Here is a 57,671-nt window from a genome sequence, read left to right as displayed (position 1 = left end):
GCTATTATTTAGCGTCATAAGGAAAATGCTGTTATAAAAGACACTTTATATAACAAAAAAAATATCTTATAATAGTATTAAGAAATTGGAAAGTTAAGGACAGCTTAATACAATTAAAGTGTCAGGGGATGGTATAAATTTTGCAGAAGGTATTAATTATAAATGACTGTAAGTTCGAAGAAATTATAATGAGAGACTTATTACAAAGTCTTGGATATGATGTAAAGATATCAAATGAATATGATGCTATAAAACAGGTAGAAGAATATTTACCGAGTATAGTTATCGCAAATTTGATTATGAAAAAAATAACTGGAGATAAGCTTATAGAAAAAATAAAAAAAGTTAAACCTGATACTTGGTGTATACTATCTTCAAGTAACTCAATAAATTTAGAGAATTATAGGGATTTTAATGTGGATGCAGTAATGCAAACTCCTATAAGTGAGGAAAAATTCAAAGATGCACTGAATATCAAAAAGACATTTAAGTTTTGCCCTTATTGTGGTGAAAACTTAAAAGAAATAAAAAGAACAATAATGTATTGTCCTAATTGTGGGGAAAAACTACAATAAAAATGTTTCTATTAAGTGCATTTAAACGTTAACTTTAATGATTATATTCTTTTATTATTGAACTGGAGTATGAGATTTGCATTTATGAAAGCTTCACTACGCAAAGAGGCTATTGAAAAATGCATAAAAGTTCTGTATAAAATTAAAAGCCATGCATGAATAGAGAAATATATTCCATATTATATGCATGGTTTTTTATTTATGACAGTTTATAAATATTTGTTTTGCAATAGTCACTTTTTATAAATATTACTGTTAGCCGCTTAGAACATTTTCTCAATTTCTCCACTCTCCACTAGCAATAAATTGTTGTTATAATTTATTGCTATTCCTCAATAAGTTCTTCCCATTCTGAATATAGTTCTTCAAGTTCAGCTTGACATTTTGCGATTTCTTTATTCACTTCTTCGCTCTTTTCAGGGTTAGAATATACTTCCTCAAGGCAAAGCTGTTGATTAAGATTTTCTATATTTTTTTCCAAGTTGGAAATAGTGTCTTCTAGACCTTTTATTTTTAGTTTCTTCTGTTTTTGTAACTTTTCCTCTTCTCTTTTCTTTTTCTTTTCATATTGTATTTGAGTTTTTGTCTTACCTTCAGCCTCCTCTAATTCTTGAAATCTTAGAGGATTCTTTTTCTTTTCTATATAGTAGCTGTAGTTTCCAAGAAAGGTTTTTATTCCATCTTCATTTAGTTCATGTATCTTTTCTACAACCTTATTTAAAAAATATCTATCGTGGGATATAACTAAAACAGTTCCATCATAATTTGATAGAGCATCTTCTAAGGCTTCACGAGACATTATATCTAAATGATTTGTAGGTTCATCAAGAAGAAGAAAATTAGCTTTTGATAACATAAGTTTTAAAAGATTTATTCTGCATTTTTCTCCTCCACTTAGGGTGGAAATTTTCTTAAATACATCATCACCTGTAAACAAAAAAGCAGCTAGAGCACTTCGAATTTGGGTAGTAGTCATATCAGGAAAGTCATCCCAGACCTCATCTATAATTGTCTTATCAGGGTCAAGGTTAGATTGTTCCTGGTCATAGTAGCCTATAAATACATTTTTCCCTAAAGTGCAGGTACCCGTATCGCTTTTTACTTTATTCATGAGTATTTTAAATAAAGTAGTCTTTCCACGACCATTTTCACCAATCAAAGCTGTTTGTTCTCCACGTTTAATATCCAAATTTAGATTTTTAAATAGGAGTTTATCTCCATAAGATTTAGATAGATTTTCAACATGAAGCACATCATTACCGCTTTTTATTTGAGTTTCAAACTTAATTTTGGTTCGTTTATTATTGGAAATGGGAGCTTCTATTCTTTCAATTTTATCTAAAGCCTTTTGTCTACTTTCAGCTGCCCTAATGCTTTTCTCTCTGTTGAAAGAACGATATCTTTCGATAATTTCTTCTTGGCGTTTTATTTCAGCTTGTTGAAGATTATAAGCTTTTAGTTGATCTTCGTATTCTTTTTTCTTTAATTCAATAAAAGCAGTGTAATTTCCATTATAGGATTTAATGGTTCCATTTGATAATTCAAAGGTCTTTGTAGTAATGGAATCAAGAAAATATCTATCGTGAGATATAATTATAATGGTTCCTTTATATGCTTTAAGGTACTCTTCAAGCCATTCTATAGCATCTAGATCTAAATGGTTAGTTGGTTCATCTAGTAAGAGAATTTCTGGACTTGAAAGCAGCAGTTTGCATAGGGCAACTCTGGTTTTTTGGCCGCCGCTTAAAATGCTTATGGGCTTATCATAGTCATCTTCAGTAAAGCCGAGCCCCTTTAATACTCTGCTTAGCTCACCTTTATAAGAATATCCTCCTCTGTTATTGTATAATTCATAAGAAGTTGTATAATCTCTAATTATCTTATTATGATATTCTTCATTTTCATGATCATATGGCTTATTCATTTCTTCTTCTAATTTTCTAAGTTTGTTTTCCAAGTTTAAAAGATCTTGAAATACAGATATAGTTTCTGTATAAATTGAATTAGATGTTTCTAAAGAAAGATGCTGCGATAAATAACCTATTTTCTTATTTTTATCAATAAATATATCACCGCTGTCTGCATCAAGTTGCTTAGTCAATATTTTAAATAAAGTAGATTTACCTGCTCCATTAGGACCAACTAAGCCTATGTGTTCTCCTTCATTTATGTTAAGGGTTACATTTTTTAAAACCACATCTATTCCATAACTTTTTTGTATATTCTTGCAGCTCAAAACTATCATTGCATTCACCTTCCTCAGTATATTTTACTATGGAAAGTAAGTTTTTTGTAGTAGAAATTTATCTTACCTAATTAAGGATAGTATATTAGGCCTAATAAGTAGTTAATATTTTAACAAAAAATATTAAAAAATGTATATAATTATAAGAAAAATATAGAATAAAAGTAGAAAATTAAATTTATATTGAAATATATAAATATAGTATTGTATTTTGCTATAAGACACAAGATTTTTAACTCTGAAGGATTATTGTATTAATAAATTAACTATAGTAAAATAGTTAATAATACGATATATTACATATTGCAGATGGGCAGAGATTAGAAATAGACATTAACAAGGAGGGTAAGACGTGGATAGAAAGAGTAATGTTTCAATGGCCGTTATAAGAAGATTGCCTAAATATCAGAGATACTTAAGAGAGCTCATGGAAAATGATGTCGATAGAATTTCTTCAAAAGAGCTGAGTGAAAAAATAGGATTTACCGCTTCCCAAATTCGACAAGACCTTAATAATTTTGGAGATTTCGGACAACAAGGCTATGGTTACAATGTAAAAGATTTATATAAGGAAATCGTTAGAATACTTGGATTGGGAGAAGAGTACAACATTGTAATAATAGGGGCTGGAAATATAGGTCAAGCGATAGCTAATTATAATTTTGATAAATTGGGATTTCGCCTTAAAGGAATTTTCGATGTTAATCCTAAGCTGATAGGATTAAAAATAAAGGATGTTGAAATAAGAGATATAGATGATTTGGAAGAAACTTTACAAAGCAATAAAATAGATATAGGTGTTATTTGTGTTCCGAGCACTAATGCCCAAAGTGTTTGTGATATTCTTGTTTCTAATGGAGTAAAAGGTGTATGGAATTTTGCGCCAGTTGATTTACATGTTAAAGAGGATGTAGCCGTTGAAAATGTCCACTTAAGCGAAAGTTTACTTACTTTGACATATATGTTAAAAGGTACGAAACATCATTAATAAGAGAAAAATTTCAGAAGTTTTGAAAAATAACTATTATTTTTATTGAAAAATAGAAATAATAGTTATATAATTATAACTGTGAGTTTTGTCTCGAAGGCGCTATGCCTAAAAAAATTTATGCTTAATTGTTATGATATTAACAATTTCAACAAAGTATTATGGGGAGGATTATTATTATGGAGTATAAAAATGTTTTGCTGGAAAAGGAAGGGAAAATAGCTATTGTAACTATCAATAGACCTAAGGCGTTAAATGCGTTAAACTCAGATACTTTAAAAGAATTGGACAAAGTTGTAGATAAGGTCGCTAATGACAATGAAGTTTTGGCCGTTATTATAACAGGAGCTGGAGAAAAGGCATTTGTTGCTGGAGCAGACATATCTGAAATGAAAGATTTAAATGTCCTAGAAGGAAGAGCATTCGGAATTTTAGGAAATAAAATATTTAGAAAGATTGAGACATTAGAGAAACCAGTTATAGCAGCCATTAATGGATTTGCTTTAGGCGGGGGATGCGAATTATCAATGTCTTGTGACATAAGAATAGCTTCAGAAAAAGCTAAGTTTGGACAACCAGAAGTTACACTTGGAATAACTCCAGGATTTGGTGGAACACAAAGACTTGCAAGACTTGTAGGCATGGGAATGGCTAAAGAATTAATATTCTCTGCTAGAACAATAAAGGCTGAAGAAGCTTTAAGAATTGGACTTGTAAATAAAGTTGTTGCACCAGAAGCTTTAATGGATGAAGCTAAAAAACTTGCAAATACTATAGCAAGTAATGCACCAGTTGCTGTAAGATTATGCAAACAAGCTATCAATAGAGGTATGCAAGTAGACATAGATACAGCAATCAACATAGAAGCAGAAATCTTTGGAGAATGCTTCTCAACAGAAGATCAAACTGATGCTATGACAGCATTTGTTGAAAAGAGAAAGTTAGAAAGCTTCAAAAATAGATAGAGATTAATGAGGCTAAGATATTAACATTTTATATTTATATTTAATTTATATTTATATAAGGTTATAAGGTACTAACAATTAATAAATAATTAATACTAATAATTAATAGGCATATGGGGAGGATTACTAACATGGAATATAAAAATGTTTTAATTGAAAAAGAAGGAAAAATAGCTGTAATAACTATAAATAGACCAAAGGCATTAAATGCTTTAAATTCAGAAACTTTAAAGGAATTAGATAAAGTTATAGATGAGGTAGCTAATGATAATGAAGTTTTAGCTGTTGTTATAACAGGAGCTGGAGAAAAGGCATTTGTTGCTGGAGCAGACATATCTGAAATGAAAGACTTAAGTGTTCTAGAAGGAAGAACATTTGGAATTTTAGGAAATAATGTATTTAGAAAAATCGAGACATTAGAGAAGCCAGTTATAGCAGCTATCAATGGATTTGCTTTAGGCGGGGGATGCGAATTATCAATGTCTTGTGACATAAGAATAGCTTCAGAAAAAGCTAAGTTTGGGCAACCAGAAGTTACACTTGGAATAACTCCAGGATTTGGTGGAACACAAAGACTTGCAAGACTTGTAGGCATGGGAATGGCTAAAGAATTAATATTCTCTGCTAGAACAATAAAGGCTGAAGAAGCTTTAAGAATTGGACTTGTAAATAAAGTTGTTGCACCAGAAGCTTTAATGGATGAAGCTAAAAAACTTGCAAATACTATAGCAAGTAATGCACCAGTTGCTGTAAGATTATGCAAACAAGCTATCAATAGAGGTATGCAAGTAGACATAGATACAGCAATCAACATAGAAGCAGAAATCTTTGGAGAATGCTTCTCAACAGAAGATCAAACTGATGCTATGACAGCATTTGTTGAAAAGAGGAAGTTAGAATGTTTTAAAAATCGATAGGAGGTCAACATATGAATTTTGAGTTTACTAGGGAGCAACAATTAGTAAGACAAATGGTTAGAGAATTTGCTGAAAATGAAGTAAAGCCCATAGCTGGAGAAATAGACAAAACTGAAGAATTTCCAGTAGAAAATGTTAGAAAAATGGGTAAGTATGGATTAATGGGATTACCATTCTCAACTGAATATGAAGGAGCAGGCGGAGACTATCTTTCATATATTTTGGCAGTAGAAGAATTGGCTAAAGTTTGTGGTACTCATAGTGTTATACTTTCCGCACACGTTTCACTTTGTGCGTCTGTTATAGATGCATTTGGAAATGAAGATCAAAAGAAAAAGTATCTTCCAGATCTAGCAAGTGGTAGAAAAATTGGTGCGTTTGGTTTAACTGAACCAAATGCTGGTACAGATGCTGCAGGGCAACAGACAGTAGCCATTAAGGATGGAGACAAATACATACTTAACGGGCAGAAAATTTTCATAACTAATGGTGGTTATGCTGATACTTTCATAGTATTTGCTATGACTGATAAAACTAAAGGAACAAAAGGAATATCTGCGTTTATAGTAGAAAAAGGCTTCCCAGGATTCTCAATAGGTAAAGTTGAAGACAAATTAGGAATTAGAGCATCATCAACTACTGAACTTATATTTGAAGATTGCGTAGTTCCAGCTGAAAACTTACTTGGAAAAGAAGGAAAAGGTTTTGGAATCGCAATGAAAACTCTTGACGGAGGAAGAATTGGTATAGCTGCTCAAGCACTAGGATTAGCAGAAGGTGCTTTAGAAGAAGCTATAAAATACATGAAAGAAAGAAAACAGTTCGGAAAACAATTATATAAATTCCAAGGCATGGGATGGATGGCAGCAGAATGCAAAGCAAAAATTGAAGCTGCTAGATACTTAGTATATAAAGCTGCTTGGAATAAGCAAGCAGGACTTCCTTATACTGTAGAAGCTGCAACAGCTAAATTAGTTGCTGCTGAAACTGCTATGGAAGTATCTACTAAAGCCGTTCAGATGTTCGGTGGATATGGATATACTAAGGACTATCCAGTAGAAAGATTAATGAGAGATGCTAAGATAACAGAAATTTATGAAGGAACATCTCAAGTTCAAAAAATGGTTATCTCAGGTGCGTTGTTTAGATAAGAGATTAATTTGAGGAGGAAATTAAACAATGAAAATAGTAGTTTGTTTAAAACAAGTTCCAGATACAAACCAAGTTAAAATAGACCCAGTAACAGGAACACTTATAAGAGAAGGCGTTCCATCAATCATTAATCCTGAAGATAAACATGCTTTGGAAGAAGCATTAAGAATGAAAGATGAAAATGGAGCGCATGTTACAGTTATAACTATGGGACCTCCACAGGCAGAAGCTGCTTTAAGAGAAGCAATGGCTATGGGAGCGGATGAAGCAATTCTTATAACAGATAGAGCATTTGCAGGAGCAGATACATTAGCTACTTCATATGCCCTTGCTGGAGCATTAAAGAAGCTAGAATATGACGTTATATTCGCTGGAAGACAAGCGATTGATGGAGATACTGCGCAAGTAGGACCAGAAATTGCTGAACACTTAGGAATTCCACAAGTAACTTATGTACAAAAAGTAGAAATCAACGGAGATACTTTAACAGTAAACAGAGCTTTAGAAGACGGATATGAAATATTAGAAGTTAAAACACCATGTCTTTTAACTGCAATTAAAGAATTAAATGAACCAAGATATATGAATGCAAAAAATATATTTGAAGTGTTCAAAAAAGAAGTTAAGATATGGAGCGTTAACGATATTGATGTAGATAGAGAACTTCTAGGATTAAAAGGTTCACCAACAAAGGTTAAGAAATCTTGGCCAAAGGAAACTAAAGGTAAAGGTGAAGTTGTCAATATGTCCGCTAAAGAAGCAGCAGCATTCGCAGCTTCAAAATTAAAAGAAAAACACTATATTTAGAGTATATAAGTAGAAGTGGAGGAATAATCAATGAATATAGCAGATTACAAAGGTGTCTGGGTATATGCTGAACAAAGAGATGGAGACCTTCAAAAGGTTGCCTTAGAATTATTAGGAAAAGGAAGAGAAATTGCAGATAAATTAGGAACAGAATTAACTGCAGTTTTACTTGGAAATAAAGTAGATGATTTAGCTAAAGAATTATTAGCTTATGGAGCAGACAAAGTATTATATGTTGAAGATGAAAAATTAGCTCATTACACAACTGATGCTTACACAAAGGCAATTTGTGATTTAGTAAATGAAAGAAAACCAGAGGTTCTATTCATAGGAGCTTCTTTTATAGGAAGAGATTTAGGACCAAGAATAGCTGCAAGGCTTAAAACAGGACTTACAGCTGACTGTACAGCATTAGACGTTGAAGAAGAAACAAATCAATTAATGATGACAAGACCTGCATTCGGCGGAAACTTAATGGCTACAATCATGTGTACAGAAAACAGACCACAAATGGCTACAGTAAGACCAGGTGTTTTCGATAAATTAGGTAAAGATGAATCTAAAATAGATGAATCTAAAATAGAAAAGGTATCAGCAGTATTAGGAGAAAAAGATTTAAGAGTAACTGTTAAAGAAGTGGTTAAAATAGCTAAAGAAGTAGCTGATATCAGTGAAGCTGAAATCATAGTATCAGGAGGAAGAGGAGTAGGAAGCAAAGAAAACTTTGCATTACTTCAAGAACTTGCTGATGTACTAGGTGGAACAGTAGCAGGATCAAGAGCAGCTGTTGAAAATGGCTGGATTGACCATGCTCTACAAGTAGGTCAAACAGGAAAGACAGTAAGGCCAAAATTATATATTGCAGTAGGTATTTCAGGAGCAATCCAACATTTAGCTGGAATGCAAGATAGTGATTATATAATTGCTATTAACAGAGATGCTGATGCATCAATCATGAATGTTGCTGATTTAGGATTAGTTGGAGACTTTGCAAAAATTATTCCTGAATTAATAGCTCAAATAAAAAATTATAGATAATAATTAAAATGGAGTTAATGGCTTATTTGACTTATTAAGGTAGACATTAACTTACATATTAATTTAAATTATAAAATTACATTATAAAAACTAATTTTTTAAATTTGGGAGGTATGTGAGATTATGAAAAAGGTATGTGTGCTTGGCGCTGGAACAATGGGTGCAGGAATTGCTCAAGTGTTTGCGACAAAAGGATTTGAAGTAGTTTTAAGAGATATTAAAGATGAGTTCGTTCAAAGAGGACTTAATGGTATTAATAAATCTCTTACTAAGTTAGTATCAAAAGGAAAGATGGAAGAAGCTGTAAAAGATGAAATTCTTTCAAGATTAACTGGAACAGTTGACCTAAATATGGCAGCTGATTGCGATTTAGTAGTAGAAGCAGCAGTAGAAAACATGGAAATAAAGAAACAAATATTTGCTGACTTAGATAAGATATGCAAGCCAGAAACAATACTTGCATCAAATACATCTTCTCTATCAATAACTGAAGTTGCTTCAGCAACAAACAGACCAGACAAAGTTATAGGAATGCACTTCTTCAATCCAGCTCCAGTAATGAAGCTAGTTGAAATTATAAGAGGAATGGCAACTTCTCAAGAAACTTTCGATGCTGTAAAAGAAGCTTCTTTAACTATAGGAAAAGATCCAGTTGAAGTTGCAGAAGCTCCAGGATTTGTTGTAAACAGAATATTAATTCCTATGATAAATGAAGGTGTTGGAATCTTAGCAGAAGGCATAGCTTCAGCTGAAGATATAGATAAAGCTATGATGCTTGGTGCTAACCATCCAATGGGACCTTTAGCATTAGGAGACCTTATAGGACTTGATGTATGTCTTGCAATAATGGATGTATTATACAAAGAAACTGGAGATTCTAAGTACAGAGCTCATACATTACTTAGAAAATATGTAAGAGCTGGATGGCTAGGAAGAAAGACAGGAAGAGGATTCCACAATTACGCTAAATAGTGATAATTGAAACAATTTTAACAATAACATAATATGACAGTAAGCGAAAGACTGTGCATTTTGTACGGTCTTTTGTTCTATAATAGTAAAAAGATTAAAATATTGCCTCAAAAAGTATTAGAATTGTTATTAAAACTTGATTGAGTGCATAAACTGTAATATAATATTGTTAATAAATTAACTATTATGAATAGTTGCAAAACAAATTAGGAGGGATACTATGGCAAGATTTACATTACCTAGAGATATTTATTTTGGAGAAGGAAGTTTAGAGGTTTTAAAGACCATTAAAGGAAAAAAAGCAGTAATAGTTGTGGGCGGAGGCTCAATGAAGAGGTTTGGTTTCTTAGATAAAGTTGAAAGCTATTTAAAGGAAGCTGGAATAGATACAAAGCTAATTGAAGGCGTTGAACCTGATCCATCTGTGGAAACTGTTATGAATGGTGCTGCTATTATGAGAGAATTTGAGCCAGATTGGATTATAGGAATGGGCGGAGGTTCTCCAATAGATGCTGCAAAAGCTATGTGGATTTTCTATGAATATCCAGACTTTACTTTTGAACAAGCAGTGGTTCCTTTTGGAATACCAGAATTGAGGAAAAAGGCTAAATTTATAGCTATACCTTCAACAAGTGGTACTGCAACAGAGGTTACAGCTTTTTCAGTAATAACTGATTATAAAACAGAAATAAAATATCCTTTAGCGGACTTCAATTTAACACCAGATATTGCTATAGTAGATCCTGAACTTGCACAAACTATGCCACCTAAATTAGTTGCACACACAGGAATGGATGCTTTAACTCATGCTATAGAGGCATATGTAGCTAGTGCAAGATCACCTTTCTCAGACCCACTTGCCATGAAAGCTATTGTTATGACTAAAGAAAATTTAGTTAAGTCTTTTGAAGGAGATAAGAAAGCTAGAAGTGAAATGCACATAGCACAATGTCTTGCAGGAATGGCTTTCTCTAATGCTTTACTTGGAATTACTCACAGTATGGCACATAAAATAGGAGCTGTATTCCATATACCACATGGATGTGCAAATGCTATTTTCCTTCCTCATGTAATACAATACAATAGGAAAGCTTGTGAAGATAGATATGCAGAAATAGCTAGAAGTTTAGGATTAAATGGAAATAATGACTCAGAATTGGTTGATTCATTAATAGAAATGGTAAATGACTTAAATACTAGATTAAACATACCTCATACTGTAAAAGAGTGGGGAGTACCTGAAGAAGACTTTAAGAAAAAGGTTGAATTTATGGCACATAACGCAGTTCTAGATGCATGTACAGGTTCTAACCCAAGGCCAATAGATGAGGAGACTATGAAGAAGATATACAATTGTGCATTTTATGGTGATAAAGTTAATTTCTAAAATATACTATTAGGAAGCTCTCTTTACAGGGAGCTTTTTATTAGATATAATAATATGTAGCAGTTAAAAAGTAAGAGATTTAGGGGTAGTTTATACTAGATTACTTATGAAGAGAAATGGGGGGTAATTATGTTTAAAATCGTAAAAAAGAGGCTTCTAGTTCCTAATATATATCTTATGGATATAGAAGCGCCAAGAGTAGCAAAATCGGCAAAACCAGGACAATTTATAATTATAAAGACAGATGAAAAAGGCGAAAGAATTCCTCTTACAATTTGTGATTATAATGAAGAAAAGGGTACAGTGACAATAGTTTTTCAAACTGTAGGACAATCAACTATAGAACTAGCAAAATATGAAGAAGGCGAATACGTACGAGATTTTGTAGGGCCTTTAGGAAGACCTTCAGAATTTTTAAGCGAAAATATAGAAGAATTAAAGAATAAAAAGGTATTGTTCATATCTGGAGGAGTAGGAGCTGCTCCTGTATATCCACAGGTTAAATGGTTCCATAATAATGGAATGAAAGTGGATGTAATAATGGGTACTAGAACTAAGGACCTATTAATTTTAGAAGATGAAATGAAGGCTGTAGCTGATAACGTATATGTAACAACAGATGATGGATCTTATGGATTTAAAGGTTTAGTTACAGAAAAGTTTAAAGACTTAGTTGATAATGAAGGCAAAAAATATGATTATGTTGTAGCAATTGGACCAGTTGTAATGATGAAATTTGCAGCTCTTGCAACTAAGCCTTATGGAATAAAAACTATAGTAAGTATGAATCCGCTTATGGTAGACGGAACTGGTATGTGCGGAGCATGCAGAGTTACTGTAGGCAACAGTACAAAATTTGCTTGTGTTGATGGACCAGAATTTGATGGACATTTAGTAAATTTTGATGAAGCTATGAGAAGACAGGCTATGTATAAAACAGAAGAAGGAAAGAAGATTCTTGAAAGGGAATCTAAAATAATAGAAGCAGAGCACCATAAAAATGGCGGCGGCTGTGGTTGCGGAGGTGCTAAGTAATGGATAGAATGAAAAGGACACCTATAAGAGAACAAGATCCAAAAGTTAGAGCTAAAAATTTTGATGAGGTTTGTTTAGGATATACTGAAGAAGAAGCGGTAGTAGAAGCTTCTAGATGTTTGCAGTGTAAAAATCCTCTATGCGTCGGAGCTTGCCCTGTTAATATTTATATACCTAAATTTATAGAGCAAGTAAAAAATAGAAACTTTGAAGAGGCTGCAAGAATTATAGCTAAATATAGTTCTCTTCCAGCAGTATGCGGAAGAGTATGTCCTCAAGAATCTCAATGTGAAGGAAAATGTGTTCTTGGAATAAAAGGAGAACCCGTAGCCATTGGAAAACTTGAAAGATTTGTTGGAGACTGGTCTAGAGAAAACAACATTAACCTTTCAGAAACGGAACCTAAAAAAGACAAAAAAGTTGCAGTAATAGGAAGTGGTCCTGCAGGACTTACCTGTGCAGGCGAATTAGCTAAAAAGGGATATGATGTTACTATATTCGAAGCTTTACATGAAGTTGGTGGAGTTTTAGTATATGGTATACCTGAATTTAGACTTCCAAAAGAAACAGTAGTAAAAAGTGAAATTGAAAATATTAAAAAATTAGGCGTAAAAATAGAAACAAATGTAATAGTAGGTAGAACAGCTAATATAGATAATCTTATGGAAGAAGAAGGATTTGAGGCTGTATTTATAGGCTCAGGTGCAGGACTTCCTAAGTTTATGGGTATACCAGGAGAAAATTCTAATGGAGTATTTTCAGCTAATGAGTTTTTAACTAGAATAAACTTGATGAAGGCATATAGAGAAGATTATGACACTCCAGTTAAGATTGGAAAAAAGGTAGCCGTTGTAGGAGGAGGAAATGTTGCTATGGACGCAGCAAGAACTGCTCTAAGGCTTGGAGCTGAAACTCATATTGTTTATAGAAGATCTGAATCAGAACTTCCAGCAAGAGTAGAAGAAGTTCATCATGCAAAGGAAGAAGGAATAATATTTGACCTTTTAACTAATCCTATTGAAATCATAGCAGATGAAAATGGATGGGTTAAAGGTATGAAGTGTGTAAAAATGGAGCTAGGAGAACCAGATGAATCAGGAAGAAGAAGACCAAAAGTTATAGAAGGTTCTGAGTTTATAATGGATGTAGATACTGTAATAATGTCCCTTGGAACATCTCCAAATCCACTAATATCTTCTACTACAGAAGGACTTACTACTAATAAGTGGGGATGTATAGTAGCTGAAGAAGCTACAGGAAAGACATCAAAAGATGGAGTATATGCTGGAGGAGATGCTGTAACAGGAGCAGCTACAGTAATACTAGCTATGGAAGCAGGAAAAAAAGCAGCAAAAGCTATAGACGAGTTCTTATCTAATAAGGATAAATAAATATTTCTATTTATAAATACTCAATGAGCTCAACTAGCTCACTGAGTATTTTTTCTTTACATAGGGATGAAAGTAGGGCATAATACTACATATATAGTATGCATGAATGCATGCATCATTTTTAGTTTTTTCACACATTACAATTTAGTTCGGAGGTGCAATAATGGATTTTAAATATGTAGAAGAATTTGATGGTGGTATAGTAATAAAGGGTGTGAGAAATTTTAACCTTTCTCATATATTTGATTGCGGACAATGTTTTAGATGGAATAGACAGGAAAATGGAAATTATATAGGAGTGGCTTTTGGAAGAGTAATAGAATTAGAGAAGAGAGAAGATGATGTAGTTATATATAATACTACAGAAGAGGATTTTCAAAATATATGGGTAGAGTATTTTGATTTATATAGAGACTATTCATCAATAAAAGAGATTTTAGGAGAAGATGAACTTTTAAAGAAGTCTGTAGAATTTGGAGATGGAATTAGAATTCTTAAACAAGAGCCTTTTGAAATAACCTTATCTTTTATAATATCAGCTAATAACAGAATACCTATGATAAAGAGGGCTATAGATAACATATCAAAGAAATGGGGAAAAACTGTGGAGTACAAAGGACATACTTATTATACTTTCCCAAGCATTGATGATTTAGCTAACTGTACCATAGATGAATTAAGCGATTGTGGAACAGGTTTTAGAGCAAAGTATATAAGAAATACTATAGATGACATTTTAAGTGGTAAAATTGACCTTGAATACATAAAAGGATTAAATGATGACGAATGTCATACTGCACTGCAAAAGTTAAGTGGAGTAGGTCCTAAGGTAGCGGATTGTATTATGCTTTTTTCTATGCAAAAGTATTCAGCTTTTCCAGTGGATGTATGGGTAAAAAGAGCAATGCAGCATTTTTATTTAGCACCAGATGTATCATTGAAAAAGATAAGAGACTTTGGCAGAAATAAGTTCAGAGAGTTTTCTGGATTTGCTCAGCAATATCTATTTTACTATGCAAGAGAAAACAATATTAAGTTATGACTCTGTTTAACCGTTAACAGAGTTTTTTTTATTGAATTAAGTAGTATAAATAACCATCTGTTATAATAAAAAAAATAAACTGTTATAAAAATAAGTGTTACATTTTTAACAAACATCTGTTATAATGGTATTAGGGTTAATACATTTTAAGTACAGGTAGGAGGAAGTATAGTGATCTTTGAAAATGAATTAAAAAAACTTAAATATGAAGTGTTAAGGGACGTTGCTATATTAGCCAAGGAAGAAAGATTGACTCAAAGTGAACTAGAAAAGGTACCATATAATATAATTAAAGGTGATAAGCCAAAATATAGATGTTGTGTATATCATGAAAGAGCAATTGTAAAAGAGAGAGCAAAACTTGCTGCGGGGTATTTAGCAGATGGAGATAGACCAAGTGATTTAGTTAAAGCTAAAGATGACGATCCTATAATGTATGTTATACAAGCAGCCTGTGATACATGTCCTATTAATAAATACACTATAACAGAAGCATGCAGAGGATGTTTACAGCATAAGTGTATGGAGGCATGTAGGGCCGGCGCTATAACAAGAATTAATGGAAGAGCATATATAAATCAAGATCTATGTAAAGAATGCGGATTATGTAAAGCTGCTTGTCCATATAATGCTGTATCAGAAGTAATGAGACCTTGTAAAAAAGCATGTCCAACACAAGCTTTATCTATAGATCCAGAGGATAGAAGAGCTATGATAAAACACGAAGATTGTATAGATTGTGGAGCATGTATGGCGGCATGTCCTTTTGGAGCTATATCAGATAGAAGCTTTATGGTTCAAGTTATAAATGCTCTAAAGAGTGAGAAAAAGGTATACGCTGTAGTAGCACCTGCTATTACTGGCCAATTTGGAGGAAATGTAACTGTTGGACAGGTTAAAGATGCGTTAAAAAAATTAGGATTTGAGGATATGATAGAAGTAGCTTGTGGTGCAGATGCGGTAACAGCACACGAGGCAATGGAATTTGTTGAAAGAATGGAAAACGAATACAATTACATGACAAATTCATGCTGTCCAGGATTTGTTTCTTTTATAGAAAAGAAATTTCCTGATCAAGTAGAAAATATTTCAAACACAGTATCTCCAATGATAGCTGCTGGAAGACTTGTGAAGAAAAATCATAAAGATGCTATTGTAGTATTTATTGGACCATGTACAGCTAAAAAGAGCGAAATAAGAAGAGAAGGAATTCAAGATGCCATAGACTATGTTTTGACATTTGAAGAGATAGCTGCTATATTTGGTGCATATAATATAAGTCCAGAAGAATGTGAAGACATTGAGGTTAATGATGCATCATCCTTTGGAAGAGGATTTGCTCAAGGAGGCGGAGTAAGTTCAGCTGTTGAGGACTTTATAAATAGTAAGGATATAGAAGTAGAATTTAATCCTGTAAAGATAAGTGGATATGCAAACCTTAGAAAGTTTATGCTTTTAGCTAAGAATGGAAAGCTTCCAGGAAACTTTTTTGAGGGAATGATGTGCGAAGGCGGATGTATTGGTGGAGCAGGAACTATATGTTCTCAAAATAAAACCAAGATGCCTCTAAACAAGTTCAGCAAAGAATCAAAAGCAAAACGAGTTATTTCAAATGCTATGTTAGATGAATTTAAGGATATTAATTTAGAAAAGTAAAAAAACAAAGGAGATGATTTATACTATGCATCTCCTTTGTTCTTTTTATATTGATGAGGTTTCTTTTTAATATACATAACACAGAAAGCGATACTGCTTAGTATAAGCATTAAAATTATAAAAATAGCACAGTGAAAGAAAAAGCTTTGAGGCATCATATTAATTATAGGGTCCTTTTTTGTGTCTAAAAGCCAGTAGTCATTATTAAAAAGTATTTTATGAAATATGGTAAAGCTTTTATCAAAGTTTATTAAGAATGGTATGAAACAAATTATAGGTAAGATTAACAAAAATATAGAAGTTAGTTTTAGAAAAGTATATCTTCTATTTTTATAAGTAGGAATAAATAGAACTAATATGGTAAAACATAAGATGTATGCCAAATTAGTTAAAAATATAAAAATAGCTTTTACTTCTTGAAAATGTATTTTTCCTTCTATAGAATAAGGTAAAGTAGGCAGACTGAATTCAGCCATAGATGGATTATTAATATATTCTATAACATAGCTGTAATTAGATTTTATTTCTGAAATTTCTAGCTTAGATAGTTTTGGGATATCTAGATGAACAATGTCTAAATAATAAATAATTTTAAGATTTAAGGTTAATTTCACAATTAGTATAGTGATTAATATAGCCAATGAAAGAGAAAGTAAAATCTCAAGAAATATATTCAAATAAAAATTATTTTTTAAATCGTATTTCAAAATATCAACTCCATAAATTAATATTAAAGATTGCATATTTCTAATTATTGGCAATATTAAAAGAAATAATCAAATTTTAAGAATTTTATACAAAATAAAATAAAAAAACAGAGAAAATAAAAGAAAAATAATGAATTAATATGATATTGAATCGTAATTTAGCTCATTTGGATTAAATCTTGCCATAAGTTAAAAAGTGGAATTTGATATTAAATTTGCTATAAATTATCATTATAATTGTATTAGCACTCAGGATTAATGAGTGCTAACAAACTTGATTACTAATTTAATTAAAAATAAATTAAATAACATAAGGAGGTTTTTATATGAGAATAAAGCCACTTGGAGACAGAGTAGTAATTAAAAGATTAGAAGCAGAGGAAACAACAAAAAGCGGAATAGTACTACCAGGAAGTGCTAAGGAAAAACCACAAGAAGCAGAGGTAGTTGCAGTAGGACCAGGCGGATTAGTAAATGGAAAAGAAGTTAGAATGGAAGTTAAAGTTGGAGATAAGGTATTATTCTCAAAATATGCTGGAACAGAAGTTAAAATTGATGGAGAAGAATACACTATTCTAAGACAAGATGATATATTAGCAATTGTTGAATAATTGATAATTACTGATCACTATATGGTACATATGTATAAATAGTGGTTAGTGACTAGAAGATAGAGATTAAATAAAAAGTTTTATTGAATAGTAATATAAACTGTGAATTTAGGATACAGCGAAAATAAGGAGGTTTTTAAATATGGCTAAGAGCATTTTATTCGGGGAAGAAGCAAGACGTTCAATGCAAAAAGGTGTTGACAAATTAGCTGATGCAGTAAAAGTTACATTAGGACCAAAGGGAAGAAATGTTGTTTTAGATAAAAAGTTTGGAACACCACTTATAACAAACGATGGTGTTAGCATAGCAAGAGAGATTGAACTTGAAGATATATATGAAAACATGGGAGCTCAACTTGTTAAAGAAGTTGCTACAAAGACAAACGATGTAGCTGGAGATGGAACAACAACTGCTACATTACTTGCTCAAGCAATTATAAGAGAAGGATTAAAGAACGTTACAGCTGGAGCTAATCCAATGCTTATAAGACAAGGAATAAAGAAAGCTGTTGACGCTGCTGTTGAAGAAATCAAGAAGGGTTCAAAGCAAGTTAATGGAAAAGAAGATATAGCAAAAGTTGCTGCTATTTCTGCTGCTGATGAAGAAATCGGTAAGTTAATAGCTGATGCTATGGAAAAGGTAGGTAACGAAGGTGTTATCACTGTAGAAGAATCAAAGACAATGGCAACTGAACTTGACGTTGTTGAAGGAATGCAATTTGATAGAGGATATTTAAGCCCATATATGGTAACTGATGCAGAAAAGATGGAAGCTGTATTAGATAATCCATATATCCTTTTAACAGATAAGAAGATTTCTAACATACAAGAATTACTTCCAGTTCTTGAACAAATAGTTCAACAAGGAAAGAAATTATTGATTATAGCAGAAGACATAGAAGGAGAGGCATTAGCTACATTAGTACTTAATAAATTAAGAGGAACATTCAACTGCGTAGCTGTAAAAGCTCCTGGATTTGGTGATAGAAGAAAAGAAATGCTTCAAGATATAGCTATATTAACAGGTGGAGAAGTTATATCTGAAGAATTAGGAAGAGACCTAAAAGAAGTTACTTTAGATATGCTTGGAACTGCTGAAAGCGTAAAAGTAACTAAAGAAAATACTACAATAGTTAATGGAAAAGGAAGCAAGAAAGAAATTTCTGATAGAGTAGCTCAAATTAAGAGACAAATAGAAGAAACAACTTCTGAATTCGATAAGGAAAAACTTCAAGAAAGATTAGCAAAACTTGCTGGTGGAGTTGCAGTAATCAAAGTTGGTGCTGCTACTGAAACAGAATTAAAAGAAAGAAAGTTAAGAATAGAAGATGCATTATCAGCAACTAGAGCAGCTGTAGAAGAAGGTATAGTTGCAGGTGGTGGAACTGCATACATTAATGCTCTAAAAGAAGTAAGCAAATTAACTTCTGACGTTGCAGACGTTAAAGTTGGTATAGAAATTATAAAGAGAGCTTTAGAAGAGCCAGTAAGACAAATAGCTCAAAATGCTGGACTTGAAGGTTCTGTAATAGTAGAAAAGATAATGAACAGTGAACCAGGAATAGGATTCGATGCATTACACGGAGAATATGTAAATATGGCAGAAGCAGGAATAGTAGATCCAACTAAGGTTACAAGATCAGCACTTCAAAATGCTGCATCAGTTGCATCAACATTCCTAACAACTGAATGTGTTGTAGCTGAAATTCCAGAAAAGAACACAACACCAGCACCAGGAATGGGCGGAATGGGAATGGACGGAATGTACTAAAAATCAGCGAAAAGTTGAAAGTAAAAAGTCAAGAAAGGGATTTTTGCCAGTGGCAAAAATCCCTTTAATTTATTTATATATCAATATAATTTATATTATGAATGAATAATATAAGTTATAAGCAGATGTAAAAAAAGAAGGTTTTCAAATGAAAATGTCTAATAATTAGTATGGAAGGGAGAGATGAAAACATGACAAAGATTAATGAGAATACACTAATGGTTATATCCTCTGATAAGATGGGGGAGGGAGACGAGGAGATTGGAAAAGTTTTAATAAAAAATTTCATTTATGCTTTAACAGAAGCTGAAAGTATACCTTCAACTATCATATTTTATAATGGAGGGGCAAAATTAGTAGCTAAAGATTCACCTATTATAGAAGATTTGAAGAAGCTGGAAGAGCTAGGGGTAGAAATTTTAACTTGTGGTACATGCTTAAACTACTATAACTTAACAGAAGAGTTAGCTGTGGGAAAGGTAACAAACATGTACACCATTGTTGAAAAAATGAATACTTTTCAAAAAATTATTAAGCCATAAATAGTACATATGAAAGAAGAGGTATTTGCTTTGGTGGCCTTTTCCTCTACCCATAGTGCAATCAAAGCAGAAAAAGAATTAACGAGACATGAGCTAGATGTAAAAATAATACCTGTGCCGAGAGAAATAACTGCTGGTTGTGGACTTTCCATAAGGTTTGATTTAAGCGATTTGAAGCAGGTGAAGAAAATAATAGATGATAATAATATAGAAACATCAGGATATTATCATATAAAAAAGATAGGATTAAACAAGGAGATAAAAACCATATTTTAATACACATTATATAATAATGTAAGAATTAAAAAAATAAGCCATAGATAAATATCAAAGCTTTGATAATTCATCTATGGCTTTAATAGCAGTATTTACTTCTTCAGTTGTATTGAAGTAAGAAAAACTAAACCTAACAGCACCTTGATTTTGTGTACCTAATGCTTTGTGCATTAATGGTGCACAGTGAGCTCCTGCTCTAACAGCAATATCATAAGTGTTAGCTAGTTCTTCACTTATAGCATTAGAATCGAAATTCCTTAAATTTAAAGAAACTATTGGAGACCTTACATAGTTTGAGAAATCTCCATAAACTTTAACACCGTCAATGTCTTTTACACCATTATAAAATTGCCACATTAGCTTCAATTCATGTTCTCTTATGTTTTCAATTCCAGTATTAAAAATAAACTCTATGCCAGCTAAAAGTCCAGCAATGCTATGACTATTAATGGTTCCAGCTTCCAGCATGTCAGGCATGGTGTTTGGATGAGATGTAGAATAAGAATTGCTTCCACTTCCACCAAGTTTTAAAGGGCGTATATTTATATTATCTTTAATGCATATTCCACCAGTCCCTTGTGGACCATAAAGAGACTTATGACCAGTAAAGCAGAGTATATCCACGTTATCTGCTTCCATATCTATATGGAAAACACCAGCAGTTTGGGAAGCATCTAGGATAAATAATAAACCATGTTTTTTGCAAATTCTGCCTATATTTTTTATGTCTATTAAATTTCCAGTTAAGTTTGATGCATGAGTGCATATGATAGCTCTAGTATTTGATTTTATTTTATCTTCTATTTCAGCATAATCTATATTCCCAAGATTATCACATTTAGCAATAGAAACTTCAACGCCTTTTTTTTCAATGGCATAAATAGGCCTAAGCACAGAGTTATGTTCCATTTCTGTTGTTATTATATGTTCTCCTGCACTAAAAGAACCATTTATGGCTATATTTAGGCTTTCTGTAGAATTTGAAGTAAAGGCAACATTTAAAGGATTAGATAAATTAAAAAGTCTTGCTATTTTCTCACGGGCATTATATACAACTCTTGAAGCATCTAAGGATAATGCATAAGAACCTCTTGAAGGATTACCCAAGGTATTTATGGCATTATATACAGCAAGAGATACCTGAGGGGGTTTTGGAAAACTTGTTGATGCGTTATCAAAATAAATCATGCTACATACCTCTTTTTAAGAATATATAAGTATTATTAATTTCATCAATTAATATACTAACACAATTTTTGAATATTTTATCAATCTACAATATAAAAAATTTGCAAGAATATTGTCAGAAAACGGTTTTAAACGATTGACAAAATGTAAAAACTCAACTAAAATAGACATAACTTAAAATTAAATAGAAATTATAAATTCACTTATATATCCCTTGAATATGGCAAGGAGTCTCTACCGGAAGCCGTAAATTTCCGACTATTAGTGGATTATTGCATATGAAATTTTTATTTTTATGCATTAGTCTTGCTTTTAGATATAGAGGTGGGACTAATGCATTTTTTGTTATCCAATAACATGGGACAATCTTAATGATGAAAATATTTTAATAAAATGTTTTAAATTTGTACGAAAGTGTGATAAAAAACAAATAATTTGAAGGGAAGTTGGTTATAGTGGCAATTATATTAAAACAAGCTTATACATTTGATGATGTATTGTTAGTACCAAACAAATCAGAGGTTTTGCCAAAGGATGTTACTCTAAAAACTAATTTAACTAAAAAAATAAAGTTGAATATTCCTATAATGAGTGCAGGAATGGATACGGTTACTGAATCTAAAATGGCAATAGCTATAGCAAGAGAAGGTGGAATAGGTATAATCCATAAAAACATGAGCATAGAAAAACAAGCTATTGAAGTAGACAAGGTTAAAAGACAGGAAAATGGCGTAATAACAGATCCATTTCACTTATCACCAGATAACACTGTGGAAGAAGCTCTAAGTCTAATGGCTAAGTACAGAATATCTGGAATTCCTATAACAGTAGGAGGAAAACTTGTAGGAATTATTACAAATAGAGACATAGCTTTTGAAACTAATTATAGCCAGCCTATAAAGAACATAATGACTAGTGAAAATTTAATTACTGCTCCAGAAAATACTACAGTTGAAGAAGCTAAGGAAATATTAAAAAAGCATAAAATAGAAAAATTGCCTTTAGTAGATGAAGAAAATAATCTAAAAGGTCTTATAACAATAAAGGATATTGAGAAAGTAAGACAATTTCCAAATGCAGCAAAGGATGAAAGAGGAAGATTATTATGCGGTGCTGCAGTAGGTGTTACTAAAGATATGATGGATAGAGTAGATGCTTTAGTACAAGCTAAGGTTGATGTTATTACAGTAGATACTGCTCATGGACATTCAAAAGGAGTATTGCTTGCAGTAAAACAAATCAAAGAAAAGTATCCAGAACTTCAGGTTATAGCAGGAAATGTGGCTACAGCAGAAGCTGCAAAAGACTTAATAGAAGCAGGAGCAGATTGCATAAAGGTTGGTATAGGACCAGGTTCAATATGCACTACAAGAGTAGTTGCTGGTGTTGGAGTGCCTCAACTTACTGCTGTTATGGACTGCGTGGAGGAAGCAAACAAATATGGAATTCCTGTTGTTGCAGATGGAGGAATTAAGTACTCAGGAGATATTGTTAAAGCTTTAGCTGCAGGAGCTAAGGCGGTTATGATGGGATCAATGCTTGCAGGATGTGAAGAAGCACCAGGAGATGTAGAGATATTCCAAGGAAGAAGTTACAAGGTATATAGAGGAATGGGTTCTTTAAGTGCTATGGCATGTGGAAGTAAGGATAGATATTTCCAAGAAGATGCTAAAAAGTTAGTTCCAGAAGGTGTAGAAGGAAGAGTTCCATATAAAGGTCTTGTTTCAGATACTATATATCAACTTATTGGAGGAATACGTTCAGGAATGGGTTATTTAGGCGCACCTACATTAGAGGACTTATTTAAGAATGCTAGATTTGTAGTACAAACTTCAGCAGGACTTAGAGAAAGTCATCCTCATGATATATCAATAACTAAAGAAGCACCAAACTATAGTACACAGCTATAATATAAAATTTACAATTATGCTTTAATAGAAACTTAATTTTAGTAGTTTTAAAAATAGGTAAAAATAAAAAACAAAGGAGATAGACCTTATGAAGAATGAGTTAGTTCTTGTGGTGGACTTTGGAGGACAATATAATCAGCTTATTGCAAGAAGAGTTAGGGAACACAATGTGTACTGCGAAATAGTTCCTTATACAACTTCTGTAGAAGACATAAAAAGTAAGAATCCTAAAGGAATAATTTTTACAGGTGGACCTAACAGTGTATATGGTGATGGAGCTCCAAGAGTAGACAGAGAAATCTTTGAATTAGGAATACCTGTCCTTGGTATATGCTATGGACATCAGTTAACTGCTTACACATTAGGTGGAAAGGTTGAAAGCCCTGAAATTAGAGAATACGGGAAAACTGAAGTTAAGATTAACAATAAATCAGAGTTGTTCAAAGGCATAGATGAAGTTGACCAATCATGGATGAGCCATACGGATTATGTATCACAAATTCCAGAAGGCTTTGAAATAATAGCAACAACAGATCAATGTCCTGTAGCTGCTATGGAAAATAAGGAAAGAAAAATATATGGAGTTCAATTCCACCCAGAAGTAGAGCATACTCTATTTGGACAAAAAATGCTTTCTAATTTCTTATTTAACATCTGTAAACTTAAAGGCGATTGGTCTATGGCTTCTTTTGCAGAAGATAAGGTAAGAGAGATCAAAGAATTGGTTGGAGATAAAAAAGTACTTTGTGCATTATCTGGTGGAGTAGATTCCTCAGTGGCAGCAGTACTTGTTCATAAGGCTGTAGGCAAACAATTAACTTGTGTTTTTGTTGATCATGGTCTTCTTAGAAAAGATGAGGGAGATCAGGTAGAAGAAATATTTAAGAAACAATTTGACATGAATTTAATAAGAGTCAATGCTCAAGATAGATTTTTAGGAAAACTTAAAGGAGTAAGTGATCCAGAGAGAAAGAGAAAAATAATCGGTGAAGAGTTTATAAGAGTATTTGAAGAAGAGGCTAACAAACTTGGACAAATAGATTTCCTTGTGCAAGGTACTATATATCCAGATGTAGTTGAAAGCGGAACTAATACATCAGCCACCATAAAGAGCCATCATAATGTTGGAGGACTTCCAGAAGATATGCAGTTCTCTTTAATTGAACCTTTAAGAGAATTGTTTAAGGATGAAGTTAGAGCAGTGGGAGAAGAACTTGGAATTCCACATCATCTAGTATGGAGACAACCTTTCCCAGGACCAGGTCTTGCTATAAGAGTTCTAGGAGAAGTTACAGAAGAAAAGTTATTTATAACTAGAGAAGCGGATGCAATATTCAGAGAAGAGATTGCAAAAGCAGGACTTGAGGGTAAGATATGGCAGTACTTTGCATGTCTACCTAACATTCAGTCAGTAGGTGTAATGGGAGATGAGAGAACTTACTGCCATACTGTAGCATTAAGAGCAGTAACATCCTCTGACGCTATGACTTCTGACTGGGCTAGAATTCCTTACGAGGTCTTAGATAAGGTTTCAAGAAGGATAGTTAATGAAGTTAAAGGAGTAAACAGAATTGTTTACGATATAACTTCTAAACCACCTGCAACTATTGAGTGGGAATAATATATATAAAGTTCGCAAGCCTTATAAAATAAGGGTTTGCGGACTTTTCTTTTATGCTGTGATTCTAATTTGATTCTACTTTAATTTTTCAAGAGCATCTACTACTTTATTTTGCTTGTTAGGATACAAATGAGAGTATGTATTTAATGTAGTTTCTACCTTTTCGTGTCCCAATCGCTCTGCTATTATTAATGGGATTACACCTAGCTCAACTAATAAGGAGGCATGGCTATGCCTCAGATCATGGAGCCTGATTCTTTTAACGTTGGCTTTTTTACAGCCTCTATCCATTTCATGATGCAAGAAGTACTTAGTGAATGGAAAGATTCTATCTTTAGGCTTAATATCGTAAAGTGTGTTAACATAGCTCTTTAAATCTTCACATAAGAAATCTGTTATCGGTATGACTCTATTGCTCTTAGGTGTTTTAGGAGCTGTTACGACATCTTCTTTTCCTAATCTTTGTATTGATTTATTAATAGTTATAGTCTTGTTATCAAAGTCTATATCAGCTAAAGTAAGAGCCATTAATTCTCCAATTCTCATGCCTGTCCAATATAAAGTTTCAAAAGCTATTTTGGATTGAGGCTTGTCTTCTACACATTCTATGAACCTCATGTATTCTTCTTTTGTCCAAAACAGCATCTCTTCTGCATTTTTCTTACCCATACTGCCAGCTTTATGGCAAGGATTCTCCTTTAAATCATAGTACTTAACAGCATAATTAAATATAGCAACTAACTGATTGTTAATTGCTTTAAGGTAGGTTTCAGAATAGTCCTTTTCATCCTTCATCAACTTATTTTGCCACTTTCTTATATGTGTAGCCTTAATTGTATTTATAGGCATGTTTTTAAAGTAAGGAAGGATCTTTAGCTCTATCATATATTTCTTATTAGCTATAGTAGACTTCCTAAGCCTATTCTCCATATCTTCAAAATATAATTCAACTAAAGATCCAAAGGACATATCAGGATTGGCCTGCTGTTTACTCAGAAACTCTCTTTCCCACTCTAATGCTTCTCCCTTTTTCTTAAAACCTCTTTTAAGTTTCTTCTTCTTTTCACCTGTCCAAGTAGTGTAATAAAACTGCACATACCAGGTGCTTTGTTTTTCATCTTTATACGCAGGAATAATAATCACCCCCTTAAATAGCAGGATAATAATATTATTGATATTTCTTTATTAGTTCCAACAACATGAATTTCATATATGACTTAAAATGTTCGCGTAAGTTTTCAAAATCATGTATAGGAACTTTTACAGTAGTATTATTATATGTTATTAAATAACATGTTTCTTTTATATCACAATTTGCACAATATCTTTCTGTGTCATTTGATTTGCAACTAATAACTTCGGGGTTATCTTCTTTAATACAATTAATCTCTTCCAAATTACATCCAAGTAATTTTAATTCTTCTTTGAATAATCTTAAATCATCTAACTGTTTCTGAAGTTTATCATATCCAAGTAGGTAGGTAACAGTTGTATCTAAAGTTTCTGCAATCTTTTCTACAATACTATGAGGTATTTCCACATCTCCGCTTTCATATTTCTGTATTGAACTAAGTGATTTATCTAATATGTTGGCTAATTGAGTTTGGGTAATATTTTTGTTCTTTCTCTTTTCTTTTATGCGGCTGCCTATTGTTTCTTTATTCATTCATTTCACCACCTTCATGAAATAATATAACATTATACGTAATTAAATTCAATAAAAAGTATAAAAAAATATTTACAAGTGTAATTTAGTTATATATAATTTAGTTAAGTTAAAATTATATATTAAGTTATAAATGAGTAATTTAATTATGCAAGAAAGAGGCGATGACATGAGAATTGATAACAAAAAATTTGAAATTGCTATGGCAGAGGCATGCCTAAGTGTAAATGAACTTTCAAAACAGTCTGGAGTTAACATCGTTACGTTAACTAAATTAAGAAAGGGCAAACAGGAATTAATGCCTAAAACAGTAGGAAAGATTTCAAAAGCATTAGGTGTTCCGGTGGAAGAACTTATTGAAAAATAATAATATTTAAAAGTATCAATTTTGGTAATACGTATTAGGAGGCATGAGAAAAATGAGCTATTTAACAGTTACAGATGTTAGAAGGATTTTGGGAATAAGTGCATCAAAAGCATATGTGATAATTAGACAGCTTAATAATGAATTAAAGGAAAAAGGATATATTGTTGTTGCTGGTAAGGTACCTAAAAAGTTCTTTATGGAAAAGTATTATTGTGATGCAGATGAATTAAAAGAAGAACTGAAGGCTATGTGATTGTAGAAAGCAGATAGCCTTCTTAGATGTCAAATCCGACATTTGGTATAAAGGAATGATTTATATACTTTGTTTTATATGGTTTGAAGTTTAACTGATTTAATATATTTAATTATTAGAAGCGTGTAAGAATTAAAGGCTCTTTTGCAATTGTTGCAGAGAGTCTAAATTTAACTTTAAAGCTGCAAAAGGAGAAATATTCATGCATTGCATATTTGAATGTAAAGAAGAATGTACTGTGGTTTCACCTGTTCTTGCAAAAGCCATAGGTCTTAATGAAGCCATAATTCTTCAAAAGCTTAATGACTTAATAGAGTTGAATAAGAATGATAGTAGATATTTAAAAGAAGGGTCAATTTGGACTAATCAATCTGTAGCAGCTTTATGTGAGAAATACTTTTCTTATATGAGTTTAAGTACTGTGAAAAGAGCTATATCCAAATTGAAGAAGCTGAAATTGATAAAGATAAAGAGATTTTATAGTGAAGAAGCAAAGAGTAATACTAATTGGTATTCCTTAAATTATGAAACCATTGAAAACATGATTGTAATAGAAAATAAGACTACAGAGCTGGAAGAGTCATTTGTTTTAGGAAAGGGTCAAAATGAACCAATAACTGATGAGTTATTGATTAGGGAATTAGAAGAGATAGAAATATAAAGATTAGTTGACAAGAAGCTTATGCAAGAAAAAATAACAGGTTCAAAATGATCTAATTTATGGATGAATAAAGTAAGATGAGGTATCTTGATATTTTTAAAAGTGATGAAAAATCATTAATAGATAATAGACAAGTTTCAAAGATTATAGGTGAGTAGTATGAGCATTAATTTGGAGGTATCAGAAATTATATAAAAACTACTATGACTCTACAATTTTGCAGAGTCATAGTATTTTTGCATAAAGTGTTCACATAAATATTTAAAATAAAGATAAGCTTTTTTATTTATTAACTAAATTAGAATTATACTTAGTATTAAATATCATGATAGGAGAAAAGATTTTTTATTTACGCAGCATATATTACAAAATTTTATGAAATGCAGGAGCAACTTAAGTTAAAGGGATTAAATTTTACACAAACATATGCTGATGCTTTAAGGTCCGCTGCGGAAATAGAAGAGAGAAGATAAAATAAATGGGAGTTAAATTTCCAGTAAAAGAGCATTCTCTCTATGGGGTGACCTTTATTACTATATAGATATACTATATAAAGCTAGTAATATCAATGGCTTTGAAGCATTTTGAGTGCTTCAAAGCCTAACTGGAAATTAGCATAGGAGGTACTGATATGGCAATAGATAAAGTAAGCACATATATAACCAATGTTTCTCTAGTTAAGGATAGATTATTTGAAGAGAGATATAGGGAGAATTGGTTTTATAAAGAGAATTATAATAGATGTCTTTCTTATTATTACAAGTATATAGATGGAATCTTCCTCAAATATATGCCTATGCATAAGGATGATCTTCTTTATATTGATTTTAATCCTGTTTATCTTCTTCAAAATGATAATATAGCTTCTATATACTCCTGCAATATACAGCAGCTGCATAGTATTATTAGAGATAAATTGAAAGGGGTATTAGATATAAGTGTAGTGCCTAATCTTAGATATTGGATGGTTTCTTATTATGAGAATAACATAAATATCATTAGAGACAGCGATGAGATTAAGGCACTATATAATGTGATTTCGAAGTTAGAAAACATAGGTAAGTTGAAGAAAGATATAAGTGAAGAAGGTGGTACTATATATTTTTTTAATGGGAAAGATATGGATAACAGTGATTTCATAATTAGGATATACTTAAAGCTTAGACAAATATCTAATACGAATCCAGAAAAGCAAATAGATGATTATTATGATAGTGATTTAGTATGTTTAAAATCTGGACAGGATATACTGCGCATAGAAGTTTCTTTAAAAAGAGATAGAATATATAAGCTTTTTAAACCTATTGTAACAAAGTTTACGAGCGATGGGAAAGCTACGGAGATTGAAATAGAACCTTCCTCAAGACCTGTAGCTATATTAGAGGAAGTATTCGATTTTAACAGCCAGGTAAATATTATGAATAAGGTTTTAAAACTACTTCACTTAGATAAGACAATGACTACAAAGATTAAACTTTTCTCAGTTATAAATGGTAGTAGTTTAAGTAAAAATGAGAAGCATACAGCTAAATTGGTATTGAATTATTTAAATAAAGTACCACATATTAAAGTACCTGCAGAATCTACAATATTGAAGTATAAAAGATGGATATTATCAAAAGGATATCATTATATATATGCTGATGTTGAGATAAAGCCTATTTCCATAGACGATATAATAAAACAGCTCCCAAAGAAACAACAGGATTGTATAAAAGTATATAGAAACAGTAATATTTATTATGATCTTTGGAGTAGCTATATGCCCTCTAGAATATATTGAATTAGCATAGGTAAGGTAAAAGTATATCTTATGATTAGAATGCCTTAAATAAAGCGTATAACGCGTTAAAGAGCATTATATGTCATAACAAATCCTTACCACAAATCAAGTTAGTAATTAAAAGAATGAGCATAATTCAATTTTGGAGTTTGCTAAAGACAAATGATTTTAAAATGTAGTCTAAACTACATTGCCAGTATTTTTAGTTTTAATATTCCTTTTAACTTTTAGCTATAAAAGTAGTAGGGAGAAAAATCTAAAAACGTGTAGGGTTTAGCTTTAATAATTACTTCTAAGTTACAGTACTTCTGAGAAGCAGGTATTATATATAGCTTGGCTCATTTTGAACCTGTCATAAGTATTACATAGCAATGTTTATAATTATTAAGCAGAGATTTCGCATCTAATTTCCAGTAAAGCTTTTTTCTTTATAGGAAATTAGATTTTTTCTATTTTATTGAAATTTTGGAAGGGAAAAAGGCCGTAGGCCATGTATATAGATACACCTTCCCCCTCCCCATCATAATGAAAAGCTGTATTTCCAATTTTATTATCGACTATGCAGTGTTAAAAATTGGATTAATCCAATTCATAATTATCAACATTTCATCTTTCAAATCTTCTATTATATTTATCTGCAAAAGCCTTTTTTCTCTGAATCCTCGAATGTTTCTAAAAAAGTATAATTGGGTTAAGTTAAAGGCTATTATCATGAATCCAACTATAGCCTCTATGCCCGTAGGGCTATGCAAATAGCAATGATCAAAATGACACTCTGTTTTCAATTGGTGAAATACATTATTTTCAATGTCCCACCTTTTATGAATTATCTTCCATATAGTCTCAGTACAAATATTTTTGTTGGTGGTTACAATCCAGACTTCTTTTAACTCTTTCTTATCGCCTTCATGAATCTCCTCTAAAAATCTTATAAATCTTACCTTAATATCCATACCAGTCATTTCAAATCCATCATCATCCCAAGCACTAACAATAATTTTCTTTGTGCTTCCCTCATTTACTATCCATTGTTTGTTAGCCTCACGGCTTTGAAACAATCCTAATGCGTCTTTAACAATATGAAGCCTTTCATCTTTTACTCTAACAACTGCATCCATTCCAATTGCAAGGACTTCTTTAATCCATGATGCTTTGCAATACAAAGCATCTGTAACTATAACATCTGCAAAGTGATGAAATTTTTCATAAAGCTTTCTAATGAGTCTTTTACCTCCGGTAATTTCACCCTCATCTTTATCAGAACAATCTTTTTTAGGTTCTAACATTTCATAACCCAATACAGTATGGGGATCAGAACCCACAGTTGCACAAACAACTGCTCTGTGGAAGTAATGAGTTATTCCTTGTTTATCAACACGGGTAAGGCATTTTTCACAGCTCTTTTTAGTACTTTCAAATATCTCAACTCCATCAATAGCGGCAACCTTTATTCCATCTACTGTACCGTTCCTAAATACCTTATTTTTAAATATAGTTTTTATTATATGATCATGCATATCATTCAAACTGTTTATATCAAAACTACTTAAGGAACGCCTAACGGCGTCAATATGGGGCAATCTTGTTTTCTTTGGAAATAAATTTTTAAATCTTCCTTTTTCCAACCAATGTTCGAGTCTATTAAAACTTTTAAGTCTACAGATAAATGTGAACAGAACTATAAATGAAATAGTTGAAGTTTCAATTTGAGGATTTATTCTTCCATCTTTTAACCCCTTGATTTTTTCTCCAAGATGGTATACCTTAGAGAAGTAGGTGAGCATTTGTTTTAAATAACGCTTGTTCATCTCAAAACATCCTTTCTATTGGGTTTGTAGCAAAATTCATTATAGAAAGGATGTTTTCATTTTTAAACCCTAAATTTTTTCCAGTAAAAATCGGAATTTACATATTTCAATTATTATTCATCTAAACCATTACATATCAAGGGGCTACGCCCTATTTATTTTTTAATCTGCGAAACTTCTGATTATTAAGAATGTTTGTGTCATTTTGATACATTGGTTCATTTTGATCATCAGTATATCCTAGTGTTAAGAGAGCAGTTATAAAAACATCATCACAAAACACCAGAAGGTCATTTTGAACCAATTCTATGTTGATATATGTTTATAAACATTTGTAGATAAAGATTTATCTATATATATTTGTCTACCTTATAGACATTTGTAGATGATTATATAGGAATAGCCTTTTTGCTATTCCTATAAGAGCATAAGAATTTGGCTTTATGATAGTAAGTGGAATGGTACTTTTAGAGCTTACTGCTTAAGTCACTATAATAGCTATAAACGTATTTTAAGAAGTAGTTGTATCATTTTGATCCTCATTGAAACCATATATTTCTTCAATAAGTTTAGAGAAGAATTTATAGGATTCAATTATCATAGGCTTAAACTCCCTCATTTTTATTTCTAATTCGTCTCTTCCAAGCTCAGTAATGGCATAATACTTCTTATCTTCCTCTATCTTTATGTTCTCAATAAGGTTGTTTGCTGTGAGCTTATTTAAAATCGGATAGAGAGTTCCATGTGAGGGATTCCAAACAGAAGAACCTATTGTGTCTTGCAGGAATGCTAGTATTTCTTTGCCGTATAGGGGTCTGTTTTCTTTAGCTAGTACATGAAGGGTGTAGAAAGATAAGAAGTTTGAACTAGACATCTTGGTAGGGAAAAGTCTTGTGTACTCAGCCTTATAGTCATGTTTAGGGTTAATCTTTTTAAGGCCTTTCTTATTGATAAGATTTGAAGTTTTAATAGATTTTTCAGTTGATTTCATTATGAATCCTCCTTTAGATATAAATATTAATGGTTCATTCAGCACTTTAAATAAGGTTCAGTATTACAAAGACTTAAACATACCTATAAAAAGTTATAAAAGAACCACCAGTGCCCTGCTAAGGGCTAAATCTTTAATCTGCAAAAGGAAGATGAATAGTTAAAAAAGGTTTTATGGTATAAGCTAAATCAGATTAAACTGTTGTGAATTAAGCCGAAGGCTTTGGATAGGTCAAAATGAACCATGTAATTCTATAAAGGGGTGGGGCATGAAACTAAGAATTGGATTTTGATTTATATAGCCTGGTACCGGGAGAAAATATATATAATTTTATAACTATATAAGCGGATTGAAGCTAAATATTATTCAGATAGATATTTATATTTTTAAGTATTTTGGTATAATATTAATTGGATAGAGCCGTTGGCTTCTGTCAGTGCTGTAAAATTAATCCGAGAACAAGTAGTTCGAGCTACTTGTTTTCTTTTTAGTTATATATTTTCTTAAGATAAAATATAGTGATATTTGCTATTAGAGAATATCGAGAATACCCTATGTAAGGGGTGCGTCAAATTCGACGCAGGGGCTAGCATATGAGGACGTGTCCTGAAAAAAGTCTTCCTACTTAATATGATTAATACAGATAATAAATGCAAGAAACCAAACAAGTAATTAATTATGATAGAAATGATTATGTCGGATTTGACATCTATTTAATTTATACAAGAAAACAATCAGTTAATATAATTGCTTTCTTATATAAATTATGAACGTGTTACAATATATTGGATTCTATAAAGATATCATATATATTACCTAATTGATAAGGATAAATTACTATTAAATTTAAGTTTAGGTCTTTAGCTAAAGCTATTTTTTCATCGAGTCTCATTTTATATTTTGGTTTCTTATAAAGACCAGCGTACTCAACATATATGATATTGCCTAAAGTATCTTTTACTAGGAAATCACATCTTTTTAGTTTGCTTTTGTTAAATAAAGGATGATAAGGATATGGAATTTCTCTTTCATGATTTATATCGTTTTTAAACATAAAATTATCAATAAATGCTTCTTCGTAACTGTTACAAATATCCTTATCTAAACTTAAACATCTTTTTGAAAAAGCATTTCTAACTTCACAACATATTGGGGTCATTCCAAGTTCAACAATAGCATTATTAAAACTACCCCATATTCGTTTATAAGCTTTTAATGATGGAAAATCATTGTTATATCTAAATGAATTGGTCGAAGGGACTATTCCATAGGTTTCAATATATCTAATGATTTCTGAAATAAGAAAATCTTTATCTAAATATTTATTTGAAGGTAAGTCAGCAAATTTAAGAGCAGCTTCAAATGATCCAAAAACCTCATAATAAATTTTAGGGTGAGGTGAATTGTCTAGATTACGCAAATCGTTAAATGTCGGAACTCTACCAGTTTTAATATAAAAAGACTTCAGTCTTAAAGATAATTCTTCTTTATTATAAGATAATGGAGTCTTATTTTTAGGCTTAAATCCAAATTTAATAATAAGCGAATTAAAAGGCATACCAAACATTTTTTCAATTTCTTTTCTTGAAGGTTGATAACTGCATTGATCCCATTCTTTGCTGCCAGGAGTAGTGTTATTTTTGGTTATATGCTCTTTAATAGTTAGTATTATTAAGTCTTCTATTTTGGATTTATTTTGTAGGTGAAGTAAATTATTAATTTCGTCATTTGAATAGTTTAACTTTAAGAGAGCTTTTTTTATACCACCTAACTTGCCAAAGGATCTATATTCAGGGAAGCTTACATTTCTATTCAAACCAACTAAGTCTTTTTTTGAAGGAAGTCTACCATAGACTTTTATAAACTGATCTAATTTCATAAGCAAATAAGATTCAGAGTATCCCTTACTTGATATAGGTAAATCAGCTTCTATTAATACATCACTAATAGATTCAAAGTATTTATACAGGTTACTAATTGAAGGCAAGTATTTTAATCTTGTTGATTTCAAATCTTTAGTAGTAGGAATCTTATTAGTTTCTTTGTAAAACCGTCTAAATGCATTAATTATTTCTTCCCTGTTCAAAGGTGATTTAATAGAAAAAGAGGTTGAGAAACCTAAAGAATGTAATAATTCATTCAAACTCATATTAAGGTGTTTTCTAATTGTTCCACGGCTAGGAGTTAATTTTAAATTATCCCATTCCCTAGATGTTGGTGGATATCCTCTTAAAGTTATGAATTCATTTACTATAGAATATACTGAGTTTTTAATATCAGGTTTCATCCATGTATTCATAGTCATTCTCCTTGTATAGTACCATTTTTATTTATAGAGTATTGACTAATAAATACAAGAAAAATCATATTAAAATAATATTTAACTTGGATTCGGCAAGTAATGCCGAAAGGCATTGAAATTAAAGAATTTTTTGTTCAAAAAAATTAAAAGAAATCATCCCTTTTAAGTGTTAAAATATAATTGAAAAAAAACAAAACACAAAAGGGTGATTTCTATGAATAGTTTACAACAAAATCAAAAAAATTTAAAGAAGAAAATTAGATTTTTGAACATGAAAGCAAAATTCAATGATACCAAAGTTACTTCTGTAGCAACTTTTTCTTATGTGGAATCCTTTAAACAAATAATAGGATTACCAACTATTTTAGAAAAAGGCGTAACCTATAAGAAGGCCGCTAATTCTACTTTTAATACTGCAGAAATTATAGAATACATGATTGATGCAAATATTCTTGGTTTCTCAAGATTTATGCACATTGAAACATTAAGAAATGATGAAGGATATAAAAAGTTTAAAGGTGTAGATAAATTACCCAGTGAAAAAGTATGTAGAGATCTCTTAAAAGCTTTACCAACAGAAACTTTAGAAGAATTAAGAACTATAAATAAAAAAATACTTGACTTAAAGTCTTCAACTGAAGATGTACGCGAGGTTTGTATTAATATTGATGATACTGTTATAACTATCTTTGGTAATCAAGAAAAATCAGGAATAGGATATAATCCAAGGTACAATGGAAGACCATCATTTAAAGAAAAAGTTGGGTTTATTTCAGGAACTGATGAATTACTTAACATTACTCTTGAAAATGGTAGACACCATAGTAATTATAAATTTTTAGATTTCTTTAAGAGTTGTATAAACCAGCTTCCTTCAAGATATCTTCTTAAAAGAGTTAGACTTGATAGAGGTTTTTTTGATGAAGAAAACTTTTTATACTTTGAAGATAATGGAATAGAATATGTTGTTAAATGTAAAATGTATTCTACTGTTAAAATGATAATAGATTTTATAAATAATAATTCAAAGGATTATATATGGCACGATATAAGTTCTACTTTATCTGTTACGGAAATTACAGTTCCATTGCCTAAATGGCAAAGAGCAAGAAGATTTGTGATTATAAGAGAAAAAATTATTCCAAAAAATATGAATCAGTTAATGTTCGAAGAATGTAAATATAAATATCAAGCAATAGTAACAAATATAGATTATTTAACACCTGAAGAAATATTTCAAGATTATAATCAACGATGTGATGTTGAAAATAACATAGATGAAATAAAAGAAGGCTATGCCTTTAGCGAAAATAGTTTAGTAAATCATAAATGCAATGAATTGTACCTTTTAATAAAAATGATAGCATATAACATTCATAACTGGTTTAAACAGGCAATCATGCCTAAGGAAATACAACATCATGAAATTAGTACATTAAGGAGAATATTTTATAGAGTTTGTGGTAATGTTTGTGGTAGCAAATATTATAGATATTTAAGTTTTTCAAACAACTGCTTATTAGAAAAAATCATTACTTATATTCAAAAGCAAATAAATGTTTTTAGTAGAAAGATGATAGCAGTATACACTTAATAGTAAAATAAAAACAATAAATTACCTTAAAAATCCAAATGTTATTTGGGTTTATTAAGTATACTCAAAAAAAGACCTAACGGTATAAAATATCATAATAAATGTAAATTTATTCATAAAGAAAACAAAAATGGCAAGTAGAAACTTTTTTTAAATTTACTTGCCGAATTCAAGTTTAAGAATATATGTATAGTAATTGTGATAAATGATTACAATTATAAGGAACATATTGATGTTGGTAATAATATGGTGTAATATAATATTACAATAGTATGTTAGGAGGTATATTCTATGCTAACAAGTGTAATTATAGGTGGAAGAATAAAAGAATCTAGAGAAGATAAGAAGATAAGCCAACAGTTAATGGTAGATAGATTAAAAGATTTAGGTATATCAATGAGTAGAGAAACTTTAAGCAAAATAGAGAATGGCAACAGAACTGTATCTGCTGTTGAACTAAAAGCTATTTGCTCCGTATTAGATCTAGATGTAGAAACATTATTACAAGATAGTGAAGATGATAGTCTAGTTACCTTATTTAGAAAGAGAAACATGAATGAAGAAGCAATTAAAGGTGTAGAAACATTACAAGAGATGATTATGAGCTTTATGAATCAAAAGAAGATTTTAAATTCTAATACTATAACTAATGTAGAACCTTTATGGAGGAGCTAAGTTATATGAGTTTAACTAAAAGAGACTTGAAATTACCGGATGAACCTTTAAGACTAAAAATTAAAGGTCTAGCAGAAGAAGCAAGATATAAGTTTTCTAAAAAAGGAATTGTTGATATTTTTGAAATCTTAGAAGATGTAGCTTTCTTCATAAGGAAGCCTTTAGACACCTATGATATATCAGGATTTACAACCTATTTTAACAATGAGTTTGTTGTATTTTTAAATAGTAGTTTCACTTTAGGACATGAGAGATTTACAGCAGCACATGAGCTCTATCATATACTTTATAATGATGATTTATTAAGGAAAGAAAAATTACTGATGAATAATGCTGTTTATTCAGATGAAGATGAGAAGGCAAACATTTTTGCATCAGAGTTTTTAATGCCAGAGGATTATGTAAAAGAATTGTTTTATAAGTTAATTAATACTTCTAAAGATCAGTTAGAAGTTAGACATATTGTAAGATTGAACAGCACACTAAAGGTAAGTTATAAAGCTATGTTAAAAAGATTAGTTCAACTAGATTTATGTGATATTAATCTATATGATAGCTTAGCTGAATATGGATCATTAGCTAAAAAGGAAGAGTTAAGAGAAATAACAAAAACAGAAGGCTATGATATATCACTAATAATACCAAGTAATGTGTCATATGTATCAAAAGAATATCTGGAAATAGCAAAGCAAAATTATGAAAAGGGCAAGATATCATACGGCAAGATAACTGAACTTTTAGGTTTTATAAATGAAACACCTGAAAAGTATGGTTATAATGAGCCAGAAGATGATGAAATAGTGTAAAATGAAAAAGTACACAGCAGCAATTTCAGATACAGATATTCTTATAAATTTAGCTAAAGTAGATAGGTTAGATTTACTTAGTTTGTTATTTTCTAAGATAATAATACCTTTTTTTGTTTATGACTATGAGTTAAGAAAGAAAACAGGGATATACTTTTCAAGGATTGAAGCAGAGATTAAAAAAGAAAATAGTATATTTGAAATTGTAAACAGAGAAGAAGATATAGTTGTGAATAAATTGGCCACTCCAGTTATACAAGATAAAAGGAATGTGATAGGACCAGGAGAAAGTGAGTGTGCAGGTTATGCATCTGCTCTTGGAGTACCTATAATAATTTCGGATAATAAGAATGAGTTTAAGTGGCTATCAGAATATATAACACTAACACATAACAATATATTAAGCTTATGTATATACTTTAAGTTAATAAGTGTTGAAGAAGGGGAAAAAGTTTTTGATAGTATAAATTGTTTGCTATCAAGACCAACTAAATTAAGCTTTGATCAAGTATATACAAAATCATTTGAACGTTTTGATAAAAGTGGATGGAATGAGTATTTGGGAATTAAGTAAGTTAAGATGAGGGGGATATAGATGTCTAATTTTACTTTTTTAAATAAGAAATGGACAACTTTAGCAAAGTTAGGAACACAAGCAGAAAGTTATTTTCATACAGATAATAATGCATCAATGCTAAAGATGCGTATGTTTGGAGAACAAATAATAGATCATATACTTACAGCTTTGAAAGTTGAAATACCTAAATTTGCAACTCAAGATGATAAAATTAAGCTTTTAAGAGCTACAGGTATTAATGGAGCTATTCCAGACCTTTTTGACATAGTAAGACGCTATGGTAATAAGGCTAACCATGAGGGGTATGAAAATAAAAAGGATGCTTTAGAATGTTTGGTTTCTATGTATAAGGTAGCAGCATGGTTTTATATTAAAGTAACAAAGGATACTTCAATAAAACCATTAACCTTCAAAATGCCTAAGGCGGCTGAAACTAAAGCACCTGTATATAATATTGAAGATTATGCTAAAGAAAAGGAAGAGATTAAAGAAGAACACACTAAGGAAGTAAAAGAATTAAAGGAAGAAACAAAAACAGCAGTTGTAACTGAAGATGATAAAGCCGTAGAAAAAGAGGTCGAAGTTAGCTTAGACCTTAATGAAGCAGAAACTAGAAAGAAGCTAATAGATATAATGCTGAAGGATGCTGGATGGGACGTTAACAATACTGAGTTTGTTAAATTAGAGCTTCCTCTAGAGAACCATAAAGAAGCAGGCAAAAAAGGCTTTGCTGATTATGTACTGTTTAATAAAAAGGGCAAACCAGTTGCAGTGGTTGAGGCTAAAAAATCTTCTGTTGATCCTATTATAGGTCGCCAGCAGGCAGTTGAGTATGCTAATACTATTGAAAGAGATTATGGAATTCGCCCAATAGTTTTCTATACAAATGGATATGAAATATATATGTGGGATGACATGCATAGTGAGCCAAGACAGATTTGGGGATTCTATACTTTAGAAGATTTAGAGGAACTGTTCTTTAAGCATAAGTATAAGAAAAATTTAAATAAAGTTGAAATAGATAAAAATATTGCAGGCAGACCGTACCAAATAGAGGGTATTAAAAGAGTATATGAAAGATATTCTAATGGTCATAGAAAAGCTCTTTTAGTAATGGCAACAGGAACAGGAAAGACAAGAACTGTTATTGCATTAACTAAAGGTATGATGGAAGCAAACTGGGCTAAGCGAGTTTTATTCTTAGCAGATAGAGATGAGCTTGTTAGACAAGCTAAAGAGGACAAGAATAGTTTCAAAACTTTTATGCCTGAACAAATATCCTGCAGGTTTACTGGCAAAAACTCAGAAAATAGAGAAGCTACTCTTTATTTTTCAACATATCAGACTATGATTAATTATTACAGCAAGTTTAGTGTAGGTTTCTTTGATCTTGTTATTTGCGATGAGTCTCATAGAAGTATATATAAGACCTATAGAGATATATTAGAGTACTTTGATGCCCATATTATAGGGCTTACAGCAACGCCTGTAGACTTTATAGAAAGAAATACTTTTGATTTATTCAATTGTGAGACTGAAGACCCTACTTTCAATTTTTCTGTAGATCAGGCTTGGAGTCATATACCACCTTACCTTATTGAGCCAAGAGTAATTGATGCTACCACTGACTTTTTAAGAAAAGGTATAAAGTATAGTCAAATGACAGAAGAGCAAAGAAGACAGGTAGATGAAGAAGGATATGATGGTGAAGTTTTTGAGTTTGATAAAGATGCTTTAGAAAAGCAGATAACCAATAAGGACACCAATAGATATATATTAAAAACACTGATGGATAATGGGATTAAGGTAGGAGACCATTTAGGTAAGACTATTATATTTGCAAAAAATAAAGGTCACGCCAATCTTTTAGACTCCTTATTTAATGAGATGTACCCTCAATATAAAGGAAAGATGACTGCCGTTATTTATTCAGGTATTAAGGATAAGGAAATACTTATAGAGAACTTTAAAAATGAAGAATTCCCTAGAATAGCAATATCAGTAGATTTATTAGATACTGGAATAGATGTACCTGAGATAGTTAACCTGGTATTTGCAAAGCCTATTTATTCAAAGGTTAAGTTCTGGCAGATGATAGGTAGAGGAACAAGAAGGTGCGACAACTTGTTTGGAGATGGAGTAGATAAAAAAGAGTTTGCTATCTTTGATTGTTATAAAAACTTTGAATTCTTTGAAATGAATCCAAAAGGATTTGTACCAAGTCCTCAAAAAACCTCTATGCAGGTTAGATTTGAACTTATGTGCAAGCTTTTAGAAGTTTATAAGTCAAAGAATAAAGTGGATATATGTAATGCTTTTATAGAAAAGCTAAAAGCAGATATAGATGAACTTCCATCAGAGAGTATTGAAATAAAGAAGAATAGAAAGAAGATAGAGCAAGTTAAAAAAGATGAATACTGGAATCATTTAAATGAAGATTTCATTAAGAAGTTAAAATTAGAAATAGCTCCATTGATACAATGGATTGAAGCAAAGGACAATCAAGATGCTATTTTATTTGATAACTCAATTTATAGAATACTTCAATACTTTGAGACCAATGATAAGGATGGATTAGTTAGAGAAATCAATGCCACAATGGAGAAGCTAGCAAGATTAAAAACAAATATAAATCAGTTTGATGGTAAGAGAGAGCTTATAAAATCGCTATTAGAACCTTCAGGCTGGGATAATCTAAGTTATGAAAAGTTAGAACAAATAAGAATAGATTTAAGGAATTTAATGAAACATAAGGGAGCTGCAGCAGGACATTTTGTAGTAATTGATATAAAAGATACTGGAGCAGTAGTAAAAGAAATAAGTGCTGGTTCAGTGCTTTACGGGGCTAACATGGAACCTTATGAAAAAAGAGTAAAGACAGCTATCGAAGATAGATTAAAGGACCAGCTAGTAATTCATAAAATAAGAAGAGGAGAAAAACTTTCTCAAACTGAGATTGATAGCATATATTCAATATTCAGCGATGATTTTGTTTATAGTATAGATGAGCTTTCAAGTAAAACTGATATAGACAAGGAGGATATAGTTGGTATTATAAGAAAGTTTGTTGGTGTTGATGAAATAGAATTAAATAAAAGGTTTGAAGAATTCATTCAAAAGCATAATAATAAGATGAATGCTACTCAGATTAAGACTTTAGAAATAATTAAGAATGATATTGCTAAAAATAAAGGAATATCATTTGCAGCATTATTTGCAGCTCCATATACATCCTTTAATTCAAATGGAGTTGATGGTATATTTGGAAGAATGGCTGATGATGTATTTGATTTGATAGCTCCATTCAAAGTAAGTGTTATATCTTAAAAATAGAGATGCTAGCCTATAGAAATAGGCGATGACAGCGTGACACATGTTCCTAGGAATGAAATGAGGAGGACTAAAGAAATGTTAGATACAGAAGTTAAAAGCAAAATAGATAAACTATGGAATAATTTTTGGTCAGGGGGAATTTCTAACCCTCTTACTGTAATAGAGCAAATATCATATCTTTTATTTATAAAGAGATTAGATGACATAGATAATGCAAATGAAAAAAGAGCCAATAGGATAGGTAGACCATATACTTCAATTTTTCCAGAGGAATTAATGAAATGGAGTCAATTTAAGCATTTAGATGTAAATGAAATGTTTGATATAGTATCGCAAAAGGTTTTTCCATTTATAAAAAACATGGGAGGAGAGGAATCAAGCTTTACAGCTGAAATGAAGGATGCTGTATTTATGATACCTAAACCATCTTTACTTCAAGAATCAGTTAGAATTATTGATAATATAAACATGGATGATGCAGATACTAAAGGGGACTTATACGAGTATCTTCTATCAAAACTTGCAACCTCAGGTGTAAATGGACAATTTAGAACACCAAGACACATTATAAGAATGATGGTTGAGCTTATGGATCCATCAGCTGAAGATAAGATATGTGACCCAGCATGTGGTACTGCTGGTTTCTTAATCAATTCATTAGAATATATACTTGAAAAATATACAAGACCTGAAAGTGTATTTACTGATGAAGAAGGACATCTTCATAATAGAATTGGTGACATGATGAGTAATGAGGAATGGGAGCATTTTAGAACAGAAATGTTCTATGGCTTTGACTTTGACCCATCAATGGTTAGAATAGCTTCAATGAACCTTATGCTTCATAGTATAGATAATCCCAATGTTAGACAAATGGATTCACTCTCAAAGAGATATGAAGAAGAAAATAAATATACTCTAGTATTAGCAAATCCTCCTTTTAAGGGAAGTATAGATAAAGAGGATATAAATCCAACTCTTGCAAAGGGAGCTAAAACTACTAAAACTGAATTACTATTTATGAAACTTATAAACAGAATATTAGATTTAGGTGGAAGATGTGCTGTTATAGTTCCAGACGGAGTTTTATTTGGATCAACAAAGGCACATAAGGATATAAGAAAAAGTTTAGTAGAAGAAAATGCACTTGAAGGTGTAATATCCATGCCTTCAGGAGTATTTAGGCCATATGCAGGAGTATCAACAGCTATACTTATTTTCACTAAAGGTGGAGAAACAAATAAAGTATGGTTTTATGATATGCAAAGTGATGGATACTCGTTGGATGATAAGAGAAATAAGCTTGATAATGATGGAGATATTCCAGATATAATTGAAAAGTGGAAAGCTGTAAAGAAGGATAATTCTTTAGAACCTACTAAAGAAGATAAGTGGTTCTGGGTAGATAAAGAAGAGATTGCCAACAATGACTATGATCTTTCTATAAATAAGTATAAGGAAATAGAATATGAAGAAGTGGTATATGAAAAACCAGAGGTTATATTGGCTGAGATTGAAGATTTAGAAAGGTCAATTTTGGAAGATATAGCTGCGATAAAGGGAATGGTGAAATAGCATGTCATCAAAAGAATGTACGTTATGTAAATTAAGAGATATTGTAAAACTACAAAATGGTTATGCTTTTAAAAGTAAAGAGTTTATGGAAAATGAAGTTCCTATAATAAGAATTAATAATTTACAAGATAACAATGTAGTAATTGATAAAAAAATATGTTATCCAAAAAAGTTTTTGCAAAATAATAGACAATATGAAGTGAAAAAAAATGATATACTTATATCTATGTCAGGAAGTATTGGTAAAATAGCTAAGTATACAAATAAAACACCAGCCTTATTAAATCAACGTGTAGGTAAATTTGAAATACTAAAAGAAAATAATTTAAACGTAGAGTATTTGTTTTATTTTTTAAGGTCTGATAGATTTCAAAGAGCTGTAATTAAAGATGCAAATGGATGTGTTGTAAGGAATATTAGTGCAAATAGTATATTAGAGTGTGATATACCTATGCCATCATTAGAAACTCAAAATAGAATAGCTCAGGTTTTAGAAAAGTCTGAGAAAATTATAGAAAAGAGAAAAGAAGCTATTAGGTTGTTGGATGAATTAGTTAAATCGAAATTTATTGAGATGTTTGGTGATCCAATTAAAAATCCAAAGCGATTGTCAAAAGTAGAATTAGGAAAGCTTGGAGACTGGAAAACAGGCGGAACACCATCACGGTCTAATAGTGAGTTTTATAATGGTAATATTCCGTGGTTATCATCTGGTGAATTAAATAATATCTATTGTTTTGGCAGTAATGAAATGATAACAGAAAGAGCTATAAAAGAGTCAGCAGCTAAAATAATAGAAAGAGGAAGTCTTTTATTAGGAATGTATGATACTGCAGCATTAAAATCAACTATAAATATGATTGAATGTAGTTGTAATCAAGCAATTGCCTATGCAAAATTAGATAAGAACTTGGCAAATACAATTTTTGTATACTATTGTATTCAGATAGGCAAAAACTTTTATAAGAGTCGGCAAAGAGGTGTGAGACAGAAAAATTTGAATTTATCTATGATTAAAGAATTAGAAATATTAATGCCTGATTTAGAACTTCAAAATCAGTTTGAGAATTTTGTCAGACAAGTAGATAAATTGAAATTTAAAATGGAAGAGAGTTTGAAAAAATTAGAAAGTAATTTTAATTTACTAATCCAGAGAGCATTTAATGGTGAGTTGTTTAATTAAAATATAAAAATGGCTAGTTACAATTTATAATACATCAAGTGCCATCAATAATTTAATACTGTTACATCCTTGCAAAGTAGGTTTTGATTTTATGGAGGTTTTCCGTATGTTAAAGCCTACTTTATTTTTATAGGGATTTAGCATATTTTTAACCGTCCATTCTTTATCTGCCTGTCAGCATTTGAATAGACAAAAGGCATCGTAGAGAAAAAATTACATGCAGCATTGGAAAAATTACATAATGATTTTGGTAAAAGATATTTATGGTACATTTTATATATACAAAAGGAGTAAATAAGTTACTAAATAGGAGAAAGGAGTAAGAAATGTATCCTAAGTTAAAAGAATACTCATTTGTAAAGAAAGTTCCTGAAAAAGATGCAAATATTTTTACCTATATACAAGGCATGGATAGAAAAATAATAACAATTAATGAAAGTGCTAGTAATATATTAGGGCTTTGTGATGGTACGCACTCCATTGAAGATATAGCTAAAACCTTGAGTGAAGAATACGATGACGAAATATGTGAAATAGAGAAAAATGTAAGCAATTTTATTCAACCATTTATTGATGCAGGAATTATTGAAGATTCTAAGACGAGTGAACCAATGCATGATATAGTTAGAGGCTCAGCCGAAGCATATTTACCTAATTCAGTATGTTGGGAAATAACAGATTATTGTCCGTTAGATTGTAGACATTGTTATATTCCCAAAAAAAATAATCACGTTTTAGAAAAAGATGAAATTGAAAAAATACTTGATGAAATTAAACATATGGGTGCATATCAGGTTCAATTAACAGGTGGTGAGGCATTAACTAATCCTGAATTCGGATATATTTTAAAAAGACTTACAGATATGAAATTGCTTGTTAGTGTTTCTACTAGTGGGTTTTACTCAAATGATAAGATATGGAATGATTTAGAAAACCTAAAATCTAATCCGCTCAATATCATTAGAATAAGTCTTGATGGAAATGAAAGTACACATAACTATATTCGAAGAAATGAAAATGCATATTACAATGCAATTAAGTTTATTGAGAAAGCGGTTGAAAGAGGATTAAATTGTCAAATAGGAACTTGTTTGATAGATCAGACACCGAGTGAACTTGAGGATATGATTAAGCTAGTTAAAAACATAGGAGTAAAAGATGTTGAAATAGGAAGGGTTAGTGAACAGGGAAATGCGAAAAAGAATAATTTAAGCACATCTTGGTCAGAATCCACATACCAAGAGTTTCTTCAAAACATGAAACAAAAGTACGAGAATTCAGATTTCAAAATTAGACAGGTAGGAAAGTTAGAAAGAAGGAATTGTGGAGCGGGATATTTGTCATGTAGAATCAAACCGAATATGGATATAACACCTTGTCCAATGATAGAGATTATAATGGGAAATCTGAATTTTGAGTCCATAGATAATATAATGAAAAGATCAGGAAAGTATTTCTGTATGCTGGAGACGCCTCAAGAAAAATTTTGCTCCAAGTGTGAAAAACAAGAAGATTGTAAAGATTGTACAGCAAAAGGATACAACAATAAAGATAAAGTCCAAAGTTGTTTATGGTATGAAAAATCAAAAAATTATTTGAATATGTATGATTATGCTGAAAACTTTTAGATAGAAATTCAAAATTTTCTATCTAACAGATAAAATATAGTTTTCAGAATATGATGAAAGGGGGAAATGCATATGAAAAAGGAAGAAAAGAACATGAAAAAGATGGAGGTACCACAGATTACAAATGCTAATTTAGCAGTTTGTGGAGCTAGCATTTTTGCAGGTCTTGCAATGCTTGGCTTGGAAACTGGAACTGCTGTAATTTGTGAAATACCTATGTGTATTGACATCATGGGAAGTGGAACTGTAGCTGCAATTTAATTATTGCTTTATATTGCAAACATAGCATGGGGAGTTTAACCCATGCTATTGTTTATATTAAGATGTTGGGAGCAAAAGCTTATCTTGTAAGTATTAAATGGTAAATTTGTATAAGAGAATTTGTCTGCACTCCCTTACACAAATTATTCAGATGATCTTTTAATAATGAAATTATGTTCAGCAAAGTTCCTTTTGTGCAATTTACCAGAGAGACCATGTTGCAAAAAGTTTTTTGCTTCTAACATCAATATAATGGCTTAGTTGATAACTGGGTATCTTAATATAAGGGAGTGAAAAAATTGATCTATGAGCAAAGCATTCATTGGACAAAAACAAATTATGTAAAAGATAGATTTTGGTATGAGTTAAAATGGATGTCGGGTAAGAGAGAAGAAGATAATCATGAAATTAAATTAAAAACAGGGAGAAATTTATTTGACAAAATTGAGTTAACAATAAATAACAAAAGAATGAATGAATTAAAAAGTTATTTTGACTTAATAAAAAAAGATGTAAAAAAGGCAGGCTTAGATTTCGATGCTATTATCTATTTACATAATGAAATTGTATTGATTAATAAAGAAAAAAGAGATAATCGTTCCTTTGGGTTTATTAGGCTAATAATAAAAAAAGAAGGAACTACAATATGTACAGAAGATATACCAATTTGCACAGAGACCTTATTAAGTTTAGAAGATGTGGTTAAGTGCAGCATTATGAATTGCTGTAAAAAGTATCATCACATTGGGATTAGAGGCGAAAAGCGAAGATTTAAAAAAATGCCCCATGTTTTATCTGCCAAGGCAGCAGGGTTTTTTATACATGAAATAATAGGTCATTTACTGGAAGCTGATTATTATTCTTATTTTAAAGATAGATATAAAGGAATGAAAATTGCACCCCATCTTACTGTTATAGACTCTGCAAAAGATGTTGAAAATGTTGCTGGAATTGGTGAATATGATGATGTTGGCAATAAGATGAAATCTATTACATTGATTCAGAATGGTGTGATTAACAATGTAATGTCAGTAGATAAGCATAATAGTTTTGATAATGAAGTTTATGGCTTTGCAAGAAGGTCATCATTTAAAGATCCAATAATGCCAAGAATGAGAAATACATATATTCAGCCCTGTCAAGATATGTATAAGCAAGATATATTAAATCAATATAAAGAAGCTGTACTAATTGAAGAAACCAACTTAGGTGTAGTTGATTATTATTCAGGTGAATTTAAGTTATACGGAAATGGCTTTATAGTAAGGGAGGGAATACTTCAAAATTTTCTGGGCGAACTTTGTGTTTATGGCAATATTAAAAGAGATATTTCTATGATTGAATATATAGGAAAAGATTTTAAACTTTATGGCGGATATTGTGGAAAAATGGGACAAAGTGTTCATGTTGGCTTTGGAGGACCTACCATCAGTTTATTGGAGATGACTTCGGAAGGTGTAATATATGGATGAGGATAAAAGAGTTGAAAATGAACTAAAAAGAAATGGAATATCAAAATACAAAATAATACATGTAATAACCAAAAGTTTATCTTATCTATACAAATATGGAGAAAGAAAACATGAGGAAAGTTATGAAGATAAAATTGAAGTCAAATTCAAATATAAAAATAAAGTAGGAGGGTTTAGCATCTCCTCATGTCAGCCGGATGATGTTATTGCTAGGATTGTTAATGATAGCATAACAAAGGTTTATAATATGCCTGTAGAATGGGATGAAAGAAGCATAAGTCAATATTATGTAGATAATTTTAGGAAACAGATGTTTGATAGCTGCAGCAAAGTAAATTGTATAAAATGGTTGGAAAAAGAAATAACAAAAATTGAATGTGGAATAAATAAGAGCACAGCATTGTTTTACAAGACAGAATTGTCAAAGTGTTCGTTGAGAACAAACGAAAATTATTTAGAGGAATATTTAACTGATGCTCATTTAACTTGTATTGTTGACAAAAGAAAAGTAGAGGTTAGTGACAGTTGGCTGTTTATTGATTTTGCGGATACAGTCTTAAGACAGTTAAAAAAGCCGCAGCTTACCTATAAAAATTTAGATAATAATAAAAAGCTGTTATTAAAAGGAAAGGCGGTTTCGCAATTTATTAATAAATATATTTTAATGTATTATGCTTCATATGTTTATGAAGGAAATTCTTTTATAAAGGTAGAAGATTTAGGAAATAAGCTGTTAGAAAAGGATATTGATATAATTGTTCTTCCTTATGAAAAAGTTTATTTTGACGGGGAAGGCTGTAGAATGAAAATAAAGGAGATTCTTAAATCTGGTAGATTGAAAAACTTGTTAAGCAATAGTCTTTATTCCATGTATATGGGAATTGAGTCATATGGAAATTCTGATATGAACAACCCTTACTTAATAAAACACCAACGAATTGTTTTTATGGTTAACACAACATGCGTAGATGCAGATAAAGGAGCAGCAGTTTTAAGTGAATTTCAACAACTAAATATAAATTTAAAAAATAATGAAGTGATAGGAACAGCAATAATGGAAGAAAAAGATGGTAAATATTTAACGGTTGTTAATTTTAAGATTGATGATTTCTTAAATAAATTAAATAGTAGAAGTAATTCGTATGGCTGGCACGAAAATGTGTTTTGTCCAGATGTTTTTTATGATTGTTCATAAATAGAATTAAGTACATAACATATAAGGAGGAAAAGGTATGGGTAAATTAACCAGCCTTTTGAGGTTGAAACCGATTATAAAAAAATATCGTCTGTTATTGTTATTTTCAGTTATAGGAATGATTGTGTCATCAATTGTTATGCTTCCAGTACCTTATTTTATTGGAAAAGTATTGGACAATATTTCTATATATGGTCAAGGCATAAAAGGGGTTATGAAATATATAGTAGTTATTGCAGTTTTATATGCATTGGACTACATTATTTCACTGACTTCTGGTTATTTTACAACTAAATTCAACACATTAATTACTAATGATCTTAGATATACAATGATAGATAAAATTACTAACTTACCTATGAGTTATTTGAGTAATGTTGAAAAAGGATATTTACAGGGAAGAATTTCGGAAAGTGAATCAATTGTTAACTTGTTATCCATTAATTTTATGTCAACAGTAACAACAGTAGTAAATGCCGCTCTGTCAATTGGAACAATGTTCGCAATCAATTATAAGTTGGCTTTAGTTGTTTTGGCTATGGGACCTATTTCATTCTTTTTAGCTAGACTTTCAAATAGAGCCATTAATGAGACAACAAAGAAGATGCTTGAAGTAAATGCAAAGGTTAATGCAGATTGTTTTGAAATATTAGACGGAGTTGAAGATATAAAATTGTTAAATGGGATAAAGTCGAGTACTAATAAATTCAAAAATAAATTATCAGAATCTACAGATACAATTATTCGGCAAAATAGAGTATCACAATTTGTTCAACAAAGTATTGCTACCATAAATAATTTAGAAACCTTATTAATATTGATATTTGCAAGTATTTTGATTATTAATAATGCATTTACAGTTGGATTATATACAACTTTTACATTGTATTCAAATAGAATATTTGCTGCAGCACGTCAGTTATCCAGTATTAAGCCAACTTTGAAAAGAGTTTGTATGAGTATAGAAAGAATATATGAAATTCTAGATATGGATGAAGAAAATAGTGGAAGAGAGAAAAAAATTGAAGAAAAAATTAATTCTATAAAAGCAGAGGGAGTATCTTTTTCTTATTCGCAAAAGGATAAAAATGTACTAAATAATATAGATTTTGAAATTGGAGAAGGAGAAAAAGTAATCATAAGTGGTGAAAATGGTGCAGGAAAGTCTACTTTAATTAAAATTTTGATGGGATTATATGAGCCAACTAACGGAAGAATACTTATTAATAATATGGATATCGGCATATTAAATAGAAATAGTTTGAGGGAACACATAGGTTTAGTTTCACAAAATATATTCTTGTTTAGAGGAACTGTTTTGGATAATATTTTGTTTGGTCAGAAAGGGAAAAATAGAGAGGATGTTGAAAGACTGATAAAGGAATTGCAGCTAGAAAAATATATTGAAAAACTGCCTCATGGATTAGATACTATTATTGTTCAAAATAGAAATGGAGTTTCTGGAGGACAAGCTCAAATTATAGCTTTTATTCGAGCTATGCTTATGAAAAAGGATATTATAATATTGGATGAGCCCATTGCAAATGTAGATTATGAAACAAGAATGTTAATGATGGATGCTATAAAAAATAAAACATATAATGGTATTGTTATTCTTATTTCCCATCATACCGATGGTATGGAGTTTATTGAAAAGGTAATAAATATTGATAGCATGGGAGATTGGAAAAGAAATAGTATGCTTGAAAAAGCATACAATTAGAATTGGAGGTAAATTCGTTTGAAATTAAATGAATGGTGTAATAAGTGTGGAATTACAAAGGAAGAACTTACAAAATTGAGTGGAGTACCAAATGATGTTTTAGAAAGATATGATTGTGAGAAATTGCATATGATGAGCGCAATTTATTTATTCAAGTTATCTTTAGTATTGGGGTTGGAAGATGGAAAAGGATATGAACTAATAGATGATACTTTGAAGCAGCAGGCAATTAAGGAGGTTAAAGCTAACTTTATACATGAGCTAGCTAAAACAGAAATAGAGGATTGTATTGCTGCTGAATATGTTGGAGAATACGAGTGTATATATGATTTTTGTGTATCTAAAGTAGAAAAGGATGATTATAAGAAAATCATAGAATATAGATATCCGATGTTATTAAGGATAATGAGTTTTAGTGAAGTACAAGAAGCTGTTAAAGATAAGATAGGAAAATTGTTAAATGATAAGTGGAAAATGATCTGAATATAATATTAGTTCTGAAGTGCTTCAAAGCAATGTATGGGTGTTACTTGCTTTGAAGCATTTTTTACAAGTTAATCCGACATTTTTACATAAAAAAGTTTTTTATTATACACATGATAAAATAGAAAATGAGAAAATTTAGATTTATGGTATAATCAATATATGGTTTCCAATCATGGAAAAATGTAGAAAAACGTCTTGAACTTGAAAAAACTATTCTAGACGGTTTTTTCATGTGGCTAAAAAGCTGTAAGACATTGCCTAAAACGAATTTGCGCATAAATAGATATATAATTATTAGTATTTTGGATAAGGAAACTATGGCAATTTTGTTAAAGCGTCTTAGAGAAGTACAGAAAGAGGGGATTAAATTGTTAAATATAGCAATTTGTGATGACGATTTAATATTTGCTTCAAAGATTGAAACCATGCTGTTAGAAATTTCTAAAAAGAGACTTCTAGAAATGCATATAGAGGTATATTTCGATGGAAGCGAGTTATGGAATGACATTTCTAGGGGAGATACATATGAACTTTTGTACTTAGATATTGAAATGGAAAAGTTAAATGGTATAGATGTTGCAAAGAAGATCAGAGAAAATGATACTAATGCAATCATTATTTATATTTCAAATTATGAAAATTATTTTATTGAACTTTTTGAAGTGGAACCCTTCCGTTTTATTAAGAAACCAGTAGATGAAAAGATATTTTCCAATTATTTTGATAAAGCATATGAGAGAATGTTACAAGATGAGGCTTATTTTGAGTACAGATTTAATAAAGTATCTTATAAGATATTAACAAAAAATATTATTTATTTCGAAAGTTCAGGAAGACTTATTAATGTCAAATATAAAGATGGTGAGGGCAAGTTTTATGGAAAATTAAGTACAATTGAAAAACAATTACAGAATGGGAAGATTCCTTTTTTAAGAATACATCAATCTTTTCTTGTTAATTATAGGTTTGTAAGTAAGATTAGTTTTTCAAATGTGATATTATTTGATGGAACAGAACTACAGATAAGTGAGGATAGGCAGAAAATGATAAGGGCAAAATATAATGAATTGCTGGGGGGAGAGTTTTTTGATGAATGAAATGTTATTTTATTTGATTTCCGCATGCTTATTTTTTGCTATTTTTAGAGAATCAATGGGCATATTCTTTGTGAAAAAGAATGTGCCTTATTTCTTTTCGTTTTTTGTTTGGCTTATATTCTTTGGGATTGATATTTTATGTATAAAATATATTGCACAACCGATTATACTTTTGGCATGGGAGATAGTCAGTAGTTTTTGTCTTTGTATGCTCTTATATTGGGGAAGTATAAGAAAAAAGATAATATGGATAGTTATTGTCAATTTAATGGGAATGATTACTGAAATGATTGGTGCTTATATATTTATTTTTATGGATATACAGTTTAAACAATCAAATATATTGGGTTCTTTTATATCTAAAATTATTTTGTTGATTCTATTAATGATTATAAAGCTTTTTATTCACACGAGATTAAAACGTGATATACCGCTTTCTTACTGGTTTGTATTGTTTTTCATACCTCTGGGAAGTATATTTGTATTAAATACATTGTTTTTTTTGAGCGAGTATTCATATAATAAAAATGCCTCTGTTCTATCCATGTTTTCTTCTGCATTTATTCTGGGAGTTAATTTTATTGTACTTTCTTTATATGAAAATTTATCAGATCGATTTGAAATTCAAAAGCAGCAGATAATTTTTAACAAACAAATAGAGTTGTGCAAAAATCAAATCCATGAAAGAGAAGAATCAAACCTTAATATAAGAAATATAAAACATGATATTGAAAATCACTTAATCTGTATTCGGGAATGCGTAGAGAGGGAGGATTTAGAATCTGCCAAAAGGTATATTGATGATTTATTGAAAGGTGAAGATTATTTTAAGACAGACACAAGTATAGATAGTGGAAATATTGTGATTGATGCATTATTAAATTATAAAAACAGTATTATGAAACAATCGGGAATAAAAATGTTTACACATATTGAAATACCATATGATTTAAAATTTAATGATGCGGATATTTGTGTAATCTTAGGAAATTGTCTTGATAATTCCATAGAAGCTGTTTGCAAGATAGATGATGAAAGTATGAGAGTTATTAATGTTGAAATTATATACAGAAAGGGGATTTTATTAATAAAAATATCTAATCCATATACTGGAGCCTTAAGAAAGGATAAACAAGGTAATTATGTGACAACAAAGACAGATGCAGAGAATCATGGCATTGGACTGAATTCTGTAAAGAAGGCAGTAAAAAAGTATGATGGGCTTGTTAGTATCTTAACTGATAATAATATTTTTACGGTTCAAATTTTGATGTATTCTTCAGGCAAAAATTACATATAAACCCGTATTTTTTACATGGTAATATCTTTCATATAAAAAAATAGTTAGAATTAAAATATAAAAAGTAAAAGGAGGAATTATCATGAGGAAAATCAAAGAATTTTTAGGAAAAAATATAACTGGGATAATGTCAACTTTTGCATTAGCTTTTGCAGTAGTTTCTACACAGGGAATATGTTTTTATATTTTCCACCAACCTAAAATGCCAGAAGAAGTACTTAAATTGAATGAAAAGTAGAATATGGAAAAACTCTCGAGTATTTTAACATCATATTTAATTCGAAAAAATATAATTACTACAGAGCAAAGTTGCATTTATCAGTATGGATTTCATATTGGTTTAGAGGTCTGTCTAAATACAATTATTAGTATTTTGATTGCAGTTCTATGTCATATGGAATGGGAAGCAGTAGTTTTCTTTGCTGTATTTATGTTGCTGCGTGCATATGCTGGTGGATTACACTTAAATACATATATCAGCTGTTTAATAAGTTCATGCATATCACTTCTGGTATTACTGCTTATTGTAAAATATATTGATATTGATAATTCACTTTCGCTAGGGATTATGTGCATTTCACTACTTTTGGTAAAATTTTTGTCACCAGTTCAAGATATTAACAGACCATTGACTCCGGATGAAATTAAGAAGTTTGATAAAAAATTGAATTATTCTATTGTCGGAATAGTGATTTTGGCAGTTACATTTTATTTTTTTCAATTGGATAAATTATTAATGATGATTTCTGTAACAACATTATTTATGGTATGCGTTCTAATTCTAGGTAAATTTAACTATGAAAAATGTGTCAGAAAAAGCAGGCGGAGTAATTAGGACAACTATAAGGTTCTACTTGTAGTTGTCCTTTTCTGCGTAAAAGTGAGGTGAGGTTAAAATTATTAGAATGTGCTATATTGGAAGTAGTTTGCCACCATATTTAGAGAAAGAATATAATGTTATGTGTGTACAAAGGGATAATATGGAACAGTTGGAAAAGTGTGATTTGTTGATTTTAGAAATGAAGAAAGAGGAACTGAATGAGATTTTAAAGTGGGTTTTCTACTTGGATTGTAGAAAGAAAATACCAATATTAGCAATAACCAATAAGTATAGCAATACAGAAAAGTTGCTGCTTAGTAAATTTGGAATAATGGATTATGTAGATGAGCAGTGTGGAGTACAGGAAATTCAGCATAAATTGGATAGTATGATACGGAGAATTAACTGGAAAAGGCAAATAAATGAGAAACATGACATTACTTAATGACGATTAATGTAAAAGAGCTGTTGACAAAATATGTTTATCAACAGCCCGAAGCACCATATATTCACTATTTTCTATTTAACTAATTCCATGAATTCTTTGCTATTTCTCACATTATCAAAGTCTTTTTCTTTTTTAGCTTCTTCTTTTACGCTTTCCTGCATATCTATAGCTATTTTTAAGTATTTAACAGTATTAGCAACATCTCCACGTCTTCCATATATGCTGGCTTTGCCATAATAACTCCATACGTATTTTTCAACTTCTAAAGCTTTATCATACCAGCTTAGAGCTTCATCATAATGGCCGTATAACTCATAGGCTAGAGCCTTATTAAATCTTCCATATCCATAGTTTGGATTTATGTTTAAGGCTTTATCTATATTCTTCATGCCTTCTTCGAAATTATTAGAAAAGCATTGACTTATGCCTTTTATATTATAAGCCTTAAAAAAACTGGGATTTTCCTTTATAATCTCATCTGATACTTTTATTGCTTCTTCGTACTTATGATCGAAAAATGCAGCGTAAGCTTTGCTGTATTTATCTTCAAGAGTAGGTGAAGCTTTTATAATTTTATTAAAGTCATAATCAGGAGTGGTTATCCTGTATACAAATGTATCTAAGTTATGAGAACTGCTTATAAAAACTCTATCCAAAGTTAAAATTCCATCAGATTTATCAGACCATCTGCCATCTGTGGTAAGGGCTAATTTATACCCAGCATTTTTTGCGGCCTTTACAGTATTTTCATTATGTTTTCCATAAGGATAAGCTATATATTTAATCTTTTTGTTTAAAAGCTTTTCAAGAGTTTCTTTTGAACTTTTAAGTGTTGCAAGCTGTTTTTCATAAGAAAGAGTACTTAAATCTTCATGATTTGCAGTGTGGCTTTCAACATCAAGTCCGTTTTTATCTAATTCCTTTATTTGAGAAGTAGTTAAATATTCATCCTTACCTATATAGTTGGCTATAACAAAAACAGTAGCTTTAAATCCATATTTTTTTAATATTGGGTAAGCTGTTTCATAGTTATCCTTATAACCATCATCAAATGTAAGAACTACAGATTTTTCTGGAACTGGAGTATTTTTTTCCATAAAATCATATAATTCATCTAAAGACAAAGTCGTATAACCATTGTCCTTTAAATATTTCATCTGAGCTTCAAAATCTTCTTTAGGAATCCTAACTGCATTATCCTTTTCGTATTTTATTGAATGATACATAATAACAGGAATACCCTTGTCATTATATTTTAAAGCTGTTACTTCAGTTTTAGGCAATGAATAAGCTGATTTATCATTAGATTTAATAGAGGTGCTCTTATTTTCATCATGAGAAACAGAAGAATTGTTATTTTTTAATGTTTGTTTTGCAGCGCATCCATTTAGGGAAAACACGAGTATAAGTGCGGCTAATAGATAAAGTATTTTCTTCATAAGATTAGTTTCCTCCAAAGTAAAAAAATATATGTTTTAAGTATACATGGATTATATAGCGTTTTCAATATAAAGGTTGCAAATTCAGCTGGTTTCCTATTTTGATCAATTATGATAATATATGATAGTAATAATTTGTTGAAGGAGAGATTAAAATTAGAAAGATAAATTACATTAGATTAAAACCTAGTATAATTAAACATAAATTTTATATAATTATTATTACTGCACTTGTTTTATCAATATTTATATACGTGCAGAATAATTATATTACAGTAACAAATACAGAGGTTACATCAAAGAAAATACCTGATGAGTTTAATAACTTTAAAATAGCTCATCTATCTGATTTACATAATAAGTCCTTTGGGAAAGGGCAAAAAAAATTAGTAAAAAGGATAAAGGATATTAATCCAGATATAGTAGTGATTACAGGAGACATTATTGACAGCAGACGTTATAATGAGAAGCCAAGTTTAGAATTAGTAAAAGGACTTAGCGGCATATGCGAAGTTTACTATGTCCCAGGAAATCATGAAATAAGGACAGGCAAATTGGAAGAATTAGAAAAAAAGTTAAGAGCAAATGGGGCTGTAGTATTGAGGAATGAAAGCAAAATTATAAAGAAAGAAAATGGTGAGATATTGATTGCAGGAGTTGACGACCCCAGCATATCCCCTAAAAATGAGAGTGATTTTATAGATTATGAAATAAGTAAAGCTATAGAAAATAATGAAGATAAGTATAAAATTCTTCTATCTCATAGACCAGAAAAGTTCCCTGTTTATATTAAAAACAATATAGATTTAACCTTTACAGGACATGCTCACGGAGGACAAATTAGATTACCATTTATAGGAGGAGTTATAGCTCCTCATCAAGGCTGGTTTCCCAAGTATACAGAAGGAAAGCATGAAAGTGGGAATTCTATAATGATTATCAGCAGAGGGCTTGGAAACAGCCTAGCACCAGTTAGAATATTCAATAGACCAGAGATCGTTGTAACAACGCTTAAGAAATAAATTGCGACGCAATTTATTTTAGTGGAGAAGTGGAGAAAAAGGCAGTTTAGGGAGTGTAGAAAGTTTAGGTGCTTCGCTGAGTTTAGGGAGTTTAGCCGCTGCGCTAAGTTTAGAAAGTAAGGAAATAATTAAGCAGAGCTTAATTATAATCCGCCATTGCTAGCAAGCTGCAATGAACGTAATAGAACCTACGATTCTAAATTGTAGTTTTGCCTGCGGCAAGACATCCATAACTTTTCACATGAATTGGTGATGTATTTTGTTAAAAAGATTGTCCATATTTTCTAAACTCAGCGCCCTAGCGCCTACACTCGCTAAACTCCCTAAACTTCTCCACTACTCCACTTCTCCACTTGTCTTTATTTATCTCATCTAAAAATTGCAGTACATTGATGAGATATTTGGACACC

At 30.8% G+C, this 57,671-nt stretch carries 52 protein-coding genes, 1 pseudogene and 1 riboswitch (1 of these 54 cut by a window edge); of the genes and pseudogenes, 43 read left to right on the top strand and 10 right to left on the bottom strand.

Annotation, left to right across the window (positions count from 1 at the left end):
• A protein-coding gene (locus ACFWTK_RS07385; protein ID WP_415875368.1) for a TetR/AcrR family transcriptional regulator crosses the window boundary here: on the top strand, positions 1-37 show its end. It extends 584 nt beyond the left edge of the window; 37 of the gene's 621 nt are visible here — the last part of the coding sequence; its start codon lies off the left edge, out of view; the stop codon is at positions 35-37.
• A 103-nt stretch (positions 38-140) separates the two neighbouring features.
• The gene (locus ACFWTK_RS07380; protein WP_415875367.1) at positions 141-575 is read left to right on the top strand and encodes a response regulator; all 435 of its coding nucleotides are present in this window, start codon (positions 141-143) and stop codon (positions 573-575) included.
• Positions 576-900: 325 nt separating this feature from the next.
• On the opposite strand, the gene ACFWTK_RS07375 is transcribed toward ACFWTK_RS07380, so the two are convergent.
• Positions 901-2,820, bottom strand: a complete 1,920-nt coding sequence (locus ACFWTK_RS07375; protein WP_415875366.1) for an ABC-F family ATP-binding cassette domain-containing protein — start codon at positions 2,818-2,820, stop codon at positions 901-903.
• A 352-nt stretch (positions 2,821-3,172) separates the two neighbouring features.
• Between ACFWTK_RS07375 and ACFWTK_RS07370 the strand changes: the two genes are divergently transcribed.
• From ACFWTK_RS07370 to ACFWTK_RS07315, 12 genes are all read left to right on the top strand, one after another.
• Positions 3,173-3,808: a redox-sensing transcriptional repressor Rex gene (locus ACFWTK_RS07370; RefSeq protein WP_415875365.1), complete on the top strand. Its 636-nt coding sequence runs from the start codon at positions 3,173-3,175 to the stop codon at positions 3,806-3,808.
• Between the two features lie 179 nt (positions 3,809-3,987).
• The gene (locus ACFWTK_RS07365; protein ID WP_415875364.1) at positions 3,988-4,773 is read left to right on the top strand and encodes a short-chain-enoyl-CoA hydratase; all 786 of its coding nucleotides are present in this window, start codon (positions 3,988-3,990) and stop codon (positions 4,771-4,773) included.
• A 131-nt stretch (positions 4,774-4,904) separates the two neighbouring features.
• Positions 4,905-5,690 (top strand): short-chain-enoyl-CoA hydratase, encoded by a 786-nt coding sequence (locus ACFWTK_RS07360; protein ID WP_415875363.1) that lies wholly within the window; start codon positions 4,905-4,907, stop codon positions 5,688-5,690.
• 11 nt (positions 5,691-5,701) lie between these two features.
• Complete coding sequence (locus tag ACFWTK_RS07355) at positions 5,702-6,841, top strand: acyl-CoA dehydrogenase (protein WP_415875362.1); 1,140 nt, start codon at positions 5,702-5,704, stop codon at positions 6,839-6,841.
• A 28-nt stretch (positions 6,842-6,869) separates the two neighbouring features.
• Positions 6,870-7,649, top strand: coding sequence for an electron transfer flavoprotein subunit beta (locus tag ACFWTK_RS07350; protein WP_415875361.1), 780 nt, complete (start codon positions 6,870-6,872; stop codon positions 7,647-7,649).
• Between the two features lie 30 nt (positions 7,650-7,679).
• Positions 7,680-8,687, top strand: a complete 1,008-nt coding sequence (locus ACFWTK_RS07345; RefSeq protein ID WP_415875360.1) for an electron transfer flavoprotein subunit alpha/FixB family protein — start codon at positions 7,680-7,682, stop codon at positions 8,685-8,687.
• Positions 8,688-8,810: 123 nt separating this feature from the next.
• Positions 8,811-9,659 carry a 3-hydroxybutyryl-CoA dehydrogenase gene (locus ACFWTK_RS07340; RefSeq protein ID WP_415875359.1) on the top strand — a complete coding sequence of 283 codons (849 nt, stop codon included), beginning with the start codon at positions 8,811-8,813 and terminating at the stop codon, positions 9,657-9,659.
• Positions 9,660-9,879: 220 nt separating this feature from the next.
• Positions 9,880-11,046, top strand: a complete 1,167-nt coding sequence (locus ACFWTK_RS07335) for an iron-containing alcohol dehydrogenase (RefSeq protein ID WP_415875358.1) — start codon at positions 9,880-9,882, stop codon at positions 11,044-11,046.
• A gap of 129 nt (positions 11,047-11,175) precedes the next feature.
• Entirely contained in the window at positions 11,176-12,081 is a 906-nt protein-coding gene (locus ACFWTK_RS07330) for a sulfide/dihydroorotate dehydrogenase-like FAD/NAD-binding protein (protein WP_415875357.1), read from the top strand.
• A complete protein-coding gene (gene gltA / locus ACFWTK_RS07325) occupies positions 12,081-13,472 on the top strand; it encodes an NADPH-dependent glutamate synthase (RefSeq protein WP_415875356.1) in 1,392 nt (463 codons plus the stop codon). Before ACFWTK_RS07330 ends, gltA begins: the two co-directional genes overlap by 1 nt.
• 163 nt (positions 13,473-13,635) lie before the next feature.
• Complete coding sequence (locus ACFWTK_RS07320; RefSeq protein WP_415875355.1) at positions 13,636-14,514, top strand: DNA-3-methyladenine glycosylase family protein; 879 nt, start codon at positions 13,636-13,638, stop codon at positions 14,512-14,514.
• Between the two features lie 168 nt (positions 14,515-14,682).
• Positions 14,683-16,170, top strand: coding sequence for a 4Fe-4S dicluster domain-containing protein (locus ACFWTK_RS07315; protein WP_415875494.1), 1,488 nt, complete (start codon positions 14,683-14,685; stop codon positions 16,168-16,170).
• A 23-nt stretch (positions 16,171-16,193) separates the two neighbouring features.
• Here the strand turns inward: ACFWTK_RS07315 and ACFWTK_RS07310 are convergent, their stop codons facing one another.
• Positions 16,194-16,877: a TIGR01906 family membrane protein gene (locus ACFWTK_RS07310; protein ID WP_415875354.1), complete on the bottom strand. Its 684-nt coding sequence runs from the start codon at positions 16,875-16,877 to the stop codon at positions 16,194-16,196.
• 326 nt (positions 16,878-17,203) lie between these two features.
• Between ACFWTK_RS07310 and groES the strand changes: the two genes are divergently transcribed.
• The 4 genes from groES (at position 17,204) to ACFWTK_RS07290 (ending at position 20,077) form a co-directional block, all read left to right on the top strand.
• Positions 17,204-17,488 (top strand): co-chaperone GroES, encoded by a 285-nt coding sequence (gene groES, locus ACFWTK_RS07305; RefSeq protein ID WP_415875353.1) that lies wholly within the window; start codon positions 17,204-17,206, stop codon positions 17,486-17,488.
• A 142-nt stretch (positions 17,489-17,630) separates the two neighbouring features.
• Complete coding sequence (gene groL, locus ACFWTK_RS07300) at positions 17,631-19,259, top strand: chaperonin GroEL (protein WP_415875352.1); 1,629 nt, start codon at positions 17,631-17,633, stop codon at positions 19,257-19,259.
• 191 nt (positions 19,260-19,450) lie between these two features.
• A complete protein-coding gene (yedF, locus tag ACFWTK_RS07295; protein ID WP_415875351.1) occupies positions 19,451-19,801 on the top strand; it encodes a sulfurtransferase-like selenium metabolism protein YedF in 351 nt (116 codons plus the stop codon).
• A gap of 9 nt (positions 19,802-19,810) precedes the next feature.
• Positions 19,811-20,077 (top strand): DUF3343 domain-containing protein, encoded by a 267-nt coding sequence (locus tag ACFWTK_RS07290; RefSeq protein WP_415875350.1) that lies wholly within the window; start codon positions 19,811-19,813, stop codon positions 20,075-20,077.
• 51 nt (positions 20,078-20,128) lie between these two features.
• Here ACFWTK_RS07290 and ACFWTK_RS07285 read toward each other — a convergent pair whose 3' ends face one another.
• Positions 20,129-21,265: an aminotransferase class V-fold PLP-dependent enzyme gene (locus ACFWTK_RS07285; protein WP_415875349.1), complete on the bottom strand. Its 1,137-nt coding sequence runs from the start codon at positions 21,263-21,265 to the stop codon at positions 20,129-20,131.
• A gap of 183 nt (positions 21,266-21,448) precedes the next feature.
• Positions 21,449-21,546: riboswitch (purine riboswitch) on the top strand.
• 174 nt (positions 21,547-21,720) lie between these two features.
• Between ACFWTK_RS07285 and guaB the strand changes: the two genes are divergently transcribed.
• Together guaB and guaA are read left to right on the top strand one after the other, a co-directional pair.
• Positions 21,721-23,175 carry an IMP dehydrogenase gene (guaB, locus tag ACFWTK_RS07280; protein ID WP_415875348.1) on the top strand — a complete coding sequence of 485 codons (1,455 nt, stop codon included), beginning with the start codon at positions 21,721-21,723 and terminating at the stop codon, positions 23,173-23,175.
• 88 nt (positions 23,176-23,263) lie between these two features.
• Positions 23,264-24,796, top strand: a complete 1,533-nt coding sequence (guaA, locus tag ACFWTK_RS07275) for a glutamine-hydrolyzing GMP synthase (RefSeq protein WP_415875347.1) — start codon at positions 23,264-23,266, stop codon at positions 24,794-24,796.
• Between the two features lie 75 nt (positions 24,797-24,871).
• Here the strand turns inward: guaA and ACFWTK_RS07270 are convergent, their stop codons facing one another.
• Together ACFWTK_RS07270 and ACFWTK_RS07265 are read right to left on the bottom strand one after the other, a co-directional pair.
• Complete coding sequence (locus ACFWTK_RS07270; RefSeq protein ID WP_415875493.1) at positions 24,872-25,930, bottom strand: tyrosine-type recombinase/integrase; 1,059 nt, start codon at positions 25,928-25,930, stop codon at positions 24,872-24,874.
• 34 nt (positions 25,931-25,964) lie between these two features.
• Positions 25,965-26,462: a helix-turn-helix domain-containing protein gene (locus ACFWTK_RS07265; RefSeq protein WP_415875346.1), complete on the bottom strand. Its 498-nt coding sequence runs from the start codon at positions 26,460-26,462 to the stop codon at positions 25,965-25,967.
• 148 nt (positions 26,463-26,610) lie between these two features.
• Here ACFWTK_RS07265 and ACFWTK_RS07260 point away from each other — a divergent pair, with 148 nt between their 5' ends.
• The 4 genes from ACFWTK_RS07260 to ACFWTK_RS07245 all read left to right on the top strand — a co-directional run bounded on the left by ACFWTK_RS07260 (position 26,611) and on the right by ACFWTK_RS07245 (position 29,526).
• On the top strand, positions 26,611-26,829 hold the full coding sequence (locus ACFWTK_RS07260; RefSeq protein ID WP_415875345.1) for a helix-turn-helix domain-containing protein: 219 nt from the start codon (positions 26,611-26,613) through the stop codon (positions 26,827-26,829).
• A 52-nt stretch (positions 26,830-26,881) separates the two neighbouring features.
• On the top strand, positions 26,882-27,082 hold the full coding sequence (locus ACFWTK_RS07255) for a transcriptional regulator (protein WP_415875344.1): 201 nt from the start codon (positions 26,882-26,884) through the stop codon (positions 27,080-27,082).
• A 202-nt stretch (positions 27,083-27,284) separates the two neighbouring features.
• Positions 27,285-27,743: a hypothetical protein gene (locus ACFWTK_RS07250; RefSeq protein ID WP_415875343.1), complete on the top strand. Its 459-nt coding sequence runs from the start codon at positions 27,285-27,287 to the stop codon at positions 27,741-27,743.
• Positions 27,744-28,374: 631 nt separating this feature from the next.
• Complete coding sequence (locus tag ACFWTK_RS07245; protein WP_415875342.1) at positions 28,375-29,526, top strand: hypothetical protein; 1,152 nt, start codon at positions 28,375-28,377, stop codon at positions 29,524-29,526.
• A gap of 557 nt (positions 29,527-30,083) precedes the next feature.
• Here the strand turns inward: ACFWTK_RS07245 and ACFWTK_RS07240 are convergent.
• The 3 genes from ACFWTK_RS07240 to ACFWTK_RS07230 all read right to left on the bottom strand — a co-directional run bounded on the left by ACFWTK_RS07240 (position 30,084) and on the right by ACFWTK_RS07230 (position 34,624).
• On the bottom strand, positions 30,084-31,334 hold the full coding sequence (locus tag ACFWTK_RS07240; protein ID WP_415875341.1) for a transposase: 1,251 nt from the start codon (positions 31,332-31,334) through the stop codon (positions 30,084-30,086).
• A 511-nt stretch (positions 31,335-31,845) separates the two neighbouring features.
• On the bottom strand, positions 31,846-32,325 hold the full coding sequence (locus ACFWTK_RS07235) for a PadR family transcriptional regulator (RefSeq protein ID WP_415875340.1): 480 nt from the start codon (positions 32,323-32,325) through the stop codon (positions 31,846-31,848).
• A 775-nt stretch (positions 32,326-33,100) separates the two neighbouring features.
• The gene (locus ACFWTK_RS07230) at positions 33,101-34,624 is read right to left on the bottom strand and encodes a homing endonuclease associated repeat-containing protein (protein ID WP_415875339.1); all 1,524 of its coding nucleotides are present in this window, start codon (positions 34,622-34,624) and stop codon (positions 33,101-33,103) included.
• Between the two features lie 217 nt (positions 34,625-34,841).
• Between ACFWTK_RS07230 and ACFWTK_RS07225 the strand changes: the two genes are divergently transcribed.
• The 18 genes from ACFWTK_RS07225 (at position 34,842) to ACFWTK_RS07140 (ending at position 54,797) form a co-directional block, all read left to right on the top strand.
• Positions 34,842-36,221 carry an IS1380 family transposase gene (locus tag ACFWTK_RS07225; RefSeq protein ID WP_415874651.1) on the top strand — a complete coding sequence of 460 codons (1,380 nt, stop codon included), beginning with the start codon at positions 34,842-34,844 and terminating at the stop codon, positions 36,219-36,221.
• A 291-nt stretch (positions 36,222-36,512) separates the two neighbouring features.
• Positions 36,513-36,896, top strand: coding sequence for a helix-turn-helix domain-containing protein (locus ACFWTK_RS07220; protein WP_415875338.1), 384 nt, complete (start codon positions 36,513-36,515; stop codon positions 36,894-36,896).
• A gap of 5 nt (positions 36,897-36,901) precedes the next feature.
• Positions 36,902-37,702, top strand: a complete 801-nt coding sequence (locus ACFWTK_RS07215; RefSeq protein WP_415875337.1) for an ImmA/IrrE family metallo-endopeptidase — start codon at positions 36,902-36,904, stop codon at positions 37,700-37,702.
• A 1-nt stretch (position 37,703) separates the two neighbouring features.
• Positions 37,704-38,276: a hypothetical protein gene (locus ACFWTK_RS07210; protein WP_415875336.1), complete on the top strand. Its 573-nt coding sequence runs from the start codon at positions 37,704-37,706 to the stop codon at positions 38,274-38,276.
• Between the two features lie 21 nt (positions 38,277-38,297).
• Positions 38,298-41,606: a DEAD/DEAH box helicase family protein gene (locus tag ACFWTK_RS07205; protein WP_415875335.1), complete on the top strand. Its 3,309-nt coding sequence runs from the start codon at positions 38,298-38,300 to the stop codon at positions 41,604-41,606.
• Positions 41,607-41,687: 81 nt separating this feature from the next.
• Complete coding sequence (locus tag ACFWTK_RS07200) at positions 41,688-43,187, top strand: type I restriction-modification system subunit M (RefSeq protein ID WP_415875334.1); 1,500 nt, start codon at positions 41,688-41,690, stop codon at positions 43,185-43,187.
• Position 43,188: 1 nt separating this feature from the next.
• Positions 43,189-44,370, top strand: coding sequence for a restriction endonuclease subunit S (locus ACFWTK_RS07195; protein ID WP_415875333.1), 1,182 nt, complete (start codon positions 43,189-43,191; stop codon positions 44,368-44,370).
• A gap of 326 nt (positions 44,371-44,696) precedes the next feature.
• Positions 44,697-45,998 (top strand): radical SAM protein, encoded by a 1,302-nt coding sequence (locus tag ACFWTK_RS07190; protein WP_415875332.1) that lies wholly within the window; start codon positions 44,697-44,699, stop codon positions 45,996-45,998.
• 72 nt (positions 45,999-46,070) lie between these two features.
• Positions 46,071-46,259: a bacteriocin gene (locus ACFWTK_RS07185; protein WP_415875331.1), complete on the top strand. Its 189-nt coding sequence runs from the start codon at positions 46,071-46,073 to the stop codon at positions 46,257-46,259.
• 299 nt (positions 46,260-46,558) lie between these two features.
• Complete coding sequence (locus ACFWTK_RS07180; RefSeq protein ID WP_415875330.1) at positions 46,559-47,731, top strand: metallopeptidase TldD-related protein; 1,173 nt, start codon at positions 46,559-46,561, stop codon at positions 47,729-47,731.
• A complete protein-coding gene (locus ACFWTK_RS07175; protein WP_415875329.1) occupies positions 47,724-48,926 on the top strand; it encodes a metallopeptidase TldD-related protein in 1,203 nt (400 codons plus the stop codon). The genes ACFWTK_RS07180 and ACFWTK_RS07175 overlap by 8 nt, the downstream gene beginning before the upstream one ends.
• 37 nt (positions 48,927-48,963) lie before the next feature.
• Entirely contained in the window at positions 48,964-50,649 is a 1,686-nt protein-coding gene (locus tag ACFWTK_RS07170) for an ABC transporter ATP-binding protein (protein WP_415875328.1), read from the top strand.
• 18 nt (positions 50,650-50,667) lie between these two features.
• Positions 50,668-51,132 (top strand): hypothetical protein, encoded by a 465-nt coding sequence (locus ACFWTK_RS07165; RefSeq protein WP_415875327.1) that lies wholly within the window; start codon positions 50,668-50,670, stop codon positions 51,130-51,132.
• 320 nt (positions 51,133-51,452) lie between these two features.
• Positions 51,453-52,232 carry a LytR/AlgR family response regulator transcription factor gene (locus ACFWTK_RS07160; protein ID WP_415875326.1) on the top strand — a complete coding sequence of 260 codons (780 nt, stop codon included), beginning with the start codon at positions 51,453-51,455 and terminating at the stop codon, positions 52,230-52,232.
• Positions 52,225-53,532: a sensor histidine kinase gene (locus ACFWTK_RS07155; protein WP_415875325.1), complete on the top strand. Its 1,308-nt coding sequence runs from the start codon at positions 52,225-52,227 to the stop codon at positions 53,530-53,532. The genes ACFWTK_RS07160 and ACFWTK_RS07155 overlap by 8 nt, the downstream gene beginning before the upstream one ends.
• Positions 53,533-53,614: 82 nt before the next feature.
• Positions 53,615-53,770 carry a cyclic lactone autoinducer peptide gene (locus ACFWTK_RS07150; protein ID WP_415875324.1) on the top strand — a complete coding sequence of 52 codons (156 nt, stop codon included), beginning with the start codon at positions 53,615-53,617 and terminating at the stop codon, positions 53,768-53,770.
• Positions 53,771-53,773: 3 nt separating this feature from the next.
• Complete coding sequence (locus ACFWTK_RS07145; protein ID WP_415875323.1) at positions 53,774-54,367, top strand: accessory gene regulator ArgB-like protein; 594 nt, start codon at positions 53,774-53,776, stop codon at positions 54,365-54,367.
• 145 nt (positions 54,368-54,512) lie between these two features.
• Complete coding sequence (locus ACFWTK_RS07140; protein ID WP_415875322.1) at positions 54,513-54,797, top strand: hypothetical protein; 285 nt, start codon at positions 54,513-54,515, stop codon at positions 54,795-54,797.
• A gap of 74 nt (positions 54,798-54,871) precedes the next feature.
• Here ACFWTK_RS07140 and ACFWTK_RS07135 read toward each other — a convergent pair whose 3' ends face one another.
• Both ACFWTK_RS07135 and ACFWTK_RS07130 read right to left on the bottom strand, forming a co-directional pair.
• Positions 54,872-55,189, bottom strand: a complete 318-nt coding sequence (locus ACFWTK_RS07135) for a tetratricopeptide repeat protein (protein ID WP_415875492.1) — start codon at positions 55,187-55,189, stop codon at positions 54,872-54,874.
• 186 nt (positions 55,190-55,375) lie between these two features.
• Positions 55,376-56,239, bottom strand: a pseudogene (locus ACFWTK_RS07130) (polysaccharide deacetylase family protein); the annotation flags it as partial.
• A gap of 254 nt (positions 56,240-56,493) precedes the next feature.
• Between ACFWTK_RS07130 and ACFWTK_RS07125 the strand changes: the two are divergent.
• On the top strand, positions 56,494-57,261 hold the full coding sequence (locus ACFWTK_RS07125; protein WP_415875321.1) for a metallophosphoesterase: 768 nt from the start codon (positions 56,494-56,496) through the stop codon (positions 57,259-57,261).
• Positions 57,262-57,671: the final 410 nt, after the last annotated feature.

Source organism: Clostridium sp., from assembly GCF_047777555.1.
Taxonomy (GTDB): domain Bacteria; phylum Bacillota; class Clostridia; order Clostridiales; family Clostridiaceae; genus Clostridium_H.
Note: the sequence above shows the minus strand (reverse complement) of the source record. Positions and strands in the feature narration are given on the sequence as shown.

Excerpts from the sequence above, each read along its gene's own strand:
- ACFWTK_RS07375 (WP_415875366.1), bottom strand. The coding sequence starts at position 2,820 with ATGATAGTTTTGAGCTGCAAGAATATACAAAAAAGTTATGGAATAGAT.
- ACFWTK_RS07365 (WP_415875364.1), top strand. The coding sequence starts at position 3,988 with ATGGAGTATAAAAATGTTTTGCTGGAAAAGGAAGGGAAAATAGCTATT.
- ACFWTK_RS07360 (WP_415875363.1), top strand. The coding sequence starts at position 4,905 with ATGGAATATAAAAATGTTTTAATTGAAAAAGAAGGAAAAATAGCTGTA.
- ACFWTK_RS07355 (WP_415875362.1), top strand. The coding sequence starts at position 5,702 with ATGAATTTTGAGTTTACTAGGGAGCAACAATTAGTAAGACAAATGGTT.
- ACFWTK_RS07350 (WP_415875361.1), top strand. The coding sequence starts at position 6,870 with ATGAAAATAGTAGTTTGTTTAAAACAAGTTCCAGATACAAACCAAGTT.
- ACFWTK_RS07345 (WP_415875360.1), top strand. The coding sequence starts at position 7,680 with ATGAATATAGCAGATTACAAAGGTGTCTGGGTATATGCTGAACAAAGA.
- ACFWTK_RS07340 (WP_415875359.1), top strand. The coding sequence starts at position 8,811 with ATGAAAAAGGTATGTGTGCTTGGCGCTGGAACAATGGGTGCAGGAATT.
- ACFWTK_RS07335 (WP_415875358.1), top strand. The coding sequence starts at position 9,880 with ATGGCAAGATTTACATTACCTAGAGATATTTATTTTGGAGAAGGAAGT.
- ACFWTK_RS07330 (WP_415875357.1), top strand. The coding sequence starts at position 11,176 with ATGTTTAAAATCGTAAAAAAGAGGCTTCTAGTTCCTAATATATATCTT.
- gltA (WP_415875356.1), top strand. The coding sequence starts at position 12,081 with ATGGATAGAATGAAAAGGACACCTATAAGAGAACAAGATCCAAAAGTT.
- ACFWTK_RS07320 (WP_415875355.1), top strand. The coding sequence starts at position 13,636 with ATGGATTTTAAATATGTAGAAGAATTTGATGGTGGTATAGTAATAAAG.
- groES (WP_415875353.1), top strand. The coding sequence starts at position 17,204 with ATGAGAATAAAGCCACTTGGAGACAGAGTAGTAATTAAAAGATTAGAA.
- groL (WP_415875352.1), top strand. The coding sequence starts at position 17,631 with ATGGCTAAGAGCATTTTATTCGGGGAAGAAGCAAGACGTTCAATGCAA.
- yedF (WP_415875351.1), top strand. The coding sequence starts at position 19,451 with ATGACAAAGATTAATGAGAATACACTAATGGTTATATCCTCTGATAAG.
- ACFWTK_RS07290 (WP_415875350.1), top strand. The coding sequence starts at position 19,811 with ATGAAAGAAGAGGTATTTGCTTTGGTGGCCTTTTCCTCTACCCATAGT.
- ACFWTK_RS07285 (WP_415875349.1), bottom strand. The coding sequence starts at position 21,265 with ATGATTTATTTTGATAACGCATCAACAAGTTTTCCAAAACCCCCTCAG.
- guaA (WP_415875347.1), top strand. The coding sequence starts at position 23,264 with ATGAAGAATGAGTTAGTTCTTGTGGTGGACTTTGGAGGACAATATAAT.
- ACFWTK_RS07265 (WP_415875346.1), bottom strand. The coding sequence starts at position 26,462 with ATGAATAAAGAAACAATAGGCAGCCGCATAAAAGAAAAGAGAAAGAAC.
- ACFWTK_RS07260 (WP_415875345.1), top strand. The coding sequence starts at position 26,611 with ATGCAAGAAAGAGGCGATGACATGAGAATTGATAACAAAAAATTTGAA.
- ACFWTK_RS07255 (WP_415875344.1), top strand. The coding sequence starts at position 26,882 with ATGAGCTATTTAACAGTTACAGATGTTAGAAGGATTTTGGGAATAAGT.
- ACFWTK_RS07250 (WP_415875343.1), top strand. The coding sequence starts at position 27,285 with ATGCATTGCATATTTGAATGTAAAGAAGAATGTACTGTGGTTTCACCT.
- ACFWTK_RS07245 (WP_415875342.1), top strand. The coding sequence starts at position 28,375 with ATGGCAATAGATAAAGTAAGCACATATATAACCAATGTTTCTCTAGTT.
- ACFWTK_RS07240 (WP_415875341.1), bottom strand. The coding sequence starts at position 31,334 with ATGAACAAGCGTTATTTAAAACAAATGCTCACCTACTTCTCTAAGGTA.
- ACFWTK_RS07235 (WP_415875340.1), bottom strand. The coding sequence starts at position 32,325 with ATGAAATCAACTGAAAAATCTATTAAAACTTCAAATCTTATCAATAAG.
- ACFWTK_RS07230 (WP_415875339.1), bottom strand. The coding sequence starts at position 34,624 with ATGAATACATGGATGAAACCTGATATTAAAAACTCAGTATATTCTATA.
- ACFWTK_RS07225 (WP_415874651.1), top strand. The coding sequence starts at position 34,842 with ATGAATAGTTTACAACAAAATCAAAAAAATTTAAAGAAGAAAATTAGA.
- ACFWTK_RS07220 (WP_415875338.1), top strand. The coding sequence starts at position 36,513 with ATGCTAACAAGTGTAATTATAGGTGGAAGAATAAAAGAATCTAGAGAA.
- ACFWTK_RS07215 (WP_415875337.1), top strand. The coding sequence starts at position 36,902 with ATGAGTTTAACTAAAAGAGACTTGAAATTACCGGATGAACCTTTAAGA.
- ACFWTK_RS07210 (WP_415875336.1), top strand. The coding sequence starts at position 37,704 with ATGAAAAAGTACACAGCAGCAATTTCAGATACAGATATTCTTATAAAT.
- ACFWTK_RS07205 (WP_415875335.1), top strand. The coding sequence starts at position 38,298 with ATGTCTAATTTTACTTTTTTAAATAAGAAATGGACAACTTTAGCAAAG.
- ACFWTK_RS07200 (WP_415875334.1), top strand. The coding sequence starts at position 41,688 with ATGTTAGATACAGAAGTTAAAAGCAAAATAGATAAACTATGGAATAAT.
- ACFWTK_RS07195 (WP_415875333.1), top strand. The coding sequence starts at position 43,189 with ATGTCATCAAAAGAATGTACGTTATGTAAATTAAGAGATATTGTAAAA.
- ACFWTK_RS07190 (WP_415875332.1), top strand. The coding sequence starts at position 44,697 with ATGTATCCTAAGTTAAAAGAATACTCATTTGTAAAGAAAGTTCCTGAA.
- ACFWTK_RS07185 (WP_415875331.1), top strand. The coding sequence starts at position 46,071 with ATGAAAAAGGAAGAAAAGAACATGAAAAAGATGGAGGTACCACAGATT.
- ACFWTK_RS07175 (WP_415875329.1), top strand. The coding sequence starts at position 47,724 with ATGGATGAGGATAAAAGAGTTGAAAATGAACTAAAAAGAAATGGAATA.
- ACFWTK_RS07170 (WP_415875328.1), top strand. The coding sequence starts at position 48,964 with ATGGGTAAATTAACCAGCCTTTTGAGGTTGAAACCGATTATAAAAAAA.
- ACFWTK_RS07160 (WP_415875326.1), top strand. The coding sequence starts at position 51,453 with ATGGCAATTTTGTTAAAGCGTCTTAGAGAAGTACAGAAAGAGGGGATT.
- ACFWTK_RS07155 (WP_415875325.1), top strand. The coding sequence starts at position 52,225 with ATGAATGAAATGTTATTTTATTTGATTTCCGCATGCTTATTTTTTGCT.
- ACFWTK_RS07150 (WP_415875324.1), top strand. The coding sequence starts at position 53,615 with ATGAGGAAAATCAAAGAATTTTTAGGAAAAAATATAACTGGGATAATG.
- ACFWTK_RS07145 (WP_415875323.1), top strand. The coding sequence starts at position 53,774 with ATGGAAAAACTCTCGAGTATTTTAACATCATATTTAATTCGAAAAAAT.
- ACFWTK_RS07140 (WP_415875322.1), top strand. The coding sequence starts at position 54,513 with ATGGAACAGTTGGAAAAGTGTGATTTGTTGATTTTAGAAATGAAGAAA.
- ACFWTK_RS07135 (WP_415875492.1), bottom strand. The coding sequence starts at position 55,189 with ATGAAGAATATAGATAAAGCCTTAAACATAAATCCAAACTATGGATAT.